This is a genomic window from Streptomyces sp. 3214.6, from assembly GCF_900129855.1.
GTDB classification, from domain to species: domain Bacteria; phylum Actinomycetota; class Actinomycetes; order Streptomycetales; family Streptomycetaceae; genus Streptomyces; species Streptomyces soliscabiei.
On the sequence record NZ_LT670819.1, the window covers coordinates 1432706 to 1487864 of the forward strand.

The following is a 55159-nucleotide window of genomic DNA, read 5'->3' on the forward strand; positions in this document are numbered from 1 at the left end:
GCAGGCGCGGCCCCACGGGATGGACCTCGCCGGGCTGGCCGGGTGGGCGCGCGCACTGGCGGACACGGTGGAGCGGACGGACACGGCGGTGGACGCGCGGGCCCGGGCGCCTCGGTTGCGCTGACACCCGGCACGGTCACTGTCAGTGGCGTACGGCAGACTCGAGGCGTGCGAGAGATTCATGTCATCGGTATCGGCGCGGGCGACCCCGACCAGCTCACTTTGCAGGCGGTCAAGGCGCTGCGGAGCACGGACGTGTTCTTCGTCCTGGACAAGGGCGAGGTGAAGAGCGATCTGACGCGGTTGCGCCACGACATGCTGGCCACGCACATACCGCAGGGCGGCTACCGGGTGGTCGAGGCCCGGGACCCGGAGCGGGACCGCCGGGCCGACGCCGCGGCCTACTCACCGGCCGTCGGCGACTGGCGCAGCGCCCGCGCCGACATCTACGAGCGGCTGATCATCGAGGAGCTCGGTGATCACGAGCGCGGCGCGTTCCTGGTGTGGGGCGATCCGGCGCTGTACGACAGCACGCTGGGCATCCTGGAGGAAGTGCTGGCCCGGGGCACGGTGGACTTCACGTACGACGTCGTGCCCGGGATCAGCAGTGTCTCGGCGCTCGTCGCCCGGCATCGGACGGGACTGAACCGAGTGGCCCGGCCCGTGCAGATCACCACCGGCCGCCGGCTCGCCGAGGGCTTCCCGGAGGGGGTGGACGACGTGGTGGTGATGCTGGACGCCCATCAGACGTTCCGGCAGTACGCCGACGACGATGTCGACATCTACTGGGGCGCCTACATAGGCACGCCGGACGAGATCCTCGTCTCCGGTCCGATCGCCGAGGCCGGCCCGCGCATCGAGCGGCTGCGGGCCGAGGCGCGCGAACGCAAGGGCTGGATCATGGACACCTATCTGCTGCGCCGTAACCCGGGCCGGGGGTAGCCCTCGGGCGGCCCGTCCCACCTCGTGACCGTGACTTGGGTGGTCACGTCGTACCTCGTCTTCATCACGGGGTCGTTCCTGTGCGGGGTGGCCGCCGTCATCGGACCGCTACTGGGCGGGCTGTTCACCGACCACCTGACCTGGCGGTGGGCGTTCTACGTCAACGTGGTCGCGGTCGGCGCGAGCGCGCCGATCCTGGCGACGAGCTGGGGCGGCAACGAGTGAGCGTGGGGCTCGGGTGGCGTCGCTGGAGGCGGCGGCCGAGCGGCTTCTCCCCGCGCCGCCCACAGCCGGAACAGGCGGTCCTCGCGCCCTGAGGGCCGCGAGCCGGCCCGCCGGCCGGCGGCGTCACCGCAGGATGAGGTCCAGCTCGTCCAGGACGGCGTCCACGTCCGGGACGGCCGTCACACCCGTCGGCAGAGGTGGCCGTCGTACGACGACGACGGGGAGCCCCAGTTCCCGCGCCGCCGTGAGTTTCGCGGCCGTCGCCGTTCCGCCGCTGTCCTTGGTCACCACCACGTCGATCCGGCGGTCCCGCAGCAGCGTCAGCTCGTCGGCGACGGTGAACGGGCCGCGCGCCAGGACCAGTTCGACGTCGGGCGGCATCGGGGGCGCGGGCGGTTCCACGGACCGTACGACGAAGTGCGGGCCGTCGAGGTGGGCGAAGGCCGCGAGCCCGAGCCGGCCCGTCGTCAGCAGAACCCGCCGGCCCAGGCCCGGCAGCAGCTCGGCCGCCGCCTCCAGCGACGCCACCTCGTGCCAGCGGTCACCGGCCCCGGCCCGCCAGCCCGGGCGGCGCAGTACCACCAGCGGCAGGCCGGTCGCCGCGGTGGCGCTCGCCGCGTTCGCGGTGATGCCGGTGGCGAAGGGATGCGTGGCGTCGACGACGGCGTCCGCCCGCTGCTCACGCAGCCAGTCGGTGAGCCCCCGCGCGCCGCCGAACCCGCCGATCCGTACGTCCCCGTCGAGCGCCCCCGGCCGGGACACCCGGCCCGCCAGCGACGAGGTCACCCGGACACCGCGGCGAGCCGCCAGAGCGGCGGCGAGCTCCCGTGCCTCGGTGGTGCCGCCCAGCACCAGGACGTGCCGGCTCATGCCGCCCCTCGTACGACGACCCGGCCCGCCGCCCGCGTCGCAAGCCCCCGCCCGCCAGGACGGCGCCCACCCGCCCGCGGATCGGGGCCGCCGCGTTCGACGCGGCCGCGCACGCCGCCGCGCACCTGGGGGGCGCGCCGCGCGGACCGCGGACCGGCCGGAACCGACCAGGCTGCCGGCCCCCCGGCGGCGCGGGAGACCCCGCGCGCCGCGGCGACGTCGTTCCACGGCACCCGACGTGCAGCAGCAGCCATCTCTTCCCGCCCCGATCGATGTCTCACCCGCGGCTCCGCCGCCGCCCGCCGGTCAGTCTAGGCAGCCCCCGCGAGGCCCCCCGCCTGCTCGGACCGCTGCTGCCCCGCTCACTGGAGCGATACCGGGAGCACCTTTCGCATGTTCTATGTCATAGTGCATAATCAGTGCCATGAGTCCACGCAGGAGTGACAGTCGTGAGCGGATGGTCACGAGTGCCGTCGCCCTGCTCGGGGAGCACGGAGCCGGCGGCGTGAGCATCGACCGGGTGCTCGCCCACAGCGGCGCCCCGCGCGGCTCGGTGTACCACCACTTTCCCGGCGGCCGGACCCAACTGATCAACGAGGCCGTGGTGTTCGCCGGAGACTTCATCGCCGACCTGATCGACGCCGCCATGGACGACCCCGATCCGCTGCGGGCCGTCGACGGGTTCTTCGCTCTGTGGCGGGAGCGTCTCCTGCGCAGCGACTTCCGCCTCGGCTGTCCGGTCGTGGCGGTCGCCGTGGAGAGCGACGACAGCTCGCCGGAGCGCGCCCGCTCGGCTGCGGCGGCCTTCGCCCGCTGGCAGGCGGCCCTGGCCGGCCTGCTGCTGCGCCACGGCCTGCCCGAGGAGCGCGCGCGACGGCTGGCCGCGTTCGTCGTGGCCGCCGTCGAGGGCGCCGTGGTCATGTGCCGGGCCGAGCGGAGCACCGCCCCGCTCGACGCGACGGCGGCGGAGCTCCGCGGCCTGCTGGAGCACGCCCTTCGGCCCGCCGGCCCGGAGTCCTGACCTGCGTCCCGCCTCCCGCCTCCCTCGTCCCGTGCCCTGCACGCATGCATGCCCAGTCCCCCCGTGTACCCCGCCGTGAAGGAGTCGCCATGCCCACGCTGGACCGCCAGGACGCCGTCTTCGTCCTCGATCTCGGCGACGGCGAGAACCGGTTCCACCCCGACTGGATCACGGAAGTGGGCAGCGCGCTGGACGAGGTGGAGAAGGCGGACGGGCCGCGTGCCCTGGTGACCGCCGCTACGGGGAAGTTCTACTCCAACGGCCTCGATCTGGACTGGGTGTTCGCCCACTCCGACCGGTATGTGGACTACGTCGTCTCGGTCCACGAGCTCTTCGCCCGGCTGCTGACCCTGCCCGTGGTGACCGTGGCCGCGCTGCAGGGGCACACCTTCGCCGCGGGCGCGATGTTCTCGCTGGCCCATGACTTTCGGGTGATGCGCGCCGACCGCGGCTTCTGGTGCCTGCCCGAGGCCGACCTCAGCATCCCCTTCACCCCCGGCATGTCCGCCCTCATCCAGGCCAGGCTCACCCCGAGGTCCGCCCATGAGGCCATGGTCACGGCCCGCCGCTACGGCGGCCAGGACGCGCTGACCGCCGGGATCGTCGACCACGCGGTCGACGAGGACGCCGTACGCGCCACCGCCGTCGACATCGCGGCGGCGCAGGCCGGCAAGGCGGGCGACACACTGGGCACCATCAAGTCCCGCCTGTACACGCCCGTCCTGGCCGCACTGCGGGACACCGACAACCCGCTGGGCAGCTGAACTCCCGTACCCGGCAAGCCCCTTCCACAACCCCGAGGAACCGCCTTGACCACCACCGAACACACCGATCGCGCCGATCGCGCCGACCGCACCCCGCTCGCCGACCTCGCCGACCTCGCCGGCCTGTCCGGTCTCGATCTCATGCGTCTCGTGCAGGCCGGGAACCTGAGCGACGTGCCGTCCATCGGGCGGCTGCTCGGCATGCGGTTCGACGACGTGGAGCACGGGCGGGTCGTGGTCTCGCTGGACACCCGGCCGGACTTCGCCAATCCCCTCGGCACCGTGCACGGCGGTATCGCGGCGACCCTGCTCGACTCGGCGCTGGCCTGCGCGATCCACACCACCCTCCCGCCGGGCACGGGCTACACCACCCTGGAACTGAAGGTGAACTACATCCGGGCCGCCCGCACCGACGGGCAGACCCTCACCGCCGAGGGCAACGTGATCCACGTGGGCCGCCGCACCGCCACCGCCGACGGCAGGGTGCTCGACGAGCAGGGCCGGCTGATCGCGCATGCGACGACCACCTGCATGATCCTTCCGGCGGACGGCTGACACGGCTGACACCGGCGTTGTCGTCCCCGTGCGGACGCGGTGCGTGCCGCACTCCTAGCGAAGGAGCAGCTGGAGGCCGCCCACCACCGTGGCCGCGATGACCAGTTGCTCGAACAGCCGCTGGTTGATGCGGTGCACCGCCCACTTGCCGAGCAGGGCGCCGGGGACGACGAACGAGACGAGTGCGGCGTCCAGGAGCAGCGAGTGGCCGTCGATGAGGCCGAGGCCCGCGCTGAAGGGCACCTTCGAGACGTTGACGATCAGGAAGAAGAACGCGGAGGTGCCGAGGAAGCCGAGTTTGCGGAATCCGGCCGAGAGCAGGTACATCGACATCACCGGACCGCCCGCGTTGGCGACCATCGTGGTGAAGCCGCCGAGGACGCCGTAGGAGCGGGCCTTGATCCGGCCGGCCCGGGTGACCACCGCGTCGGGTTGGTCCGTGGCGTCGGCCGTGCGGCGCCGCCACAGCGTGACGCCCGCCATCAGCAGCAGGATCGCGCCGATCGACGTCCGGACGATCCCGTCGTCGGCCCACACCAGGAAGAGCGTGCCGAACACCACGCCGGCCGCGACGGCCGGGAACAGCCGCCACAGCGTGGGCCAGTGGGCGTGCCGCCGGTAGGTGAGGACGGCCAGGACGTCGCCGGCGATCAGGATCGGCAGCAGGACGCCCGTGGAGGCCTTGGCGGGCAGGATCGCCGCGAAGATCGCGAGGCTGACCGTGTTGGCCCCGCTGACTGCCGTCTTGGAGAAGCCGACCAGGAGGGCCGCGAGGGCGAGCGCGACGAATTCCCAGCCGGTGAGGTGCCACAACGTCATCGTGTTCATGCGGGGACCGATGCTACGCACATCTAACGGATCGCCGTAGGGCCGTCTCGTCAGGTGGCCGGAGCCCCTGGGAGGATCGGCGGACCCTGTCCTCGAAGGCCTTCGCCGACGCAGTTGGAGGAGCGATGACCGAACACGTCCTCACCGGGACCCGCGGCGCGGTCGCCGTGCGCGAGTGGCCGCACCCGCGCCCCCGCTTCCTCGCACTGGTGGTGCACGGCTACGGCGAGCACGCCGGCCGTTACGCGGAACTCGCCGAGGTCCTGAGGGGGCACGGCGCCGCCGTGTTCGCCCCCGACCACATGGGGCACGGCAGGTCGGCCGGCGAGCGGGTGGTGATCGAGGACTTCGAGGACGTCGTGACCGATGTGCACGCGGTGGCGGAACTCGCCCGGGCCGCGCACCCGGACGTCCCGCTGGTCGTGATCGGCCACTCCATGGGCGGACTGATCGCGGCCAGATACGCCCAGCGGCACGGCGACACCCTCGCCGCGCTGGTGCTCTCCGGCCCGGTGATCGGCGCCTGGGAGCTGCCGGGCCGGCTGCTGGCGCAGAAGGAGATCCCCGACGTCCCCGTCAACCCCGCCGCTCTCTCCCGCGATCCGGCGGTCGGCGCGGCGTACGCGGCGGATCCGCTGGTCTGGCACGGGCCGATGAAACGGCCGACGCTGGAGGCGTTCGTACGGACCCTGGAGACCGTCGCCAAGGACGGCGACGTCGGCCCGCTGCCCCTGCTGTGGCTGCACGGCGACGACGACCGGCTGGTCCCGCTGCCCGGCAGCCGGGCCGGCGTGGAGCGGCTGAGCGGTGCCCCGGTCGAGCGGATCTACGCCGGGGCCCGGCACGAGGTCTTCAACGAGACGAACAGGGCGGAGGTCTTCGCGGACGTCACAGGCTTCCTCGACGGCGTTCTCGCTCCCTGAGACGGCACCGGATTCCTGTCCGGGCGGCGGCCCGGAACCGGTCGTTTGCGCCGGTTCGCCCTGGGCACCCGCGCCCCCATGGAGTGGTTGCGCGCTGCCGCCTGCGTGGGCGAGGACCCCGAACTGTTCTTCCCCGTGGGCACGAGAGGACCGGCCCAGCGGGACACCGCAGCGGCCAAACGCGTCTGCGTGCGCTGCCCCGTGAGCACCGAATGTCTGTCCTACGCGCTCGTCAGCGGACAGACCTCGGGCGTGTGGGGCGGCACCGGTGAGGAGGAACGCGCGGAACTGCTCCGGACCGCCCGACAGGACGCGACGAGGAGGAGCACCGTATGACTGTCGTGAAGAGCCCGCTGCCCGAACCGGCCCGCCAGATCACCTTCGACGCGCTGCAGGGCACCCTCGTGGATCTGCTCGGCCTCTCCCTGGTGGGCAAGCAGGCGCACTGGAACATCGTGGGCCCCCGGTTCCGCTCGATCCACCTCCAGCTCGACGAGGTGGTCGCGACGGCCCGTTCGTACGCCGACACGGTCGCGGAGCGCGCGGCGGCGCTGGGCCTGCCGCCCGACGGCCGCCCGGAGACCATCGCCTCGACGTTCACGCTGCCCTCGCCGAAGGACGGCTGGCTGCGCGACGAGGACGTCGTCCAGGTGATCGCGGAGGCTCTGGGGGCCGCCGTCGCCCGACTGCGCGAGCGGATCGCGGCGACCGACAAGCCGGATCCCGTCACCCAGGACCTGCTGATCGGCATCACCGCCGAGCTGGAGAAGCAACGGTGGATGTTCGAGGCGGAGAACTGGCCGCGCGAGAAGTGACTCGCCTGAAGAAGTGACCCGTCCGGAGAAGGGCCTGCCATGACCGACGCTCTCGAACTCGACGCGCTGTGGGAGGACTTCCACCGCGCGGTGAACATGACCTCGCAGGAGCTGGCCGCCTGGCTGCGGGTGCGCGACGCCGACGAGAACGCGGAGCCGCTGCTCGAGGAGGCGGGCAGCCCCACCGGGCAGCATGTGCTGGCGATCCTGCAGAAGCGCCGCACCGACCTGACCGACGACGACATCCGGGTGATGTACCGGGTGGTCGACACGGTCGCCGCGCAGACGGACGTGGAGAACGAGCCCGAGGCCGAGGAGACGCGCCGCCGCCACCGTCTGATGACGATCGGCCACGACCCGCTCCGGCCGTAGTTCCCCGCGCGGCACGCGCGCGTTCCGGCCGGTTTGCTCAGCCGGCGAGCCGGGACAGCGCCGCCGACACCAGGGTGCGTACGCCCGGCACCAGCACCGACAGGTCCGGTGCGAACAGCGGGCTGTGGTTTCCCGGCACTCCCTCGAACTTCTCCCGCAGCTCCTGCCCCGGCGCCGCCTCCCACACGGGGGCGGGGGTCGAGGTCACGTACCAGTAGTCGTACGGCACGCCCGGCGGGGCGAGGAGGGAGAAGTCCTCGCTGCCCATCGCCTGGCCGAAGTCGAACACCGTGTGGTCGCCGAAGAGTTCGCGGTGCACGGCGGCGATCTCCCCGTCCAGGGCAGGGTCGTTGACGGTGTTCGGGTAGCCGGGATGGACGGTGACCTCGGGCGGAACCGGGCATCCCGCGGCGGCGCACTCCCCCTCGACGATCCGCCGGATCGCGGTGAGGACGCGCTCGCGCACCCGGGTGTCCTGGCTGCGCACGTTGAGTGCGAGCCGGGCCTCGGCGGGGATGATGTTGGGTTTCGTACCGGCATGGAAGCGACCCACCGTCAGCACCGCCGACTCGCTCGCCGCGACCTCGCGCGCGACGACGGTCTGCAGCCTGGTCACGATGTACGCGGCCGTCACCACCGGGTCGACGGTCGACTCGGGCCGTGAACCGTGGCCGCCCACGCCGTGCACGACGACGTCGATGTCGTCCGCCGCCGACAGGGTCAGGCCGGGGGTGTGCGGGTAGAACCCGGCGAGCCCGGGCGCGGCGTGCTGGCCGAACAGCACGTCGGGGCGCGGGAAGCGGACGTGGACGCCGTCCGCGACCATCGCCGCCGCACCGCCCTCGGCCTCCTCGGCGGGCTGCCCCACCACGACGAGCGTCCCCGACCAGGTCCCGCGGGCCGCGGCGAGCACCTCGGCGGCGGCCGCCAGCCAGGTGATGTGCAGGTCGTGCCCGCAGGCGTGCATCAGCCCGTCGACGGTGGAGGCGTACGTCAGGCCGGTCGCCTCCCGCACGGGCAGCGCGTCCATGTCCCCGCGCAGCCACACCACCGGCCCGTCGCCGTTGGCGAGCACACCCACCACGCCGGTGCGGGCCACCCCTTCCGTCACCTCGTACCCGGCCGTGCGCAGCCGCTGCGCGAGCTTCGCGGCGGTGCGGTGTTCCTGGAAGGACAGCTCGGGGTGCCGGTGCAGGTCTGTGTAGAAGTCCTCCAGGCCCCCGGGTTCGAGCCCGGAGGTGATCTCCCGGGTCAGGCGGGCGACATCGGCCGGTGCGCTCATTCCGCTTCCCTCTCCTCTGCTCCCCGCAGCCTAGGCCGAACGGTTGAGGAGCGGGGGCGGCGACCCCGGGTGTTCTGGCCGTTCGGCCGAGGCGGCGGCGGGGCCGGGCGGGCGACGCTCTGGTCTCCCCGTCGGTCACCGTCCGTCTGCTCCAGCACCTGACCGCCCCGCGGACCCCGGCCGCCCCGCGTCCGGCCACGCTGCCGACGCCCCTGGCCGAGCCGCTCACCGACCGCGAGCTGGACGTCGTACGTCTCGTCGCCCTGGGCCGGACGAACGCGGAGCTCGCCGCCGAACTGTATGTCTCCCTGTCGACGGTGAAGACGCATCTGTCCAGCGTCCAGCTCAAGCCGGGCGCCCGGAACCGCGTCGAGATCGCGGCCTGGGCCTGGCAGCACGGGTACGGGCAGCCCCGCGCCTGAGCTGAGCGCGCCCGGCGTCGGGCTCGGACTCAGAGGTCCAGGACGCGGGCGATGGTGCGCAGCACCCCGTTGTCGTTGTTGGAGGGCGCGAGGTGGCGGGCCCGGCGGACGACCTCCGGGTGGGCGCCCGCCATGGCGAACGACCAGTGGGCGGCGTCCAGCATCTCCAGGTCGTTGAGGTAGTCGCCGAACACCATGGTCTGCGCGGGGGTGATGCCCAGCTCGCGTTGGAGACGGCGCAGCGCGGCGCCCTTGTTGGCGGTGCGGTTCATGACGTCGACCCAGTGTTCGCCGGAGACGACGACCTGGTGGGTGTCCGCGAAGGGCGCCAGCGCCGGGGCGGTGCTCTCCTCGACGGACCCGAAGTCGAACAGGGCGACCTTGAGGATGTCGTCGTCGACGGCGGTGACGTCCTCGACGACCCGGTGGCGTACGTAGTACCGGGCGACCTCGGCCAGGAAGGGCTCGTCGGCCCGCTCGACGTACGCGGACCGCTTGCCGCACACCACGGCGCCCATGTCGACGCCGCCGGCCGCGAGCCCGCGCACGGCCTCGATCACCCGCGCGACCGCGCCGGGGTCCAGCGGGTCGGAGCTCAGCTCCGCGCCGTCGCGCACCACGTAGGTGCCGTTCTCGGCGATGAACACCATCCCGTCGGCGACCTGCGCGAACTCGGCGGCCAGCGTGGCGTACTGGCGTCCGCTCGCCGGGCTGAACAGCACCCCGCGCTCCCGCAGTCGCGCCAGCGTGTCCCACAGTCCGTCGGGCACCTTCTTGTCGTCGTCGAGCAGTGTGCCGTCCATGTCGGTGACGACCAGGCGTATGTCGGCGGGGCCGGCCGACGGCTCGGGAGCGGGCGGACGGGCGGCGTGCGAGTAGGGCATGTCCTGCTTCCTGTACGGGATCACCGGATTTTCACCCTACCGGGGACAACGGTGATCATCCGGCGGCACAATGGCGGGCACAGGCCCGGGACACGGGCGGGATGCGGGAAGGGGCTCTCACGTGAGCGGGCCGACACGACTGGACACGAGCGTGGCGCACAACGCGCGGGTGTGGAACTACTGGATCGGCGGCAAGGACAACTACCAGGTCGACCAGCGGGTCGGCGAGCATGTCGCCGGGATGTTCCCGCTGATCCGGGAGATCGCCCGCGCGGACCGCTGGTTCCTGGGGCAGGCGGTGCGGTTCCTGGCCGAGGAGCGCGGGATCCGGCAGTTCCTCGACATCGGCACGGGGCTGCCGACCGCCGACAACACCCACGAGATCGCGCAGCGCATCGCGCCCGAGTCGCGGATCGTGTACGTCGACAACGACCCCATCGTGCTGGCGCACGCCCGCACGCTGCTGACCGGCACCGCCGAGGGCGTCACCGACTACATCGACGCCGATGTGCACGACCCGGCCGCGATCCTTCGACGGGCGGCGGGCACCCTGGACTTCACGCGTCCGGTCGCGGTGATGATGCTGGGCATCCTGAACTTCGTCCTCGATGTGGAGGCGGCCCGGGAGATCGTGCGCAAGGTCATGGCCGACCTGCCCTCCGGCAGTTTCCTGGTGCTGACGCACCCCACCCACGACAGCGCGGTGGGCGGCGAGGGCCAGATCCCGGCGATGAAGTTCTGGAACGAGAACGCCAAGCCGCCGATCACCGCCCGCAGCGGCGCGGAGATCGCCGCGTTCTTCGAGGGTCTTGAGCTGCTGGAGCCGGGTCTGGTGTCGTGCTCGCGCTGGCGCGGCGAGGCCGACTCCCTCGCCGTGGTGCCGCAGTACGGCGCGGTGGCCGTGAAACCCTGACGGCCGCACGGCACGCGGCGGACGTACCGGATGTACCGGATGTACCGGATGTACCGGATGTGTCCGCCGTACCGGACGCATCGATCGTGGAGGACGTATGACCACCCTTGCCGATCCCGTCCCCGGCGGACGCCCGGGAGACGTCGAGCGGGCGAGCGCGCTCGGCGGCGAACTGTCCGGCGCGGGCGTGCAGGGAGTCGTCCTGGCCTATGTCGACACGGCGGGCGTCGGCCGGGTGAAGACGATCCCGACGGCCCGGCTGGCCTCGGCGGCGGCCTGGGGCGTCGGGATGTCCCCGGTGTTCGACACGTTCCTGGCGAACGACCACATCGTCGCCACCGACGTGCTGGGCTCCCCGGACGGCGATCTGCGCCTGTACCCGGACCTCGACGGGCTCGTGGTGCTGGCGGGGCAGCCTGGCTGGGCGTGGGCGCCGGTCGACCGCGTCACGCAGGACGGCGAGCGGCACCCGGGCTGCTCGCGCACCTTCCTGCGCCGCGTCGTCGCGGACGCGGCCCGCGTCCACGGCCTGGCCTTCAAAGCGGCCGTCGAGATCGAGTGGGCGGTCGGCCTGGACTCGGCGCCCGCCGGGGAGTTCGTCCCGGCGACGTCCGGCCCCGCGTACAGCGCGACCCGGCAGGTCGAGTTGAGCGCGTACACCGCCGATCTGCTGGCCGCGTGCGCGGCGCAGGGCGTGGACGTCGACCAGGTCCATCCCGAGTACGCGCCCGGCCAGTTCGAGATCTCCGTCGGCGCCCTGGACCCGGTGGCGGCGGCCGACCGCAGCGTCCTCGCCCGCCAGACGATCCGCGCGGTGGCGCAACGTCACGGCCTGCGGGTCTCCTTCTCCCCTGCGGTCCTCGCACAGGGCGTCGGCAACGGCGGGCACGTCCACCTGTCGGCCTGGCGCGACGGCACGAACCTGCACGCGGGCGGCGACCGGCGGTACGGCATGACGGCCGACGCGGAGGCGTTCGCGGCCGGTGTCCTGGCCCGCCTCCCGGCCCTCACCGCGGTGACCGCGCCGAGCCCGGCGAGCTATCTGCGCCTCAAACCCTCCCAGTGGGCGGGGGTGTTCACGGCCTGGGGTCTGGAGACCCGCGAGTGCGCGGTGCGTCTGGTGCGAGGCACGGCGGGGCGGCGCGCGGAGCAGGCGAACCTGGAGGTCAAGCCGGTCGACCTGGCCGCCAACCCGTATCTCGCCCTGGGCGCTGTGATCGCCGCCGGACTGGACGGGCTCGCGTCGGGCGCCGTCCTTCCCGAGGAGACAGCCGGTGATCCGGTGCGGCTCGGCGCGGACGAGGCCGCCGCCCGGGGCGTACGCCGGCTGCCGACCTCGCTCGGTGAGGCGGTCGCCGCGTTCCGCGGGGACGAGGTGCTGCGGGCGGCGCTCGGCCCGGTCCTCGCCGACGCGGTGAGCGCCGTACGGCAGGGCGAGATCGACGCCGTCGACGGGCTCGACGACGAGCGGGTGGCCGCCGCGTACCGCTGGAGGTACTGAGATGCCCGGCGGACCGGTCCACGAGGCGCTCGCCGGGCTGGAGTTGGTGGACCACCACTGCCACGGCGTCGTCACGGGCCCCCTGGACCGGCCGGGCTTCGAGGCCCTGCTCACCGAGGGCGACCCATGGCCCGGCGTCTCGACCTTCGACACCCCGGCGGGCGTGGCCGTGCGCCGCCACTGCGCGCCTCTGCTCGGCCTGGAGCGGCACGCACCGGCCGACGTCTATCTGGCCCGCCGCGCCGAACTGGGCCCGCAGGAGGTGAACCGCCGGTTCCTCGCCGCGGCCCGGACCGGCGTGTTCTGCGTCGACACCGGGTTCGCCCCGCACCGCATCACGTCGCCCGCCGAACTGGCCGGGGCGGCCGGCGGGGCGGTCGCCCACGAGGTCGTACGGCTGGAGTCCGTCGCGGAGGCGGTGACCGCGCGGGGCGTCGAGGCCGGCGGGTACGCCGACGCGTTCCGGGCGGCGGCGCTGGACGCGGTACGACGGCCGGGGGTGGTCGCGGTGAAGTCGGTGGCCGCGTACCGCACGGGCTTCGACCTGGACCCGGTGCGGCCCTCGGACGCCGACGTCACCCGGGCCGCGCGGCGCTGGCTGGCGCGCGGCGGACGGCTGGCCGACCCGGTGCTGGTCCGGCATCTGCTGTGGACCGCCGTCGACCTGGGGCTGCCGCTGCAACTGCACACCGGCTTCGGTGACGACGACATCCGGCTGCACCGGGTGGATCCGACACGTCTCACGGACTGGCTGCACCTGACGGCGGGCACGATCCCGGTGCTGCTCCTGCACTGCTGGCCCTACCAGCGGCAGGCCGGCTATCTGGCCGCGGTGTTCGAGCAGGTGTACCTGGACGTGGGGCTCACCCTGCACCATGTGGGTCCGGCGCGGGCGCGGGCCATCCTGGAGGAGGCGTTGGAGATCACACCGTTCCGCAAACTGCTGTACAGCTCCGACGCTTATGGTGTGGCGGAGTTCTATGCGCTCGGCGCGCTGGCGTTCCGCCGGGGACTGGGGGATCTGCTCCAGGACCGGGTGGACGCCGACGAGCTGGGCCTGCCCGACGCGCTGCGCCTGGCGCGCTGGGCCGGAGCGGACAATGCCCGCCGGGTCTACCGGCTTCCCGACGGACACTGAAAGTATGATCAAGCAATGTCTGACTTGACCGAAACCACGCCGGGTTGGCTGAGCTCCGACGAGCTCGAGATGGCGCGCGCCCGTATGCCGATCCTGTACGTCGAGGCCGTGCCCGTGCGCGTCGACGAGAGCGGCGAAGTCACCAGCATCGGCCTGCTGCTGCGGATCGGACCGGACGGCAACGTCAGCCGCACCCTGGTCTCCGGCCGGGTCCTGCACCACGAGCGCGTCCGGGACGCCCTGCTGCGCCACCTGGAGAAGGACCTCGGCCCGGTGGCCCTGCCCCGGGTGCCGACCTCTCTGCAGCCGTTCACGGTGGCCGAGTACTTCCCCACGCAGGGCGTCACCCCGTACCACGACCCCCGTCAGCACGCGGTGTCGCTGGCCTACATCGTGCCGGTGACCGGCGACTGCCGCCCCCGGCAGGACGCCCTGGACCTGGTGTGGTTCGACCCGCAGGAGGCCGCCTCGCCCGCGGTGCAGAGCGAGATGCCGGGCGGGCACGGGTTCCTGCTGCGGCAGGCGCTGGCCCACGTCGGCCTCTCGGCGTCCTGAGCGGCATGGTTCCGGCTCAGCGAGCACTGGTCGGGGCCGCGCGGAGCCGCCCCTGCACCCTGGTGGTGTGCAGGGGCTGCTGCTGCGGCGACGCGGGCAAGCACCCCGGCTTCGACCACGACTGGCAGCTGGAGCGGCTGCGTGCCGCCGCGGCCGCTTCGGGCGGCGGCTTCGCGGTCCGTACGACGGACTGCCTCGGCCCCTGCGACCAGGCCAACGTCATCGTCGTCCAGCCCTCGGCCACCGGACGCCGGGCCGGCGGCCGGGCCACCTGGGTCGGCTTCGCCATGGACGACGACGGCACGGAGGAGATCCTGGCCTGGGCCGCGGCGGGCGGCCCGGGCGTCGCCCCGCCCCCCGTGGCGCTGGAGCTGCAGTTCATCGATCCGCCGAGGGACGCCCGGGTCCGCAGCCGTCGCTAGGGCGTGTCCTGGCAACTGCCGGTCGGGCAGGGCGGATTGGGCGCACGGATCTTGATGCCGTACGTTGGCCCGATGGGGGCGACGACACAACAGCGGGTCGAGAAACGTTCCGGCGGGGCGGCACGCTCGTCGGTGCTGATGGCGCTGGGCACGGTGGTGTCGAGGGCCACCGGGCTGATCCGGACGGTACTGCAGGGCGCCGCGCTGGGCACCGGTCTGCTGGCCAGTACGTACAACACGGCGAACACCGTCCCGACCAGCCTGTACACGCTGCTCATCGGCGGCGCGCTGAACGCCGTGCTGGTGCCGCAGCTGGTGCGGGCGAGGGCCACCCACGCGGACGGCGGACGGGCGTACGAGCAGCGGCTCGTCACCCTGGTCGTGTCCGTCCTCGCCGTGGGGACGGCACTGGCGGTGTGGGCGGCCCCGCAGATCGTCTCGGTGTACATGCGCGACACCCCGGAGCAGCACGAGGCGTACCGGCTCACCGTGGTCTTCGCCCGCTTTCTGCTCCCGCAGATCTTCTTCTACGGCCTGTTCAACATCTACGGCCAAGTCCTCAACGCCCGCGAGCGGTTCGGCGCGATGATGTGGACGCCGGTCCTCAACAACGCCGTCCTGCTGGGCATGTTCGGCGCCTACCTCGGTCTGATGACGGTGCCGCATCGGGTGGCGGACGTCACCGACGCCCAGGTCCGGCTGCTGGGCCTCGGGACGACCGCCGGCATCGCGGTGCAGGCGCTCGCGCTGGTCCCGTTCGCGCGGGCCGCCGGGTTCCGCTTCCGGCCGCGGTTCGACTGGCGCGGCTCGGGCCTCGGTTCCGGTGTGCACGCCGCCAAGTGGACGTTGCTGCTCGTGCTGACGAACCTCGTCTCGCTGACGGTGGTCACCAACTACGCCAACGCGGTCGACCAGAGGCTTCCGGACGCCGGCGCGGGCTATTCGGCGTACATGTACGCGCAGACCATCTGGATGCTGCCGCAGTCGGTGGTCACCGTCTCGCTGGTGACGGCGCTGCTGCCGCGCATGAGCCGCGCCGTGGCGGAGGGGAGGGTCGCGGACGTGCGCGCGGACCTCTCGCGCGGCCTGCGGGTGAGCGGGGTCGTCATCGTCCCGGCCGCGTTCCTGTTCCTGGCCCTCGGTCCGCGGATCGCGACCCTGTTGTTCGCGCACGGCGCGGCCGACGCGGCCTCCGCGCAGCCGCTCGGGCACATGCTCCAGGCGTTCGGGCTCGGCCTGATCCCGTTCTCCGCGCAGTACGTCCTCCTGCGCGGCTTCTACGCCTTCGAGGACACCCGCACCCCGTTCTTCATGGCGGTGTGGATCGCCGTGGTGAACATCGCCCTGGCCACCGCCTGCCATCTGCTGCTGCCCGACCGCTGGGCGGTGACCGGCATGGCCGGGGCGTACACCGTGTCGTACCTGGCGGGCCTCGCCCTCACCGCGCGGCTGCTGCGCAGGCGCACGGGCGGCCGGCTGGACGACGGGGCGCTACGCCGCACGTACACCAAGCTGCTGGCCGCGGCGGCCCTCGCCGCCACCGCGGGCTGGGCGGCCGACCGGGCCTGCGCGACCCGGCTCGGCGACGGAACCCTGCCGACCGCGACCGCCCTCACGGCCGGCGTCCTCACCCTCGGCCTGGTCTACCTCGCCCTGGCCCGGCTGACGAGGGTCGAGGAGCTGCGGGGGCTGAAGGGCGTGCGCGGTCCGCGATGACGACCGGCTCGGGCAGCCCGTCTCGGTGAGCAGGCCGCCCGGGGTGGCGCGGGCGAATCCACCGGTTGCCGGGCCGGCTCACTGCGAGGCCGGCTCAGGGTTTCAACGGCGGTCACGCGGTCCGGGTTCGTCCGTCCGCTCGCCCTCCGCCTGGGACGGCTCGGTTCTGGGGACGTCCGGGTGCTGTTCCACGGCAGAACGCTCGGCCGGTTCGTCGCGCTCGCCCTCGGCCTGGGAGGGTGTGTGCGAGTACAGCCAGCGGTCGTAGTCCGAGGCTCCGGTCTTCACGGCAGGCCTCCCTTGGTCGCTCTCCTCCCATAGTCCTCCTGGGGGCGCGGCGGGGCCAGAGCGGGAGGGGGGCACCGCAGGTCATCCCTGTGGTGGGCCGCCGGAAGAGCCGTTCGATGTCGTGGCCGGTGACGATCCCGCAGAGCCGGCCGGCGTCCAGGACCAGGATGGGCAGCCCGCCCCCTGCGCCGGTCCGCTCCAGGACCGCGGTCAGCAGCTCGTCCGGAGCGGCGATCGTGCACCGCGACAGCGGGGTCGCCGCGTCCCGCACCCGGACCTCCTCCCGCCGCCCGGACGGTACGGCGGCCAGCCTGCGCAGCTGCACGACACCGCTGGGGCGGCCCTCGAAGTCCACCAACGCCAGCACCGAATGCCCCGCCCGAGCAGCGACGTCGGCGAGGAAGCGGTCCACCGTCAGCCAGTCGGGACCGGCCACGGCCGGGCTGGTCATCGCCTCCGCCACCCGCACGCCGCGCAGGGCCGTGGCCAGCTGGGCCCACCGTCGTTCGGCCGCGGCGACGCCCGCCACGAACAGGCCGACCAGCATCAGCCACAATCCGCCCGGCACTCCCCTGACGAACACCAGCCAGCCCAGCACGGCCAGTGCCACGCCGACGAACTGTCCGCTGCGCCCTGCCGCCCGCTGGGCCCGTTCCCGGTCTCCCGTACGCCACCACCAGGCAGCCTGGAGCACCCGGCCGCCGTCCAGCGGCGCGGCCGGCAACAGGTTGAACACGCCCAGCAGCAGGTTCATGGTGCCCAGCCAGCCCAGTACGGCGACCGGTATCCGCCACCCCAGCACCGCGTGCACGCCCACCGCGGCCCCGACGGCGGCCCCGCCGAGCAGCAGGCTGGCGAGCGGTCCGCTGACGGCGACCGTGAACGCCGCCCGCGCCGTCGTCGGCCGGTCCATCCGGGTCATGCCGCCGAGCGCCCACAACGTCATGTCCCGCACGGAGATCCCGCATCTCCGGGCCACGAGCGCATGCGCCGCCTCATGCACCACCAGGCTCACCAGCAACAGCAGAGCCCCGACGACCCCGGCGGCCGCATACGCCACCGGCGCCCGTCCGGGCGCGTACGCGGGCAGCGTCCGGGCGGCCAGGTCATAGGCGAGCAGAAGCATGATCAACGGCACGCTCCAGTGCGCCCGCAGCACCACTCCGCGCACGCTCCCGATCCGGTTCGCACCCTTCATCGCCCTCACCACCGACAGGGCACACGCAGCGCGCCACCCGACCGCGCTCCGGGCTCTCTTCCATGGTCCGCCCGCTACCGCGCAGGCGGAAGCGGTCATCGGCACCTACGGTGGTCTGGCAGGGCAGGAAGCCCCAACGGACACCGAGGAGGAGCCGCGATGGATGAGCAGTTCGTCTGGGTGACTGCGCGCCGCCTCAGGCCGGGCACGTCGCAGGAGTTCGAGCGGGCGTGGCGCCCCTCCCCCTACCCCCAGGGGCTGCGGCGCGCCTTCGCATACTGGTCCGAGGACGGGCAGGAGATCACCGGGGTGTCGTTCTGGGACTCGAAGGAGGTCTGCGACGCCTGGCGGACGTCCGAGCCGGAAGCGCAGCGACGTGCGGCGATGGCCCCCTACGTCGTCGAGGAGCGGGAAAGCTTCTGTCGCGGCCGTGAACTCGCCGTCCCCCAGCGTTAGCCGGTCGAGGCATGAGCGAGATCGTCGTCGTGTACGAGCTCGACAAGCCGGCCGCCAGGGACTCGTCCCCGGGGGCGGCGGCTGAGGCACTGCCGGTCCGCAGAGTGCACGCGGCGCCCTCCGCGCCGGGGGTGCCCACGGCGACGGGACCACGAACCCTCTGTGGAAAGGACACCTTCGCCATGGAGAAGGCCCGCCGGCAGCCCCCCGAGCACCCCACGGCGACCTGGTATCCCCCGGAGTACACGTCCGTGGTCTGCTCCGACTGCGATGCCGTGATCAGAACCTGACACCGTGCCCGTAGGGCCCCGCTGTGCCGATGTCAGGCGCCCAGGGCGAGCGTCCCCGCCCCCTGGCCGGGTATGTCCTCCCAGCCGCGGATCCTGGCCGCGAGCCGTTTCAGGCGCGCGTCCGAGGGGGGCACGTCGATCTGGAAGTGGGACTCGTTCGGGCGGCGGAAGTCTCCACCCCAGGCCACCACGTCCTGGCATTCCTTGAGGATGTCGCGGACCGTGGCCAGTTGGTGGGGGAAGAGACCGTCCTTGGCGCCGTCCGGATACCAGGTCGGGCGGATCGCGACCGCGGTCCCCGAGGCGTGGTTGGTCGCGTAGCCCTTCAGTGTGCTGTCCGCCGGGCGGAAACCCACCACCTCGCCGTGGACGAGCGTGTCGATCTCGTAGTGGTAGCGGCGGATGACATGTACGAGCACGGTGGCCGCCTCACCGATGCGCAGGGCCACGGAGACCGAACTGCCTGGCACCTGGCGCGTCCAGATGGTTCCCGAGGCGTTGGCCCGCGGTTCCATCGGCCAGCCGTTGGCGCTGGTGGGGTGCGTATGCGGACCGTCTTCGGCGGCCCGCGCGGACGCGGACGCCGGGGAAGGGGCCGCGAGCGTCACGAGGCCCGCCGCGGCGGTCAGGCCGAGGCCGGTGCACAGTACGCGACGGCGTGGGGGGTGTGGAGGCGAGGTGGTCATGCCGGTCCTGTCTGAGATTGAGGGGTGCGGTGGGTGGCGATCGGTGCGTCACAGGCCACGCAGGGGCGCGTTGTACTTCTCGAACACCCGATGGAGGCCGAGCATCGCGGTGCCGTAGTCCTGGGCTCTGCCCTCGGTGCCGTTGTAGCGGGCCAGCGTGAGGCGGGTCTCCTCCTCGCTCGTGGACATGGACGGCCGGGGAACGTGGACGTCGTCGGCGCCCCAGATCAGGACCGCGGGTAGCGTGCTGATGTTGTAGTCGTGGTCGTTGTGCAGTTGCTGCCAGACGTTCCACAGATCGTTCTCGTTGGCGGGGTCCATGATGGTGCCGCCGATCAGGCCGGCCCGGATGCAGAAGTTGCGGCCGCGGATCGCGGTGGCCGCGAAGATCTGCGCGAGACCGGTGCTGGAGTCGTTCTTGGTGCTCAGTCCGGTCCCGTCGTAGTGGTCGATGACCGCCTCGTCGCCGACGACGTCCAGGGTGTTGTACATGCGCATCTCCCAGAACAGCGGGCTCTGGATGATGGCCTTGCGCATTCCGAAGGTGCGCGCGAGCCGGGTGACCAGCCCGTCGAAGCTCATCAGGATGTCGAACGCCTCTGTGGTCGACCGGTACGTGAGAACCTGGGCGCCCTGGTTACCGCCCTTCTCCGGCACGCCCATGGAGTTGAGGAGATACGACTGGACGTCCGCGAGCAGGGAGTTCCGCCTGGACATGTCCATACTGACGTCCAGGTCCGAGGTGATCTGCTCGGGGTTGTAGGTGTTCTGGCCGGCGTCACGGCCGGACACGATGTTGTTGTCGATCTCGATGAGGCCGCTGCCTGCTCCCACCGAGATCGTGGAGATCTGGTCGAACGCCCAGTCGCCGGGCAGCGGATAGCCGAGATTCCCGGAGAATCCCGTGGACATGTCGCAGACGAAACTGGCCGAGGTGTATCCCGCGGCTGCGACGCGGCTGCACACGTTGCGGGGTCCGTAGATGCCCGTCAGGTACCCCTGGCCGTGCTCGTTCATGACGTCCCGGATCGCACGGAAGTGCGGGAGGATGTTGTCGGTGACCTCGTAGTCGAGCGCGTCGAAGTCGACGGCGAAGTAGATACGTGTGCCGGGTTTGAAGCCGTAGTGTTTGGCCCGCTCGATGGCGGCGAAGGCGTCGGCGATCCCCTGCTCGCGGCGGAAGTAGGCCGCTTCCCCGCCCCAGGTCTGATAGATCGGAAAGCAGCTCAGACCGTAGGCGGCCATCCGGCCCAGCTCGCCGGACTTGATCTTCTTGTCGAGTGAGGAGTCCGGGACGTTGGACAGGTAGCGGCCCACGATCTGGTACCCCGCGTCCCTGAGCGCCACCGCCCGCGCGTCGGTGACCTCGGTGACGCAGTCGGCCGCGGCTCCCCTGCGGGTGGCGTCACCGGTGGACACCAGCAGCGAGGCCCAGGTCTGGAAGTCCCCTCGGCCGGTGACCGGGAGCTTCGCGAAATTCTGGAAACTGCGCACACGTGTCGCCAGGTCGGCGTCGAAGTGGCTGTCGAAGAACACCCCGCCGCGCTTGTTGAAGATCATGGCGGCGGTGAAGAGACTCACCCACGTCCCCGACGAGCCCTCCGAGAGGGGGTTGTTCCTGATGCCCTGCTGGGTGCCGGGGCCGAAGACCCCGTTCGCGACGTCGTCGCTCATGCCGATCTCGTACTGGATCGCGAACATCAGTGCCTTCTGCACATCCCGTGAGAAGTGACCGTCGCACGGCACGATGAAGAAGTTTCGGCGGCCGACATAGCGGCCGTTCATCCACTGCTGTACCGCGCGGGTCAGCTCGCTGCCGCCCTCGATGACGACATAGGCGTCCATGGTCAGCAACGCCTTGAACACCTTCGGCGACACACCGTCTACGAAGGCGCCGTCGACGCCCATGTTCTGCCTCAGCTCGCGGACCGACGCCGCGACGGAGTCGTTGTAGGTGCCGTCGATGCCGCCGCCGTCGTAGCCCTTGCAGTACAGCGCAGACTGCACGATCTTGAGGACCTTCTCGTGCCGGGTGCCCGCGTTGATGACGGGGTGGCGGGCCTGGAGGGTGGCGAGAGTCGTCGGGCCGAAGTTGTCGGACAGGGAGGTGATGCCCACCTCGTACTGGAGCGCCCGGGTCAGCGCGAACATGACGGCCCAGCCGGTGCGGCCGTTCTCCTCGACCTTCGGGATTCCGGCGACGTTGTAGGAGTTGATGAATTTCTGTGCCTCGATGACCATTTGGTCGGCCACGCTGTGTCCTTTCACGCGCGCCTGGGCGGGTGCTCCGCCCGGGCGCGCACGTTGGCTGCCACCAGGCGGGACAGACGACTGCCCGGGCCGGTGCGCGCACCGGCCCGGAAAGAGGTGCTTTCTAAGTGGTCGTGTCCTTCGACGCCGCGTCAGCAGCCCTCGACACCGTCGATCCAGTCGGTGGCGTTGTCGATGTAGTAGCCGGCCATGTAGCCGCGGTGGCCACTCGGGGTGAGGACCCACACCCAGTACGGGTTGCCGCCGACGCTCTGCGCGCCCTCCTGCTGGCAGTACACCCACACCTGGGCCGGGCTGCTCACCGTGGTCTCCACGATCGGACAGTTGGCGACCGACGGGTACAGATAGCACTGTTCCCCGCCGCCGCCACGGACATTGACGCCGGAGGCCCAGACGCCGTAGTAGCCGGCGCCATGACCGGTTGCGTGGGCGGCGCCCGCCGTACCGAAGACGAGGCCGGCGGCGGCGATGACGGTGGATGCCATGGCCGCGGCGGCGGCCCTCACAGAACGGATCATGAGTGATTTCCCCTTGGGACGGTCATACGGTCGGTGCGGGCCCGGGAGTCAAACCTGACGGCACGCACAGAGAGAAGGTGCTGCCCTACAAACAGCGACGTGGCCAGACCCTAGCGAGGCAGCGGCTGCTGAGCTCCTGACGAATGTCAGGGCAACCCGTGTCCTGGATGTCCGGGGTCGAGACCCCGGCCGGGCCTCAGCGGCGTTCGGGCAGGTCCGGCTCGGCCGGCACCATGGACGACCTGGGCTGAGCAGACGCCGACGCCGTGGAGGTCGGCTTCTTGCCGCAGAACGCGGCCTCGAGCGTGCCGCCGAGCGCCGTGTTGGCTGACCCCTTGTTCGAGGTGTTGGCCATCGCGGAGAGGCTGCGTCGGCCATCGCGGGTCGCGAAGGCGTAGGTGTAGTACCCCTGCACGGTGCCGGTGTGGCCGAAGACCTGCGTACCGCAGGACAGGTCGTAGCGGCGCAGACCGAGGCCGTAGAAGCGGGTGTTGGTGGCGTCGGTCGGGGTGACGGTGGTCATCTCCTCCAGCATCCGCGGCGTCAGCAGCCGGCCCCGCATCAGCGCGGTCACGAAGGTGTTCAGGTCCGCCGGGCTGGAGATGACCGCCCCGGCCGACTGCGCCCAGGAGACCGTCTGTTCGGTGGAGTCCACCAGTGGCGCGCCGGCCTCGTCGGGGTGCAGATAGCCGCGTACATGCAGCCCCGCGATGCGGACGTCCGGGTGCACGTACGAGGTGTTGCGCAGGCCCAACGGCTTGATGATGCGGTGTTGGTACTCCTTGGCGATGGGCTTGCCGGTGATCTTCTCGATCAGCATGCCGACGACCACGAAGTTGGTGTTGGAGTACTTGTACGCGACACCGGGCTCGGTGGTGCGGGGCTCGACCAGTGAGAGGTCCACCAGTTCCTGGTAGCTGAAGACCCTGTTGCGTACGGCCTCGAAGCCGGGCACGGTGTGCTCGAACATGGCGTCGGTGTAGTCCGCGAGCCCACTGCGGTGGGTCAGAAGGTGCCGCACCGTGATCCGGTCGTCGGGCAGCAGTCCGGGAAGATAACGGTTCACCGGCGCGTCGAGCTCCAGTCTCCCCTCCTGCACCAGTTGGAGCAGCACCACGCTGGAGAAGGTCTTGCTGACACTTCCGATACGGAAGCGTGCGCGGACGTCCATGGCGGCACCGGAGTCCCGGTCACGCACTCCCACGGTCCGGGCCTGGACGCCCTCGGGGCTGGTGAACCGGGCCATCGCTCCTGGTGCGCCCTCGGCCATGGCGGCGTTCAGAGCTGCGACCACGCCTTCCATATCGGGGGCGGGTGTGGTCGCGCGGGTGGCGGCCGGAACGGCCGGCGCGGCGTAGGCGGTGGTGGCGGGGACGACACCGGCGGTGAGCGCGGCGATCAGGGTGGCGCCGGCGGCCAGGCGTCGGCGGTTGTTCAGCGTCACGTCAATTCCTCGAGTCGAAGGGCAGGGAATGGAGGGCGGGAGCGGACCGCCGCATCAGGCAGGGCACTGTCTGATCTGCTGCTTCCAGACGTCCGGGTTGCCGGTGTTCAGGTACCAGTCGTTGACGAAGCCGCCGTAGCTGTTGCCGACCTCGACCCACATCCAGTAGCGGTAGTTGGGGTTGTCGTAGGCGCCGTCACCCAGCTTCCAACAGGTGAGGCCGACCTGGTTGCCGTTGTGGAGGCGGCTGTACGGCTCATAGATCGGGCCGTACCCGTAGCCCGGGCCTGTGCGCACCTGGAGCCAGGAACCCGGGTCGATACCGGTGACCGTGGTGCACGGGATCGTGGAACCGGACACCTGGCACAGGTAGGTCGCGGCGTTGGCCGGGCCGGCCGTGCCCATCAGCGTCGCGGCGGTCGCGAAGACGGTCGCGACGCCGAGGATCTTTCGGCGGACGGAGTTCATGGGGTTCCCCTCTTCGTTGTCAGGGTCTTCGGCAATGCGGGATCCGCTGCTGCCGCACGGCGGGGCTGCCGGTGTCGAGGACCAGTCGCTGGCCCAGCCGGCGTGCACGCCGGTGTCGATGTACATCCAGTAGCGGTAGCCGGGGCTGTCCGCGGCCCGGTCACCCCTGGATCAGCACGTCAGGCCCACTCCGGACCCGTTCTCAGGCCCCCGTGCGGCACGTCGGGGCCGTATCCGGGAGCGGTGCGCATGTGCGGCCAGGAGCGTCGCGTCGCAAAGACATGCAATGCCCCGTTTCTCTTGCATGTTCTGCGCGGGGCACAGCGATTGCGCGGTTGGTCAGCCGCCACCGCCCCCCGTGGTCGGACACAGTCTGTTCAAAGCCGGCGGCACGACCCAGCATTTCGAGAAGCTTCAAAACGTGTGCCGGTCGGCGTCTTTGCCCAGGTTGTGCGAAACCGTTGCTCAAACCGGCGCGTCCCAAGGGGTGGTGGTACGTCGACGGGGGAGTGTTCGTGGCCGGGTTCTCCGAGCTGTGTCTGGGACAGCTGGAAACAGTGCCGGTGTCGGTCGTGGCGCAGCCCGGCGTCACCCTGATGTCGCTCGTCGCGGATGCGCTGGGCGCACGTTCCCAGGGCGTGCACCCCACGTGGCGGCGCGCGCTGCGCTCGTCGGTGCCCGAGGGGGCGGAGGCGGTGCTGCGTCCGCTGTTCACCCGTGAGTACTCGATGGTCCCCGACTGCCTCACCCCCACGGCACCGCTGTGGGAGACCGATCTCTCGGTCCAGCTCGACCGTCTGGCGGAGCTCTCGCCCCATCTGCTGCTGCAGGAGCTGGAGAGGGACTTCGGGGGTACGGTCCCCCGGCAGTGGCAGTCGGTCGTCGATCGGCCGAAGGCCTTCATCCACGCGTACGCGGCCATTCTCGGCGCCGTGTGGGAGGCCTTCGGGCCGATATGGGCGCGGGCCGGCTCCCTGCTGGCCCGGGAGACCGAGCGGGTGGGGGTGGCGGTCGTCAGCAACGCCCTGCCGCTCGTCATGACCGGGCTCGGACCCAAGATCCGCTTTGTCGGCCAGACCCTGTACGTGCCCGATCCGCACCCCGAGACGTTCGAGCGGGGTGCCCGCCGTGTGGTGCTGGTGCCCATCGTGTCGGGCAACGGTGCCTCGGTCTTCAGCTTCGACCGTTCCGACGCCGTGTGGTTCGGCTATCCCGTGCCCGGTCTGAACACGCTGTGGACCGCTCAGGAGACCACTGCCGAGAGGGATCCGCTCAAGCTCGTGGTGGGCTCCCTGCGGGCGGGGATCCTGCGTGAGCTGGTTCGCCCGTGCACCATGGGCTCCCTGGCCTCCGCGCTCAACTGCACGCCGGCGACCGTGACGTACCACTGCGGTCAGCTGGAGGCGGCCGGTCTCCTGGCCCGGGAGCGCCGCGGGCAACACGTAGTGGCCCGGCGTACGGCCTCGGGTGTGGCGTTGGTCAACTTGCTGTCGGGCTGAGCCCGCAGGCCGGAAACCGAGCTTGGCGCGAGCGCCGCCCTGACATTCGTCAGGACCGTCGGCCCGCTCCCCTTTCTAAGGTTCGAGTCGTCTTCCAGGCCTCGGCTGTACTGCGGGGCACCCTCCACAGACAGGAAGAGACGGCTTTCATGCGCTTGTTCCGCTCCACCCTCGCCACGGGTGCCGCCTTGTGTGCGATCACCACCGGCATCGTCCTCCTCCAGGCCCCGCAGCCGACCCACGCCTCGGCCTCCGACCACGAGGGCGGTGCACACGGCCTCCGCGACCACCCCGACCACGCCGGGGGTGACACCGACAAGCCCGCCGACGTCAGCCTCGGCAGCGTCCGCATCACGGCGTGGTCCGCTGCTCCGACTGGTGGTAGAGCCCGCTGACCGGCCCCGCTTCAAGTCCATCAACACGGACTGCCACGGCTCCATCCCCCCGCAGGAGGGCTGGTACGTCAACCTCACACCGATCAACTCGATCCATCTCAGGGAGCACCACCTGTGAGGCGCTGCCTTCTCGCTGCCGCCGCGCTCCTGCTGATCGGCGGCGCGGCAGGCTCCGCCGCAGCCGACGCCCCGGCCGGGCAGCCGGTGCGGCCCGCCGTCGCGTCCGTCGAGGTGCCCGCCGGCGTCAGCGCCGGGACTGCTGCTGGCGCTGGCCCTGTGGAACCGGGGCCCCGACTACACGGTGCCGGCCGCCGACCGGGCCTGGCTGGAGCCGATGCTGCGCAGCAGCAACGACACCGCGGCCAACAACTACTGGTCGGACAACGGCGGTACGGCGATCATCACCCGCATGGTGCTGCGCCTCGGACACATTCGACCAGCACTTCGGCGTCGCCGAAGCGTTCGAGAAACCGTGGGCGGTGAAGCAGGGCTGGGCGGGAACCTCGTACGAGAAGGGCACCTGCGGCACGGCGAGCACCGCGACCGCGACGGGTACGGCGAGCCCGGTTCCGGCCGCCGCAGCGGACGTGGACCTGAGCCGGCCCGCGCTGCATCAACTCGCCCGGCAACAAGATGCCGGACGTCAAGGACTGCTGAACGGCCTTGAGCGACAGCTCCGCTTCCTCACCGCTCGTAGTCGGCGAGGTAGCCGAGCACTTTGTCGACGTAGGGCCGCACGCGTGCGGGGACGCCGCCCTCCGTGATGACCGTGCGGTCGCTCGTGCGGTAGCCGGCCGCCATCAGCGCGGGAAGGTCCTTGGCGGGCATGTCGGCCTTCTTGAACTGCTGGTCGAGCCAGCACACGTACAGCGACATCGTGGAGATCGCGTCCGGCGGCGACCAGTATTCCTTGTCGCCGTCGCCGTCGCCGTCGACCGCCCAGGCCCGGAACACCGACGGCGTCCACATGGCGATGCCGTACTCCTCGCCGGCCGGGCGGGCCGCGTTCACGTCGAAACCGCTCTCCGCCTTGAGCATGGCGGCGAGGAACGCGGGCGTGACCTCCGCGTCGGTACAGCGGTGGGCCGCCTTCACGATGACCGGTCGCAGTGCCTCGGGTACGTCGGAGTCCTCCGGGATCTCCCCGGCGGCCGGGCTGTGCGCGCCGGTGACGACGGCTGGTGCACCCCGCCCCTGGTCGTCGTCTCCCCCGCCTCCGCCGCCCCCGAGCAGCGCGGCCCCGCCGATGGCGGCGGCCGACAGCACGGCGAGCACGGCGGCGACCGCCAGCAGGCGGCGCCTGCTACGCGGGCTTGCCAGTCGCTCGATGCGGGTGGACAGGCTCGCGGCGGTGTGGCGCAGTCGGCCGGCGTGATCGGGGGCCAGGCAGTCCTCGATGAGTCGGCGCCAGTTGTCGTCGAGTCCGGCATCCAGACGCAGTGGCGCGGTGCCCCGGGCGTAGGCCTGTACGGCGAGCGAGCGGGCGCGAGCGGTGGCGCCGGGGAACGGGTGGAGACCACCGGTGAGCACCTGGTGGGCCAGGACGCCGAAGGCCCAGATGTCGGCGGTCAGCCGCACCATGGTCCCGTCCACCCCGGTGCGCTGGGACCACCACTCGGGCGGCACATGATCGAGCGTGCCGAGCGGTGGCACATAGGCGTGGGTGCCCTCGAGTTCGGTGGCCAGGCCGAAGTCGGCGAGCCAGACCGCGCCGTCCGCGCCCAGCAGCACGTTGGCGGGCTTGAGGTCGCCATGCACCCAACCGGCACCGTGCATATGCGAAAGCCCGGCGGCCACCCCGCGCAGGACCCGCACGGCGTCCGGGATCGGGCGGCCTGTCGCGGCAGCGTCCAGCACCTGGCGCAGACTGGCCTCGGCCCGGTCCATCACGAGCGCGATGGCACCGTCCAATGCGGGCAGGTCCGGCGCGTCCACGGTGCACACGGCGTGCGTCCGTACGAGGTGGGGGTGGTCCGCCTCGGCACTGAAGCGCACCTCGCGCGCGACCAGTTCGCCGAGCGCGGCACGCTGACCGGGTGCCAAGGCGCCGGTCGGCAGCACCTTCACCGCCACGATCGTGCCGTCGGCGACCGCGCGGGCCTCGTACACGGTCCCCCAGCCGCCCGACCCGATGACGGCGTCCAACTCCCAGCCCTCGATACGGAAACCCGCCGGCAGACGCGGCGTTTCGAGAGCACCTTGCTCGGCGCCTGACGAGCTCATGCGCCGCTCTCCTGCGGGACGGGCCGTCTGCGGGACGGCAACAGGGCGAGGTGTTCCTCGCGCACCAGGCCGAAGCGCAGGGCGAGGGAGGCCAATCGAGCGCGCTTGGCGCCGGTGCGGCCGTTGGCGTCGGCTCCGGACTCGTCGCCGAGGTCCAGGCGCAGCTTGGCGAAGGCCAGGTAGTCGATGTGGTAGTTCACCGCGGAGCGGGTCAGACCACGACAGCTCTCCAGCGGGCGAAGTCGCTCCGCGATGTCCCCGGTGCCCGGCAGTACGCCGTCCGAGGGGTCGCGCAGCCGCGGCTCGCACAGGGCCACCAGCACCAGGAAGTACTTCGCCGTCGCATCGAGCGCGTAGGGATGCACGGTCAGCTCCCCGGCGCCGGGCGAGGACCGCTCGTCCAGATAGGCGTGCTGCGGGGCGAACACCTTGAAGTCGACGGTCCCACCCAGCGCGGGCAGGACGACTCTGGAGAACTCGAAGGGCACCGGCGCTCCGAGCCGACCTGGCGCGACGGTGATGTATTCGCCGGCCCCCTCCAAGTTCTCGACCGCATACGCGGTGTCACGGCTGAAGTTCGACAGCCGCCAGTAGTCCTCGGCCGCCTCCAGCCGTCCCGCCCGCCGGGAGATCCCGGGGTCGGACAGGACGATGGAGACTTCCCGGCTGCCGGGCAGCCCTCGCCCGAAGTCGGCCACGTCGCCCGGTCCCATGCGCAGCAACTCGGGCCCGTCGGCGTCGACTTCGCCCGGGCGTGACGGACCGGGCGGCTGCACAATGATCGTTTCCATACCGATGTTCCCCCGATGTGGTCGCCAGGATTGTAGAGGCGCTTCCGGTTTCCGCCGACCCGGTGCCTCCGTACGGGGCAGGGCGCATCTCTCGGTCACGGTCGCCGCTTCGCCGCCTCGTCCGTCCCACCCGACGCGCCCCGCGCAGTCAGCGCCGTGAAGGCGCCGATGGAGCATTCGCCACGGCTCGCCGGCTTCTGGTCAAAAGCCGCACACGTGACATCGTCGTCCATGCCCGGCACCGTATTCGGGCCGATTCCACGGGTGAGAGCACGAGGCACGTCCACTAGGACGATCGGTCGATCGTCTCGGTTCCCTGCGCGGGGCTGACCACTGCGGAGGTCGAGACCAGGGTCCGGACATGGTCGAACGGGTCGCGAGGTCCCTGGCGTGGAGGCTGCCATTGAGGAGATAAATCGGTTCATCACGAGGAAACACCCTGAATGTACTGGTCCCCAGCTGGTCCTCAGCCGGTCCTCACAAATGACCAAGAGGCTGTATCGGCATACTCCGATACAGCCTCTGACCTGCTACTTCGCAAGTCGGGACGACAGGATTTGAACCTGCGACCCCTTGACCCCCAGTCAAGTGCGCTACCAAGCTGCGCCACGTCCCGTTGCCCGTCTGACCTGGGGTTTCCCCTGGCCGAACGCGCATGGAAACAATACCGCACTCGGGTCGATGGTCGCGCACCCGTTTCTCCCGCCCCGGCCGCCGGTGCGCCTCAGTGCCCCTCGGGCATCCCCAGGTCCGGATAGGCGTCCAGCAGGCGCTGCGGGGCCGCCTGCCGCCAGGAGTCGGCGAGGATGTCCCGCAACTCGTTCTCGTCCTCGAGGGCGGCCAGCCGGGCGCGCACCCAGGCGAACTGGGCCTCGTGGTCGGCGATCCAGAACTTCCGGGGCTCGGCAAGCACCAGTTCGGCGCGCTCCTCCTTGGGGCAGCGCACGGCGAGGGAGGTCTCCTCCTCGGGCAGCGTGGCGAACATCTTGCCCGCAACCCGGAAGGTGGGCATGCTCCAGGCGATCTTCTCCGTGGTGTCCGGCAGGGACAGGGCGATACGGCGTACGTCTTCGGCGTCCGGCATGCTTCGCACCGTAGCGGCTGCCACTGACAGTCACCCGACGGCGACCTGTTTGTAGTAGAGGGTGGTGGGGCGGAGTACCCCGGCCGGGTCGGCGGCGTAGTCGGGGATCACGCCGGCCCTGGTCCAGCCGGCGGTGCGGTAGAGGTGTTCGGCGGGGCTGTCGGTCTCGGTGTCCAGGTGGAGCAGGGTGACACCGGACGCGGCGGCGGCCTCCTCGGCGGTGGTCAGGAGGGCGCGGCCGAGGCCCTTGCCACGGGCGTCCGGGTGGACCATCAGCTTGACGAGTTCGGCGCGGTGGCGGCCGTTGGGCTTGTCGGGAAAGGCCAGGCTGACGGTGCCGAGGACACGACCGCCGTCCCGGGCCGCCCAGATGGCGAGCCGTCCGGCGGCGACGCCCCGCGCGCGCTCCTGCCACCAGGCGAGGGCCTCGGTCCGGTCGAGCGGACGGAAGAAGCCGACCGAGGCGCCGCCGTCCACCGTGGCGATCAGCAGGTCGGCCAACTCCTCTACCTGGTCGAGGAGTCGAGGTGCGTCGAGGCGGGTGGCGGTCACGGCAGCACCACCGCCAGCACGTAGCGCACACCGTCGGATCCCGAGCACCGGAACCGCGTAGGCCCCCACACGCGCAGCCGCAGGCAGTCACCCGCGTCGAGGTGGTGTTCGACGTCCTGGGCCGTCACGTCGAGCGCCCCTTCGAGGACCCAGATGTGCTGTTCCAGTCCGGGTACGGGCGGCCGGTCGTACGCGATGTCGGCGCCCGGCCGCAGCCGTCCCTCGACGAGTTCACCGCGCAGTCCGGTGTGCGGCGGCGAGACGGACCGCCGTACGAAACCGGAGGTCCGGTCCTGCCACACCTGCTGGTCGGCCGCCCTGACCAGCAGCGCGGGCTCCGCCTCGATCTCGCTGAGCAGTTGGGACATGGTCCGTCCGTACACGCCGCACAGGCGGTTGAGGAGCGAGGCCGTGGGGCTGGTCTCGGCGCGTTCGGCCCGGGAGAGGGTCGACCGGCTCACCCCGCTGCGCTCGGCCAACTCCCCCAGGGACCAGCCGCGTTCGGCCCGCAGCTCGGCCAGCCGGGCGCCGAGCCGGGCGTCGACAGGATCCGGGGCGACCCCGGCGTCATCGAGTTTCATATACGGGACGGTATCCCACATATGAAACAGGCAGGTTACGGGCGGCGGTCTAGGTCCGGGACACCTCTTCCAGCGCGTCCAGCACGGGCCGGATCAACGGGTGCTCCTCCGCGCCCCGCCGTACGGCCGCGAAGACCCGCCGGGTGGGCGCCACCCCGTCGACGGGCCGTACGACCACTCCGGTCAGGTCCATGCCGCGCAGCGCCGAGCGGGGCACCAGGGCGACGCCCGCGCCGGCCGCCGCGAGAGCCACCACCGCCCGGAAGTCGTCGGAGGAGTGTTCGAGGCGGGGCTGGAAGCCGGCGTTCTCGCAGGCCAGGACGACCACCTCGTGGCAGGGGTTGCCGGGGTACGGGCCGATCCACGCGTCCTTGGCCAGCTCCGCGAGGGGAACCTCGGCATCGTCGGCCAGACGGTGGGCGACCGGGAACACCGCGTCGAAGGGCTCGGCGTACAGCGGGACATGCGTCAGCCGCGGATCGTCGGCGGGCGGGGCCCCTCGGTACTCGACCGCGACCGCGACGTCCACCTGCCGGTCGAGCACCATCGGCAGACTGGCGTCGCCCTCGGCGTCCTGGACACGGATCCGTATCCCCGGGGCAGCGCCCGCGAGACGGGCCACGGCGGGCGCGACGACCTGGGCGATGCCGGTCGCGAAGGCGGCCACCGTGACCGTGCCGGCCTTGCCCGAGCGGTACGCGGCGAGTTCCGCCTCGGCCCGCTCCAGCTGGGCCAGGACGGCGTTGGTGTGGCCGAGCAGGATCTCGCCGGCCGGGGTGAGGCGTACGCCCTTGGCGCCGCGCTCGACCAGGCGGTGGCCGGTCTCCTGCTCCAGAGCCGTCAGCTGCTGGGAGACCGCCGACGGGGTGAGGTACAGCGCGGCGGCAGCCGCGGTCACCGTGCGGTGGTCGGCCACCGCACGGAGGATGTGGAGCCGCCGCGCTTCGATCATGGGATCGATTATCGCAATATGTCCGGGCTACCCGGGCCACCCGGCCCGGTCAGCCCGCCAGCTCCGCCCGCGCCGCGACGAAGGCGTCCACGGCCCGGTTCACATCCGCCGTGGAGTGCGCGGCGGACAGCTGGACGCGGATGCGGGCCCGGCCCTGCGGGACGACCGGGTAGGAGAAGCCGATCACGTACACCCCGCGCTCCAGCAGCAGCTCGGCCATCCGGCCCGCCTGCGCCGCGTCCCCGATCATCACGGGGGCGATGGCGTGGTCGCCGGGGAGGATGTCGAAGCCCTCCCGCGTCATCCGGCGGCGGAACAGGGCGGTGTTCGACGCCAGCTTCTCCCGCAGGTCCCCGGCCGACTCCAGCAGGTCCAGGACCTTGAGGGAGGCGGCGGCGATGACCGGGGCGAGGGTGTTGGAGAAGAGGTACGGGCGGGAGCGCTGGCGCAGCAGCGCCACGATCTCGGCGCGGGCGGCGACGTAACCGCCGGACGCGCCGCCGAGCGCCTTGCCCAGCGTGCCGGTGATGATGTCGACGCGGTCCATCACACCGTGCAGCTCGGGGGTGCCGCGGCCGCCGGGGCCGACGAAGCCGACGGCGTGCGAGTCGTCGACCATGACCATCGCGTCGTAGCGGTCGGCGAGGTCGCAGATCTCGGCGAGGGGCGCCACGTAGCCGTCCATGGAGAACACGCCGTCGGTGACGATCAGCCGGCGGCGCGCGTCGGACGCGTCCTTCAACTGCCGTTCCAGGTCCGTCAGATCACGGTTGGCGTAGCGGAAGCGGCGGGCCTTGGACAGACGGATGCCGTCGATGATGGAGGCGTGGTTGAGGGCGTCGGAGATCACCGCGTCCTCGGGGCCGAGGAGCGTCTCGAAGACACCGCCGTTGGCGTCGAAGCAGGAGGAGTACAGGATCGTGTCCTCCTGGCCGAGGAAGGCCGACAGCCGGGCCTCCAGCTCCTTGTGCACCTCCTGGGTGCCGCAGATGAAGCGCACGGACGCCATGCCGTAGCCCCAGCGGTCGAGGGCCTCGTGGGCGGCGGCGATCACCTCGGGGTGGTCGGCGAGGCCGAGGTAGTTGTTGGCGCAGAAGTTGAGGACCTCGCCGGGCCGCCCGCCCGCGGTGACGTTGACGGTCGCGGACTGCGGGCTGCCGATGACCCGCTCCGGCTTGTGCAGACCGGCGGCGCGGATCTCGTCGAGGGCGGCGCGCAGGTCGTCGCGCACGGAGTCGAACATCTCAAAGCTCCTAGAAAAGCAGAGGACTTACGCAGATGGCTTACGCAGATGGCTTACGCGTAGGGCTGGTGGGCCGGCTGGTGCGGCCGGCTTGCGTTCTACGCGGTCCAGTCGAGGATGACCTTGCCGCCACGGCCGCTCGCCGCGTCGGCGAAGGCCGCCTCGAAGTCGCGGTAGCCGTACCGGCCGGTGATCACGGGGGCGAGGTCGAGTCCGCCCTCCAGGAGAACCGACATCGCGTACCAGGTCTCGAACATCTCACGGCCGTAGATGCCCTTGATGGTGATCATCGAGGTGACGATCCGGGCCCAGTCGACCGGGAACTCGGCGGCCGGCAGCCCGAGCATCGCGATCCGGCCGCCGTGGGTCATGTTGGCGATCATGTCGCGCATCGCCTCGGGCCGGCCAGACATCTCCAGGCCGATGTCGAAGCCCTCGCGCAGCCCCAACTGCCGCTGCCCGTCGGCGATCTGAGCTTCAGTCACATTGAGCGCCAGACTCACGCCGATCTTGCGGGCCAGCTCAAGCCGCTCCTCGCTGACGTCGGTGACGACGACGTTGCGGGCGCCGGCGTGCCGGGCGACGGCGGCGGCCATCAGCCCGATCGGTCCGGCGCCGGTGATCAGCACGTCCTCGCCGACCAGCGGGAAGGACAGGGCGGTGTGCACGGCGTTGCCGAACGGGTCGAAGATCGCCGCCACGTCGAGGTCGACGGGGGCGCGGTGCACCCAGACATTGGCGGCGGGCAGGGCCACGTACTCCGCGAAGGCGCCGTCGCGCCCGACGCCCAGGCCCACGGTGGCCCGGCACAGATGGCGGCGCCCGGCGAGACAGTTGCGGCACTTGCCGCAGACGAGGTGGCCCTCGCCGCTGACCCGGTCCCCCACCTGGACGTCGACGACGTCACGGCCCGTCGCGACGACCTCGCCGACGAACTCGTGCCCGAGCACCAGCGGGGTGCGGATCGCCTGCTGCGCCCAGCCGTCCCAGGACCGGATGTGCAGATCGGTGCCGCAGATGCCGGTGCGCAGCACCTTGATCAGCACGTCACCGGGCCCGACGGCGGGCTCCGGGACGTCCGCGAGCCACAGCCCGGGCTCCGCCTTCTCCTTGACCAGCGCCTTCAACGCAACGGCTCCTGTGGTGAGGGCCCGGGCGCGGGCAGGCCGAAAGGCCCCGCGGCCGGGAAGACGTGTGGATTCGCCCAGCAATCTGCCGCACTCGGCCCTCCCGGGTCCATCGAGCTTTTCTTAAGCGCCGCCACAGCTCTGCTTCACACGGGTGGCCCGCTGCCCCGCGCTCACTGCCCCGGACCCGCGCCCCTTACCTCTCTTCCCCCCCACAGCACGCCGGGGACGCCGGGGCGTGTCACCCTGGATGACGACCCTCACGAGGCCGGCCCACCGACGGAGAGCCCCTGATGACCACAGCGCGGGACCTGATGATCGTCGCGATGGACGTGACGCCCGTGCGCCCCGTCGGGCAGGGCGATCTGTCGCTCGCCCTCGCGGGCGCCGAGGCGATCGACCTGATCACGACCGAAGGGCTCGCCCTCGACGGCGACCTCCTCGTGCCCCGCCTGCCGCCGGCGTCGGACGATCCCCTCCTGGACGAGGCCGCGTCCGCGCTCGTGCGGGCGACGCCGTACGAGTCGGTCGAGGACTGGCTGTGGCGCCGCGGCCGCGGCCTCGCCTCGGCCTACGGCAACCGGCTGGAGGCGGACGGGCTGATCGGCCGGCCACGACGCCACTGGCTCTCCGTCCGGTCCGCGGGGGCGGAGCCGGTGGAGTCACCGGCCCGTCGCGAGGCCACCGAGCGCTGGGAGGCTGGGGAACCGGTCCTCGCCGCGCTGGCCGCCGCCGTCGGTCTGCGCGAGGAACCGGCCGACGGCTTCCCGGACCTCCCCGGCGAGGCGGTCGTGACGGTGGTGGCGGCGGTCGGCGACGCGGTGGCGGAACTCGAGGCCGTACGGCAACGGCGCACCATCGAGGACGCGGCCTTCGACAACATCTGGCGGGCCCCCTGACGGGCGTGCGCCTCCCTCACGGCGTGTGGGGGCCGTCGGCCTCCCGCCGTTGGAGCTGTCCGGCGAGGTCGGCGGCCGTCGACTTGATGGTCTCCAGGCCGGCCTTCCCCCACGGCCGGGGCGCGAGGTCTGCGACGCAGACCGTGCCCAGCACCATGCCGGTCGAGTCGATGAGCGGGGCGCCGAGATAGGAGCGGATGCCGTACTCGTCGACCATCGGGTTGCCCGCGAAGCGCGGGTAGTCGCCCACGTCCTCCAGGACCAGCGCCTTGCGCCGGACGACGACGTGCGGACAGTAGCCGTAGTCGCGGGGCAGTCGGCGGCCCACCTCGGGTTTGCCGCCGCGGGCCGCCCGGCCGCCGGCCGGGGTGTGCAGCCCGGCGAAGAACTGCCGTTCCTCGTCTGGGAAGTTGACCATGGCGTACGGCGCTCCGGTCACCTCGGCGAGGCGGTCCGCGAACGCGTCCAGGGCGGGCTCCGGCCGTCCCCCGAGGCCGAGTCGGCGCAGCCTCCGGGCGCGGGCGGGGGCCTCCTTGTCCTCCGGGGTGAGCAGCAGACGACCGGCCGGGCGCGGCGGGTCGTAGCTCATGGCCGGGCTCCGTCGCTGGGGACGTAGGTCATATGCGGCTCCGGGGCGTTGGGTGCGGGCGTCACATGTGGGCGCCGCGGCTCGGCTGGGGTGCGGCCGGTGCGTGGGCGATGAGGTGTTTGACGAGGGTGAGCAGGGTCTGGACGCCGGAGGCGGAGATACGGGCGTCGCAGCGCACGACGGGGATGCCGGGGTCCAGGTCGATGGCGGCGCGCACCTCCTCGGGGGCGTAGCGGTGGGAGCCGTCGAACTCGTTGATGGCGACGATGAAGGCGAGCCCGCGTTCCTCGAAGAAGTCGACGGCCGCGAAGCACTCCTCCAGGCGGCGGGTGTCGGTGAGGATGACCGCGCCGAGGGCGCCCTCGCACAGCTCGTCCCACATGAACCAGAACCGCTCCTGGCCGGGTGTGCCGAACAGGTAGAGGACGTGCTGCGGGTCGAGGGTGATACGGCCGAAGTCCATGGCGACGGTCGTCTCGACCTTGTTCTCGATGCCGTCGAGGTTGTCGGTCGCGGCACCGACCGTGGTGAGCAGCTCCTCCGTGCTGAGCGGCGCGATCTCGCTGACGGCACCGACGAAGGTCGTCTTGCCGACTCCGAACCCGCCCGCGATCAGGATCTTCAGGGCGGTGGGAAAGGGGTCGGGGCCGCTTTCGTGCGCTCCGTGGTCGTCGTGGTCGTGGTCGTGGTCCGCGCCGTATGCGCCGGGCTTGCGGTGCTCGCCGTGGTTGCGGTGCTCGCCGTAGGTGCGGTGCTCGTCGCGCTCAGAGCTGTCGTCGTAGTCCATCGAGCACTGCCTCCAGAAGGGCCCGGTCGGTAGGGATGTGGTGGTACTCGGGGGGCTTGGTGGTCAGCGCCCCGCAGTCGAGGAGGTCCGACAGCAGCACCTTGGTGACCGCCGCCGGCAGCTTCAGATGGGCCGCGATCTCGGCCACCGACACGGGGGCCCGGGTCAGCTGGAGCGCGGTCGCGTGTTCCGGGCCGAGATAGCCGAGGGGGGTCGCCCCGGTGGCCATCACCTGCGACATGAGATCGAGGGCGACGCTGGGCCTGGTCCGGCCGTTGCTGACCGTGAACGGGCGCACCAGCCGTCCGGCCGCGTCGTCGAGCCAGGGCCCGTCCTCGGCCGCAGCCACGCTCAAGGCCCCATCACCGAGGGTTCGACGGCGTGCTGCCGGGGTGCGGTCGTCAGATACGGGCGGACGCTCTTGACGAGCATCGCCATCTCGTAGCCGAGCACGGCCGCGTCGGCCTCCCGGCCGGCGAGCACGGCGAGGCACGTGCCCGAGCCTGCGGTGGTGACGAACAGCAGGGTCGCGTCGAGTTCGACGACGACCTGCCGTACGTCTCCGCCGTCGCCGAAGCGGACGCCGGCGCTGCGGCCGAGGGAGTACAGGCCTGAGGCCAGGGCGGCCATGTGATCGGCGCTGTCTGGGTCGAGGCCGTGCACCGACTTCACGAGCCCGTCGCAGGAGAGCAGCACCGCGCTCATGGTGTGCGGTACGCGCTGCACGAGGCCGCTCATCAGCCAGTCGAGATCGGATACATGGCCGGTCGGCGCATCGCTCGCCATGGCGGATCGACTCCTTGGGGTACGAAGGTCTGCGGAAGCGCGGGGGGTGGGGGCGGCTGTGGGGGTGGCTGTGCTGAGAGTGCTCATCCGGCTGGTGTGCTCCCGTCGTGCCGGGCGGTGGATTGTTCGGTACCGGGCAGGTCGAGCCCGTCATGCGCGCCGTACGCCTCGGCTATGCGGGGCGGGGCGTGGTCAGAGGCCGGGTGCGGGGTGGGGGGCAAGGCGTCCGACGGATGCGACCGCGGGTACGGCGGCTGTCCCGGCTCGTCCGCCTCCAGGCTCTGCTGGGCCTCGGCCAGGCCGATGCCCCGCTGGAAGGCCGCCATCAGACCGGGGTCGTGGCCGACGGGCTGCTCGGCTTCCTGGCGTGGGGCCGGGCCGCCGCGCAGTTGGGGCACGATGTGCTCCTGGGCGCGACGGCGGGGCAGTTGGGGCTTGCCCATGGTGCCGCGCACGGCGCCGACGCGAGGGGTGGGCACGATGCCCGCGTGTTCCTCGACGACGGGCCGGTCGGCCTGCCGGATGCCGGGCACGGCCTCGGCCGGGTTGGCCCGCGTCTGGCGTGCGCCGCGGACGGGCAGGGGCGCCGGGCGGCTTCCGCTCCCGTGCGGCGCGTCCGGCCGGCCCGGCCCCGACTCGGTGGGCACCTCCACAGGACCCCCGGCGGCAACGGACCGCCCCTGCGGGACCACGGCCGCACGACCGGTGCCCGAGGCGCCCTCCGGCGACGCGTACGTCATCTGCGCCCGCCCCGACCCCGAGGTCCGCCCCCCACCCGAGTCACCGGTTACCGAGGAACCCTCCCCCCACGCCGACCCGGCCAACGCCCCGCCGCCGACCCCGACCCCCCGAGCCGAGCCCGACGCCTCACCCCTATCGACAGCACCCTGCACCCGAGCCGAGCCCGACGTCCCACTCCAATCGACGGCACCCTGCCCCTGAGCCGAGGTCCGGGTCTCTGCCTTGTCAACAGCACCCTGCGCCTGGTCAGAGCCTGAGGGTCGCGCCGCGGCGAGGCCGCCCGGCACCTCAGCCAAGCCCGAGGACCGGCCCGCTTCGCGAGCACCCCGGCCTCGGGCCGAGTCCTGCGGTCGGCTCATGTCGCGTGCATCTCGCCCCTGAGCCGAAGCCTGCGGTCGGCTCACGGCGCCGGCACCGGCGCCCGAGGACCAACCTGCACCCGCCAACCGGTCTGCGTCACCAGCGCCCTGGGGCTGACCCGAACCCGCCAACCGGCCCGCGTCAGCAGTACCCGGCACCGCGGCCGAGCCCAAGGAACGGCCCGCATCGCCAGGGCCCTGGGGCCTACCGGGACCCGGAGGCCGGCTCGCATCGCCGACGGCCGGAACCCGGGCCAGGCCGCGCGCCGCGCCCATATCGCCGGGAAGCCGGCCCCGAGTCGAGTCCTGTGGGCAGGGGTGAGGGGCGGGTGGCAGCGGGGGCCGGGGGGCTGCGAACGGCGCGAGGGGGAGGCCTGCGCCGTCGGTGTCCGCGGCCTCGGCTGCGGTCCCGGGGGCGACGGAGGCCGGCCCCAGTAGGGCCTGGGGGACGACGAGGACGGCCTGGACGCCACCGTAGATGTTGTTCTGCAGGCGCACCCGGATGCCGTGCCGTCGGGCGAGTTGGGAGACGACGAAGAGGCCGATGCGGCCGTCGGCCAGCAGACGGCCGACGTTGACCTGGTCGGGGTCGGCTAGCAGGGCGTTCATCCGGGCCTGTTCCTCGACGGGCATGCCGAGGCCGCGGTCCTCGACCTCGACGGCGAGCCCGGAGGTGACGAGGTTGGCACGCAGCAGCACCTGGGTGTGCGGGGCGGAGAACACCGTGGCGTTCTCGACGAGCTCGGCCAGGAGGTGGATGACGTCGGCGACGGCGTGGCCGCGCAGTTCGCCGTCGATGGGCGGAACGAGTTTGACCCGCGAGTACTGCTCCACCTCGGCGATGGCGGAGCGCAGCACCTCGGTCATGGAGACGGGGTTGCTCCACTGCCGCCGGGAGACGGCCCCGCCGAGGACGGCGAGGTTCTCGGCGTGTCGGCGGATGCGGGTGGCGAGATGGTCGACGTGGAAGAGGCCCTTGAGCAGGTCGGGGTCCTCGATCTCGTTCTCCAGCTCGTCGAGGATCGAGATCTCGCGGTGCACCAGGGACTGAAGGCGGCGCGCGAGGTTGACGAAGACCTCCAGTTTCTGTTCGCTCCCGGCCTGGCTGGACAGCTGGGAGGCCTGCACGACGGCGGTGACGGCGCCGTCGTGGGCGCGGGAAAGATCGGCGGCGAGCAGTTCGAAGTCGTCGGCGTCGGGGCCGGGCGGGCCGCCGCGCGTGGTGCGCTGCGGCGGGACCTCACCGCGGCGCAGCGCCTCCATGACGGCGCGCAGCTCGGCCTCGCCGCGCGCGGTGCCCCGGCGCAGGGCCACGATGCGGTCGCTGACGGAGCGGGCGGCGCGGTCGGCGGCCACGGCGGCGATCACGATGCCGACACCGGTCACCGCGACCGCGCCGGCCAGCACCGCCCACAGCGTCGCGCCGGGCCTGACGCCGGTGGAGCGCACGGTGAACAGGACGACCGCGCAGGCGCTGAGGGCGACCGCGGTCGGGGGGAGCACGGCGAGCCGCAGCAACTGGGGCCGTATGTGTGTCTCGGCCGGCGCTGGTGCGGTGCGGGCGACCGGCCGCCCGTGCCGCCCGCCATCGCGGCGGTCTGCGCGGGCGGCGGGTGCGCGGAGGTGAGACATCGGTGTCCTCGTGCTGGTCCGTCGAGCCTGGCTGTCGGTCGGGAGAGCCAAGAATTCGGCCCGGTGTCGCCCGACGGCCACTCACAGTAGTCGGCAACGCATCATGTGCGGTGGGCAGTTGACAAAGTCTCACGGGGAGCGTCCCGCTCTGGTATGAGGCTTCGTACGGGAGACCGATAAATCCATGAGATCCGGGACGCGATCAGGAAAGAAGTCGATCAGAGCTGGTCAGAGATGATCCCAACGGAGCGGCGCGGGCCGGGGAGTCCTGCTCCGTCGGCCCGCGCCGCCGAACCTTCTGTCGCCCCGACGGGCCCGCCGGAACGGCCCCGGGCGGGCTATTCACCTCAGGCCGAACCCACGGAATGTCACGCACCGTATCGGCCATGGCCTTGACTCTCGGACGTTCTCGTACGGCTGCCCGCCTTGCCGCTGCGGGTTCGGCTGCGTCCGCCCGGGGGCCGTGCCCCAGTACGTCCCCGCCGGGCCGGGGCCCGGCTGCTCGCCGACGCCCGTCGGGACGCGGACCATGGCGAAGGCGCTCTGGGCAGGCGCCGGCGGCGAGCGAGAAGGGAATGATGGGGCGGTGTCCCAAAGCGATGCACCCCGCGGCCCCGTCGGCCGACCGCCCGTGACCTCCCGTACGCAGATCCTGAGCGCGGCCCGTCAGCTCATCGACCGGGACGGCTGGGAGAAACTGACCATCCGTCGGCTGGCCGCCGAGATCGGGATCGGGGCCACCACCCTGTACCGCCACGTACAGGACAAGGAGGACCTGCTGTTCCTCCTGATCCAGGAGTACGCGGACCAGATTCCGCACCCAGGACTGCCCGGCGAGCCGCGGGACCGGATCGTCGCGGCGCTCACCGCGGTCCATGACGCCCTCGCGGACCGGCCGTGGGCCGCCGAGGTCCTCACTACACGGTCGGCGAGATCCTCGTCCGCGCCCACTCCGCCCCTCGGCGGGCGGGCAGCGAACGTCCCGCCGACCGTGACGCCTTGTCCGGCATCCTCAACGCCTCGCAGGTGCCGCGCCTGGCCGCACTCGGCGACCGGTGGCCGACGCCGGACTCGCGGGACGACTATCCGCAGGGGCTGCGGGCCTTCGTCGACGGACTGCTGGCACAGGCCACGGCGGCGCGCCATCGTCCCGAGGTCGCTGATCGCCGGGCACCGTCGGGCGTCGCACGTCGCACGTCGGGCGTCGGGCGCCGGGCGTCGGGCGTCGGGCGTCGGGCGACACGAAGGCCTGATCGGGCCCGGTCGGTCTGCTCAGAACGAGACGGCGCGGGCGCCCTGCCAGTCACCGGCCCGGGCCGAGGACCGTGGCTGCGCAACGGGTGAGCCCAGTTGGACGAGCCGGGTCAGGGCCTCCTGGCGGCGGGCCAGCGGCTCGCGCTCCGCGCACTCGGCGGCATAGACGGCGATGAGGCTGTGGAAGCGGTACTGGTGGCCGGGTTCCTCCTTCAGCAGGTGGTTGGCGGTAAGCAGCGAAAGCAGTCGGCGGGCGGTCTCGCGGTCCGTCTCGGCGAGCGTCGCGGCGATCTGCACCGTGAACGGACCGCTGTACAGGCCCAGATGACGGAACATCCGCGCCGCGTCCGCGGGTAACGCCTGGTACGACGCCTCGAAGACGCTGCGCATGCTGGCCGCCGCGTCGTCCTTCACGGCGAGTCGGTCGAGCCGGCCGGGTTCGGCCGCGTACTGCTCGACGAGCGCGGTCAGCGGCACGCCGGGGTTGGCCGCCAGCCCGTCGGCGACAATGCGCAGCGCGAGCGGCAGTCCCCCGCACAGCGCCACCAGGCGTGCGGTGGCCGCTTCCTGTCCCTCGAGCCGTCCCCCGCTGAGACCGGCGAGGAGACGCGCCGACTCCTCGTCGGCCAGCGGGGCGATGGTGAACAGGTGAGCACCGTCCCGGGCCGCGAGCCCGCCGAAGCGCTGCCGGCTGGTCGCCAGGACGCAGGACGAGCCCCGGGGGATGAGCGGCCGCAGCTGGTCGGCGCTGAGCGCGTCGTCGAGCACGACCAGCATCCGCTGACCGTGCAGCAGGCTCCGGTAGAGAGTGGCGCGGGCTGCCAGTCCCGGAGGGATCCGCGAGGCGTCGACTCCCAGACTGCCCAGGAGCTGGCCCAGCGCGTCCGCCGCGCTCACCGGGCGGCCCTGCAGTCCGGTGCCGTGCAGATCGACGTACAACTGGCCGTCGGGGAAGCGGTCGATGAGCCGATGCGTCAGCTCCAGCACGAACGCCGACTTGCCCACACCGGCCGGGCCGTCGACCACCGCCACCGGAGTCGTCGCGCCGTGCCGTGAGCTCTCGTCGTCCAACACCGCTGCCAACTGCGCCAGTTCCCTGGTGCGTCCGACGAACCCGCGGGCCAGGGGTGGGAGTTGCACCGGCTTGGGGGTTCCGCGGAAGGCGGTTTCGCGAACGGCGGGCAGCACGGGTTGGGCGTCCGGGCCGGGGGAACGCAGTTCCGGATGCCCGGACAGGATCTGCTGGTGGAGGTTGCGCAGGTCGGCGCCGGGCTCGATGCCCAACTCGCTGCTCAGCAGCTGGCGGGTCTCCTCGTACACCCGCAGGGCGTGGGCCTGTCGTCCGCTGCGGTACAGCGCCAGGATCAGCAGCCAGCGCAGCTTCTCCCGCAGTGGCTCCTCGGACACCGCGCCCGTAAGGTCGGTGACCATCTCGGCGTGCCGTCCGGCCGCCAGCATGTCGGCGGCCCATTCCTCCACGGCCGTCAGCCGCAGGTCCCGCAGCCGGGTGCGCTCCATCGAGGCGAAGGGGCCGGGGACTCCGGAGTACGCCTCGCCGTGCCAGAGCGACAGGGCCTGTTCGTACCGGCGCAGGGTCGCGTCGGCGTTGCCCTCGCCCCGTGACCTACGCGCGTCACTATGACTGCGGACGAAGAGAGTGGCATCCACGTCCGAGGGGTCCAACCGCAGGCAGTAGCCGCCGGACTCGGAGGTGAGCACCGCCCCGGCCGCTCTCCTGTCGCGCCCGGGCTCCAGCGCCCGGCGCAGGCCGCCCACATAGGTGTGGACGCCGTTGGCGGCCGTCTGCGGCACATCGCCGCCCCACAGGGCGTCCACGATGTTCTCGACGCACACGACGTCGTTGGCGCGGCTCGCGAGCAGGCCCAGGACGGCCCGCTGTTTGGGCGGGCCCAGCGCCACCTCCACCCCGTGCCGCCAGGCACGCACCGGCCCCAAGAGCTGTATGCGCAGCTGTGCTGCCGTGGTGGCCATGGATCATTCGCCTCCTGAAGTGGTGTTCCGTCCGTGGTCCGTGTCGGCTCCCGCGCCGTCAGCGCGGGGGGACGGACAGGGCGGCTATTCCGCCGGATATGGACCGGCCATCGGGTTCGTTGTATGCCACATGCGCGATAAAAATGTCGGAGGTGATGATTCCGGTTGTGGTAGCGAGAGGCTTTCGTCGCGTCTCCGCGACGGCCGTGCGGTAACGGCTTTCCATGTCTCTCCTTTGAGTACAGGCAGTCGCGCCGAGGACCTTCACCCGTGGGGCGCATTCAGAACAAGGCGTCCCTTATGAGCGGACCTTATTTCATGATCCGCGAACAGAGGAAAGAGGACGCGCCGTTGCGTCGCGAGGTTGCGACAGCGGCACAGGCCAGGAACCAGTGAATGAGCAGGCAAACCGAGAAGGGGACGCGTCGAAAGATTCAGGCCAGAGTGACAGGAAACCGCCACCACCTGCGGGAACCCACGCTGCGGCCCCTCGGCACCGTGAACCGCCGCGGCCGGAATCGAAGCCTCACGAATGCGCATGAATGCGACACTTGCTATGCGACGGAGGCGGCCTGATCATTCGTCGGAGTCGACGTCGGATCAGCCGGGGAGTTTGGCCGGATCAACACCGTTCGCGGGGACAGCGGCGGCCGGGCACACTCTCACATGCCGCCGATTTGACCGGATGTTCACGCATCGCCGTCAGCACGTCGAAGTTGCCGAGTAAACCATCCGTCAGAGATTGGCTGGCCACGTTTCCCCCGCATATTTCACTCTTAGGTGTACGCGTAAGGTCACAGTAGCGGGGGCGTGGTTGATTGTCACCCCCGACCCGTTTTCGGCGCCCCTGTGCCTCCGGCATGTGCCGTGCGACGCCATGGCTCGTGAAAGGCCTCTCTCGGGGCCACCACCCGTCGGGCTCGGCCCCACCGCCGATGCGTCTCGGCTCCGCCACCCGTCGAGAGCCCGACGACCCCCTCGACCGGTCGCGAGGACAGCGGTTACGGCATCGGCGGTACACCTGAGGGCTCTGCGAGACTACGGTCTCGCCGCGCACCCCGGCAGACACCGCTTTCCGGCACTGGTGCGCCCTCGGTCGGGCCCGCGCCGCCGTCGTGCACATGCCTCGGTCGGGCCAAGAACAGAGAAAGCTGGATCCATGCAGTCCCGGAACCACCAACGCAGCACACCCGAACGGGCCCGCCTGTCACGGGAGTCGATCCTCGTCGCCGCGCAGCAGATCGTCCGTGAGGAGGGGGCCCAGCACCTCACCATGCGCCGCCTGGCCAAGGAGATGTCCAGCACGGCCATGGCCCTCTACCACCATGTGCGGGACAAGGACGAGCTGCTGATGCTCCTGCTCGACGCGCACGCCGAGAGCTTCCCGCGGCCCGAACTGCCCGAGGATCCACGGCTGCGTCTCCTCGAGTGCGCCCAGGTGCTCCATGACATCCTCGCGGACTGCCCCTGGATCATCGAAGTGCTCGCCTCCGACACCTTCGTGAGCGTCTCCGCGCTGTGGATCGTGGAGAGCATGATCGATGCCGCGATCGGCTGCGGACTGACGCAGGAAGAGGCCGTGTACGCCTACCACGTCATCTGGCATTACACGATCGGTGAGTTGATCGTGCGCTTCAACCGCGAGCGCGCGCAGAGCGAGGCCAGGAACCCGCCCCGGCGCGAGCGGGCCATGGCCGCGCTGGAGGCGGGGGCGTTCCCACAGCTCGCCCGACTGGGCGGCCGATGGGAGGAGTTGACCACGGTGGACCAGCACCGCCGGGGGCTCGAAGCCGTCGTCGACGGACTCCTCGCCCGCAGCGCCGACTGACCTCGGTACACCTCAGGAAGCCGGCCGCCGCATTGGCCGTCCGAAGCTTTCGAGGACCGTGCGGTATCAACGTCAAGTCGTGAGAAATTCACATACGAATGCCCGGGACGGGCGCTCACAGCGTGGGCTATATTCCGATGAAATGTTCATGGAAGTGGTGGGTGAATTCGGTACGGAAGCGGTGCAAGGACGCGCTGCCGAGCGTCGTCCGGTCGGCGCTGGAGAAGACCGGCCGCGCGGGGTCGCACCGCCGAATCCTCCGCAGGTGTAACCCGAGGAGAGTCTCGTGCCCTTGGACCGTTTCATCCGTGCCCTGATCAAATGGCAGGCCGCCGATCGGCCCGCACCGGCGCGCACGCTCACCGTGGAGGCGGTACGCCGCCGCTACGCCGACGGCGCCGCCCGCTCGCGGGGCCGCACCGCGCCGCAGCCGGTCGGCGCGGTGACGGATCAGCTGATCGACGGCCACGGCGGCAGGTTCGGCGTCCGGACGTATCTGCCGGTGGCCGACCGGGGCCGGCTCGTGACGTATCTGCACGGCGGGGGCTGGATGACCGGCGATGTCGACACCCACGATGCGGTGTGCCGTCGCATCGCCGCCGCTCTCGGAGCGGTCGTCGTCTCCGTCGACTACCGCCGCGCGCCCGAACACCCGTATCCCGGCCCGCTCCAGGACGGGATCGCCGCATCCGAATGGGCGGCCGCCGCCCATCCCGGGCGCGACCACGTCATCGGCGGCGACAGCGCAGGGGGAGCGCTGGCGCTGGCCATCGCGATGCACCACCGCGACCACGACGGGATCAGGTTCGCCGCGCAGTTGATGGTCTATCCACCGGCCGATCCGGACATGAAGTCGGATTCAATGCGCGCCTACGGAACGGGATACCTGGCGGAAGCCGATGATCTGCGCTGGTACTACGAGCAGTACGTGCCGGATCCAAGGCACCTCGCGGACCCGGCGATCGATCTGCTCAACGCCGACCATCGCGGGCTGGCGCCGACGGTGATCGGCACCGCCGAATTCGACGCGCTGCATGACGAGGGCGTCGAACTGGCGGCCCGTTTGACCGCCGCCGGCGTTTCTGTGCATCACGTTCCGGCGCCGGGCCTGGTGCACGGATATCTCCTCATGGCCGACGTCGTGCCGGCGGCCGCGGAGGCGACGTCCGAAGTGCTCGCGGCAGTCGAGCGGACGCTGACCTCGGCGCCGATGGCGCACGAGGACCTGTCCGGCTCCTCTCGCTGAGGCACGGCATACGTCATGGGCGGCGGCACGGCTCACGCGGCACGGCTCCGTGCGCACGGCGCGCCGGGGGCGGGGGTGCCGTCGTTCGATTCGTTCCCGCGCCGATCCGCGATCAGCCCTCGCCCACCAGATCGAGGTCTTCGCGGGTCGTCTTCAGCGCGAGTACCGGGACGGGCCAGCGACGGTTGAGGGGCGCCGAGACATCCCGCCACCAGGGATGCGTGGGAACGTCGCCCGCGGGCTCGAACGGCAGGCCAGGGACGGGCAGGGCGACCGTCTGGCCGACGGCCTTCGCGGCGGCCAGCGTCCACTCGCCGGGCTCCGCCCACGGGTGGAGCGACAGGTTGAACGAACCCCAGTGGATCGGGAGCAGAACCCCGCCCGCCTCGCCTCCTTGCAGGTCGAGGTGGGTCTGGACGCCCTGAGCGGGATTCATGTGAATGTCCGGCCAGCCGCCCGGGAGCGGCTCGGTGTCGGGGTTGTCGTCGGGCCAGAAGTCCGAGTACGCGCCGATCTGGATCATCGTCGCGTCGAACGGGCCGTGGTCGGCGCCGATGTCCTTGAAGCCCTCGAAGTAGCCGGTGTCGCCGCTGTGGTAGATCCGGTGCTCCTCACCGGCGACGACCCAGGAGGCCCACAGGGTGTGCTGGGTGTTGCGCAGGCCGCGGCCGCAGAAGTGGCGGGCGGGGGTGGCGGTCAGGGTGAGGCCGCCGACCTTCGTCGCCTCGTGCCAGTCCAACTCGCGCAGCCGGTCGGCGGAGACGCCCCAGTGTTCGAGGTGGGCGCCCACGCCGAGCGGCACGGCGAACACGGTGTCCGTGTCGGCCAGCGCCTTGATCGTGGGCATGTCCAGGTGGTCGTAGTGGTCGTGCGAGATGACGACGACGTCCACCGGGCCCAGAGCGGCCAGCGGGAGCGGCACCGGATGCAGCCGCTTGGGTCCCGCGAAGGGGAACGGGGAGCAGCGCATGCCCCAGACCGGGTCGAACAGGACGCGCTGCCCGTCGATCTCCGCGAGCACCCCGGCATGCCCCACCCACGTCAGGCGCAGGCCCGTGGCGGGCGGCGCGGCGAGGTCGGCGAGGGTGGTGGCGTGCACCGGGATCCTCCCCGTGGGCGCACGGCGGGAACGCTGCTCCTTGTCCAGGAAGTTCTTGGCGAAGTCGATCATCCCGCCGCCCGAGGGGCGGATCCGCGCCGGGCCGCCGGGGTTCTGGAACACCCCGTCCTTGAAGTGGGGCGATCTGCGGATGCGCGCCATGCGCTCACCGCTTGGGTCCGCGCCGAAGGCCTCGGGCTGCGGAGCGCGGAGCCCGAAGCTCATGGAACGGAAACCGGACACGGTACCTCCAGGTGGAGTCGCTGAGGCATTCCATTATGGGCGCCCCCTCCGACAACACGGGTTCGTCCTGGTCACCCTCGGCCCGCGAGCCCGCTTTGACACAGCGCGGCCGACCTTTCGATACTGACCCACTGTTCAGTACCAGCCGTTTCCCGAACACCGCTTCCGCCGGTCGAGGAGCCCGTATGACCACCCCCTTCCTGTCGCTCACCTGGACCGACCACGTCACCGGCCGCCAAGGCTTCCTGGTCGTCGACCGGCTCGTGCGCGGTGTGTGCAGCGGCGGGCTGCGGATGCGGCCGGGCTGCTCCCTTCAGGAGGTGGCCGGGCTCGCCCACGGCATGAGCCTCAAGGAGGCCCTGCACTACGACCCCGAGGCCCGCTACGTCCCGCTGGGCGGCGCCAAGGGAGGCATCGACTGCGATCCCCGGGATCCGCAGGCGTACGGGCTGCTGGTGCGGTACCTGCGCGCGGTGCGGCCGTACGTGGAGAGCTGCTGGACCACCGGCGAGGATCTGGGCCTGACCCAGGACCTGGTGGACCGGGCCGCGGCCGAGGCGGGTCTCGTCTCGTCCGTGCAGGCGGTCTACCCGCTCCTCGACGACGAGGCGGCCGCCCGCGCGCGGCTCGCGGCCGCCTTCGCCGTCGAGGTGGACGGCATCGGCCTGGACGAGCTGGTCGGCGGTCTGGGGGTCGCCGAGTCCGTGCTGACCGCCCTGGACCGGGCCGGGGAGGCGTACGCCGGGACGCGGGTCGCCCTGCAGGGGCTGGGCACGATGGGCGGGGCCACGGCGCGGTTCCTCACGCGCGCGGGGCTGACGGTCGTGGCCGTCGCCGACATCAAGGGCACGATCGCCAACCCGGCCGGTCTGGACGTGGAGGCGCTGCTGGCCGCGCGGGACGCGCACGGCGCCGTGGACCGTGCCGTACTGCGCCCCGGGGACCGTGAGCTGCCGGGCGACGCCTGGCTGTCGGTGGACGCGGAGGTGCTCGTGCCGGCCGCCGTGTCGTACGCGATCGGGGTCGAGGAGCAGGAGTTCATCGGCGCGCGGTGGATCGCCGAGGCGGCCAACATGCCCGTCCTCCCCGAGGCGGAGAAGCTGCTGCACGCGCGCGGGGTGATCGTGCTGCCCGACGTCGTCGTCAACTCGGGGACGAACGCCTGGTGGTGGTGGACGCTGTTCGGCGACATAGGCGCGGACGCCGAGGAGGCCTTCGCGTACACGCGCCGTTCGATGCGTGCCCTGGTGGAGCTGGTGCTGGCCCGCGCGGAGACCGACGGGACGACGCCCCGGGCCGCCGCGCACACGATCGCCGCCCGGCGGCTGCCAGTGATCGCGGAACGGTTCGGCCACCACCGGCCGGCGCCGAACGCGCACGCACCGGCGAGGTGCGCGCCGACGGATTAGGGTGACGGCGTGGCGAGGGTCCGGTTGAGTGTGGCCGAGCGGCGGGAGGAACTGCTGCGGGCCGCCATCGAACAGATCGGGGCGCGGGGCGTGGCGGCGGTCAGGATCGCCGACGTCGCCGCGGCCCTCGGGGTGAGCAACGCGCTGGTGCTCTACCACTTCTCGACGAAGGAGAAGCTGGTCGCCGACGCGTTCGCCTACGCGGCCGAGGACGATCTGGCGCGGCTGCGCAAGCTGGTGGGCCGGCGCACCACGGCGCTGCGCCGACTGCGGTCGGCCGTGCGCTGGTACGCGCCCACGGGGCAGGCCAAGGGCTGGCGGCTGTGGATCGAGGGGTGGGCGGTGTCGCTGCGCGAGCCCGCGCTGCGGGAGGTCGCCCGGGACCTGGACAAGGAGTGGAAGGCCGCGCTCGCCGAGGTGATCGCGGAGGGCGTGGCAGCGGGCGAGTTCCGCTGCCCGGACCCGGCGGGCACGGCGCTGCGACTGACGGCCCTGATGGACGGGCTGGCCGTACAGCTGACGTCCTACGCGGGCGCGGTGTCCCGGACCCGCGCACAGGAATGGGTCGACGAGGCCCTGACCCGGGAACTCGGCCTGCCCCCAGAAACATTGAGCACCCAGAACCCCTGAGCCTCCGGCCCACGGCCTGACCACCGAGCCGACCCGCTCGGCCCGGCTCGTTCACCGCGGTCACCGTCACCCGGATGTCACCGGGCGCGCCGGGCAGGGCGTCGATGCCGAGGCACGAGGCATGGCGAGCGGGACCGGCCCGGCTCAGTCCAGTTCGTACACCGCCGTCACCGTCGCCGTCGCACGGATCTCGCCGGGGGCTACCGGCACGGCGCTGATGCCGGGGGTTTCGGCGGACGAGGGGACGGGGTGCGGGGAGGTGGAGGCGTCCTCGCTGAATGAGACGAGGCGGCCGAGCCGGCGGCCGCTGAGGCGGGCGTACTGCTCGGCCTTGGCGTGGGCGTCGTCGTGCGCGGCCTCGCGGGCGCGGGCCCGCAGCGGGGCGGGGTCGGAGAGGTCGAAGGCCACGGAGTTGATGCGGGCCGCGTCACCGGCGGCGTCGGTGATGGCCTGTAGGACCGCGCCGGTCCTCGCCACCTGGCGCACCTTCACCGAGAAGGACTGCGCGGCCTGGTAGCCCTTCAGGCGCGCGGTGCTGCCCGTGTAGTCGTAGACGGGGTTGAGGGAGACGCTCTGCGTGCGGATGTCCCGGTCGGCGACGCCCTGGGCGCGGACGGCGGCCAGCAGCGCGGCGGCCGCCTTGTTCTGGGTGTCCAGCGCCGCCTGCGAGGTCTTCGCGGAGGCCTCGACGCCGGCGCCGACGACCGCGAGGTCGGGCGCCGCGCTCGCGCTGCCCTCCCCGCTCACCGTGACGGTGGCCGGGCTGGCGGGTGCGAGCCGGACGGCCGGTGCGAGCCGGCCGGCCGCGGTGGCCGTGGGCGCGGCGAGTGCCGGGATGCCCAGGGCGAGCAGGGAGACGAGAGCCGCGGCGAGGGGCGTACGGGCAAGGGGCATGCGGGACCGGTCCTTGGAGGTGTCGGGCGGGGGCAGGTACGGGTGCGGTCATCCCAGCACCCGTACCTGCCGCTGCCCGCGCACCACTCCCGTGCGCTCACCTCACTGGTGGAGCCGGCCCCTGGCGGGCACCCGCTCAGGCCCCCTCGGGCCCCTCGGGCCCGCTCAGGCCACGGCCGCGATCCGCATCCTGATGTCGTCCGGCGACAGCGTGCCCTTGGCGGTCACGTGGTCACCGGAGGACTCCCCGCGCAGCCGGCGCCCGATCCAGGGCACCAGATACTCGCGCGCCCAGTGGACGTCGTCGCGCCGTACGTCGAGGGTGCCGCGCGGCGGGAGCGGCGGCCAGGCCTGTTCCGGGTCGGCCGGTACCTGGAGGCCGAGGGCCTGCCCCGCGCGCAGCGCCACGCGCGTGTGCCCCTCCGGGGAGAGGTGGAGCCGGTCGCCGTCCCAGGCCCTGCGGTCCTGCACGGACTTCAGGGACCACAGGTCGAGCACCGGGCAGCCGTACCGGTCGGCGACGGCACGGACATGCCCGTTGTAGGTGGCGATCTTGCCGCGCAGGTGCTTGAGCACAGGAACGCCACGGGTGTCGAAGCCGGTGGTCACCATGACCGTGCCGGCTGCGGCGGTCAGGGACGCGATCGCGCGCTCGAAGCGCTCTGCGACCTCGTCCGGGTCGGTGCCGGGACGAAGGATGTCGTTGCCGCCCGCACAGAAGGAGACCAGGTCCGGGGCGAGCCGCACCGCCCTGGGGAGTTGGTCCTCCACGATCTGGTCGAGCAGCTTTCCGCGGACCGCGAGGTTGGTGTAGTTGAAATCGCCTTCGGGCCGCAGGTCCGCGAGAAGCACCGCGAACCGGTCGGCCCAGCCGACGAACGCCCCGTCGGGGCCGGGGTCGCCGACGCCCTCGGTGAAGCTGTCCCCCACCGCCACGTACGACCCGATCACTGATCTGTTGTCATTCTTCGAATCGTCTGCCACAGCAGTTCATGATTCACCTTCGAATGTGACTTACGCGACCGTAGGAAGGGGTTGACGGTCGGTGATATAAGCCACTGCTAAAGAGTTGGCCAATCAGGGAATAAGGGACCACACCCGGAAGTCGTTGATGCGGAAGTGGCTCCACGTGGTCCGGAACGCGAAGTGCCCTGCGGTGTACGGCTCCGGGTCGGTGTAGTCGAAGACGAGCCGCCCGTTGTTCCACCAGCGCACGGCCGAGCCGTCGGAGACGATGCGCACATGGTTCGGCTCGTTCGCCACGAGCAGCGGCTCGGTGTAGTCGTAGATCAGCGGGCGCACCCCGGCCTCGCCGACGTAGCGGCGCAGTCGGGTGGTGGTGTTGGTGTTGGCGCCGTAACCGGCGTAGTACGTCTTGAGGTAGTCGTACTCGGCCAGGGCTCCGCCGCGCGGGGTGGCGAAGAGGTCGTCCGGGGAACGGACGTCGACGGCGTTCCAGAAGTTGTTGAGGTCGGACACACGGTCGTTGACCCCACCCGCGGAGACGGGCGTGGCGACGTATTCGAGGACGTACGGTCCTTCGAGCGGCCGCCTGAACCAGATCGTGGCCCCGGCGGGTACATCGACCTCCAGGGCGCCGCGGGAGGCGGTGACGGTCCCGCCCTTCTCCTGTTCCACGGCCCACTTGCGCAGACCGTGGCGGAAGTCGTCGTGGGCGATCAGCCGGCGGTGGCCCGGTGAGGCGCTCGCGGCGCCCGCGGGGGCGAGGGCGGCCAGGGCGGCGCCGGCGGCGAGGGCTCCGAATGCTCTGCGCGTGGTCGACACGGGAAGCGGCTCCTTCAGTGGGCGGGGTGGGTGAGGGTGACGGCGGCGGCTCTTCGGCGGCGGGTGGCGTTCACTGGCGACCCTGCGCGAGGTTCCCGATGAGGGCGACGAGGCGGTCGGCCGCCTTGCGGTGGCCTTGGGCGCTCGGGTGGACGGCACCGTGGAAGTCGCCGTCCGCCGCCGAGAGCCAGCCGGTCGTGTCGACGAACTCCGTGCGGGAATCGGCGAGTTCGGCGACCACCGCGGCGATGTCGGCGGCGTGCGACCCGTCGAAGGGACGCAGGGCGAAGATGCGGGCGTGCGGGGCGGCCGACCGCAAGCGCTCCAGGTAGGCGCGGTAGGCGGCACGGAACTCGGTCGAGCCGTAGGCGGCGTCGTTGGTGCCCTGGTTGACGACGATCACGTCGGCGTCGCGGTCCGGGCGCGCCGGGGAGCCCGCGAAGTTCCAGCCGTACGCGTCACCGGCGGTCGGCACTCCCCCGTTCCCGGTCTGGAGCACACCCTGCCGCCCGAACCCGACCTGGGTGAGCGAGGCATGCAGGGCGTCGGCGACGAGGGTCGGGTACGCGGCCGTCCCGTCGGCACAGTCGGAGGTGTTGACCTCGCAGAGCGCCATCACACCCTGGGTGATGGAGTCGCCATAGAAAGCCAACTCACGTGCCGTGACGGGAGGTTGTCCGAGGAGACGGCCCTTGAGTCCGGTCAGGACGACCCCGGTCTCCAGCGGGGGCGTCCACCGGCCGGCCCGCGAGTGGACGTCCTTCACGGACAGCTCCACCGTGTGCGGGCCCCGCCCGGTCGACGTGATCGCGAGATCGGCGCGGTCGATGGCGTGCAGCTGTTTCGGGCCTCCGTCGACCGACACGTACACCTGTGCGGGCACGGTGATCGACGAGACGTCGAACAGGGCGTGGACGGCGCCGCCCGCGAATCGGAACCGCAGCCGAGAACCGGAGTTGACGGTGATCGCGGCCTCGCCGGTTCGGCCCCAGTGCCCCTCGTAGACGAGTCGCCGATCGTCGGGACGGACGAGGTCCGTGCCGCCGGACGCGGCCGCGGCGGACGGTGCGGCGCCGGTGAGGAGCGCCACGGCCGCCGCAGTGCTCAGGAACCGGTTGATGACGGTGCGTCGGTCGGCGCCGGACACGGGACCTCCGAAGAACGGTAGAAAGCGCTTGCTCCCTGACGGAGATCACTGTGGCCCCACCCTGACCCGCCTGTCGAGGGGACGAAAGGGGCTGCCACACGACCGCAACGAAACGATCATGAACACGCAAGGCCCGGTCGGCGGGCCCGGCACACGGACACACCGAAGGCCGGACCCGGGGATCGGGGTCCGGCCTTCGGCTGCGTGTCAGGCGTGTCAGGCGCGTGGCGCGCCAAGCGCGGTCAGGCGCGGTCAGACGTGTGGCGTGCGGTCGTCGGCGGGGTCAGCCGACGACGACACCGTGCGAGCGGAGATAGGCGACCGGGTCCACGTCCGAGCCGTAGTCCGGCGTGGTACGGATCTCGAAGTGCAGGTGCGGGCCGGTCACGTTGCCGGTCGCACCGGACAGGCCGATCTGCTGGCCCTCGGTCACGGTCTGGCCGGGCGAGACGGAGAGCTGCGAGAGGTGACCGTACTGGGCGTAGTAGCCGTCGGCGAGCTTGATGACGACCTGGTTGCCGTACGCGCCGCCCCAGCCCGCGGAGACGACGGTGCCCGCGCCCACGGCCTTGAGGGAGGTGCCGGTCGGGACGACGAAGTCGACGCCGGTGTGGTAGCCGCTGGACCACATGCTGCCGGCCACGTGGTAACCGGTTCCGATGGTCGCGCCGGCCACGGGCAGGGTGTAACCGCTGGAGGTGCTGGTGGTCTTCTCGGCGGCCTGGGTGGGCGCCTGCGTCGGGGCGGACGAAGAGGACGAACCCGACGACGACTTGGTGCCGCCGGTCGTGGCTTTCTTGCCGATCGAGAGCTTCAGGCCGGGGTGGATCAGCGACGGGTCGCCGCCGATGGCCGCACGGTTGTCCTGGTACAGCTTCTGCCAGCCGCCGCTGACGTTCTGCTCGTCGGCGATCTTCGAGAGGTAGTCGCCGGACCGCACGGTGTAGGTTCGGGTGCCCGTGGCGGCGGCCTTCTTCTGCGCCACCGGAACGGACTGCACGGCCTTTTCCGAAACAGACTGCGCGACCGTCTGCGCGACCGACTGGGAAGCCGAATGGACGGGGGCGGCGTGGGCGCCGGTGGCGCCTATGAGCGGAAGGGCGAGCGCGGCGCCGCCGGTTCCGGCGACGGCGATGGAACGGGTGAAGCGCTGGGACTTGGGACGGCGGTGCTTACCCTTCGCGGGCATGAAGAATTCCTCTCCGGCGCCTGCGAGGTGAGCTGTCGGGTGCGGACTGGAGATGTCCGGCCGCGCCGAGGCGCGGCTTTACCCCAAGCCTGTTCCGGGACCGGAACAGGCGGTTCTGCCTGTGGGTCCCCCGCTCCTGCCGGGTACGGGTGAGTGTGCGGACACCGGACGGCGGCAGGATTGGGCGTCCGTCCGGATTGGTGTGGAACGTAAGCGACCAGGACGCACAGGGACAAGCAGAGGTTGCACGGACAACGCATTTCTCTTGATCCGCTGCGCGAATTCCCGGTCACGCTCCGTCAATCAATAGGCCCGCTTTTCGTCAAACCCCCTTGAAAAACACGCAAATTACGTGAGCATGGCACACGACGTACGGTCACGAATATGACGCTGCTCACGCGAGACTTCCCCAGGTTTCCTTATTCCGCAGCGAGTT

The 55159-nt window shown here is 71.7% G+C and carries 56 protein-coding genes, 1 tRNA gene, 4 pseudogenes and 1 riboswitch (1 of these 62 only partly in view); of the genes and pseudogenes, 28 read left to right on the plus strand and 33 right to left on the minus strand.

The genetic code is table 11. The annotated features are described in order from the left end of the window. The 3 genes in view from B5557_RS06365 to B5557_RS06375 are tightly spaced (at most 44 nt apart) and all read left to right on the plus strand, a layout consistent with a single transcriptional unit that may run on beyond the window. Window positions 1-124: the final stretch of a DUF309 domain-containing protein gene (locus tag B5557_RS06365; protein ID WP_079658196.1), read on the plus strand. Its footprint begins 407 nt before the window's first position; only the last 124 of its 531 coding nucleotides appear in the window; its start codon lies beyond the left edge, outside the window; it ends in the stop codon at window positions 122-124. 44 nt (window positions 125-168) lie between these two features. Next, complete coding sequence (gene cobF / locus B5557_RS06370) at window positions 169-942, plus strand: precorrin-6A synthase (deacetylating) (RefSeq protein WP_159424336.1); 774 nt, start codon at window positions 169-171, stop codon at window positions 940-942. A 39-nt stretch (window positions 943-981) separates the two neighbouring features. Further along, window positions 982-1167 carry a hypothetical protein gene (locus B5557_RS06375; protein WP_099935454.1) on the plus strand — a complete coding sequence of 62 codons (186 nt, stop codon included), beginning with the start codon at window positions 982-984 and terminating at the stop codon, window positions 1165-1167. A gap of 123 nt (window positions 1168-1290) precedes the next feature. Here B5557_RS06375 and B5557_RS06380 read toward each other — a convergent pair whose 3' ends face one another. After that, window positions 1291-2037, minus strand: coding sequence for a cobalt-precorrin-6A reductase (locus B5557_RS06380; protein WP_079658198.1), 747 nt, complete (start codon window positions 2035-2037; stop codon window positions 1291-1293). 424 nt (window positions 2038-2461) lie between these two features. On the opposite strand from B5557_RS06380, the gene B5557_RS06385 reads away from it, so the two are divergent. The 3 genes from B5557_RS06385 (at window position 2462) to B5557_RS06395 (ending at window position 4377) form a co-directional block, all read left to right on the plus strand. Next, window positions 2462-3058 carry a TetR/AcrR family transcriptional regulator gene (locus tag B5557_RS06385; RefSeq protein WP_231976279.1) on the plus strand — a complete coding sequence of 199 codons (597 nt, stop codon included), beginning with the start codon at window positions 2462-2464 and terminating at the stop codon, window positions 3056-3058. Between the two features lie 89 nt (window positions 3059-3147). Continuing rightward, window positions 3148-3822, plus strand: a complete 675-nt coding sequence (locus B5557_RS06390) for an enoyl-CoA hydratase-related protein (RefSeq protein WP_079658200.1) — start codon at window positions 3148-3150, stop codon at window positions 3820-3822. Between the two features lie 141 nt (window positions 3823-3963). After that, window positions 3964-4377: a PaaI family thioesterase gene (locus B5557_RS06395; protein ID WP_079664624.1), complete on the plus strand. Its 414-nt coding sequence runs from the start codon at window positions 3964-3966 to the stop codon at window positions 4375-4377. Window positions 4378-4431: 54 nt separating this feature from the next. Here B5557_RS06395 and B5557_RS06400 read toward each other — a convergent pair whose 3' ends face one another. Next, window positions 4432-5205, minus strand: coding sequence for a sulfite exporter TauE/SafE family protein (locus B5557_RS06400; protein ID WP_079658201.1), 774 nt, complete (start codon window positions 5203-5205; stop codon window positions 4432-4434). A 125-nt stretch (window positions 5206-5330) separates the two neighbouring features. Between B5557_RS06400 and B5557_RS06405 the strand changes: the two genes are divergently transcribed. From B5557_RS06405 to B5557_RS06420, 4 genes are read left to right on the plus strand one after another with little or no spacing between them, the layout of a single operon-like run. After that, window positions 5331-6128, plus strand: a complete 798-nt coding sequence (locus tag B5557_RS06405) for an alpha/beta hydrolase (protein ID WP_079658202.1) — start codon at window positions 5331-5333, stop codon at window positions 6126-6128. A gap of 45 nt (window positions 6129-6173) precedes the next feature. Further along, on the plus strand, window positions 6174-6464 hold the full coding sequence (locus B5557_RS06410) for a WhiB family transcriptional regulator (protein WP_331716827.1): 291 nt from the start codon (window positions 6174-6176) through the stop codon (window positions 6462-6464). Next, window positions 6461-6943 (plus strand): Dps family protein, encoded by a 483-nt coding sequence (locus B5557_RS06415; protein ID WP_079658203.1) that lies wholly within the window; start codon window positions 6461-6463, stop codon window positions 6941-6943. Before B5557_RS06410 ends, B5557_RS06415 begins: the two co-directional genes overlap by 4 nt. 39 nt (window positions 6944-6982) lie before the next feature. Continuing rightward, window positions 6983-7315, plus strand: coding sequence for a DUF3140 domain-containing protein (locus tag B5557_RS06420; protein ID WP_079658204.1), 333 nt, complete (start codon window positions 6983-6985; stop codon window positions 7313-7315). A gap of 37 nt (window positions 7316-7352) precedes the next feature. Here the strand turns inward: B5557_RS06420 and B5557_RS06425 are convergent, their stop codons facing one another. Further along, on the minus strand, window positions 7353-8597 hold the full coding sequence (locus B5557_RS06425; RefSeq protein WP_079658205.1) for an amidohydrolase: 1245 nt from the start codon (window positions 8595-8597) through the stop codon (window positions 7353-7355). Window positions 8598-8692: 95 nt separating this feature from the next. Between B5557_RS06425 and B5557_RS06430 the strand changes: the two are divergent. After that, window positions 8693-9019: pseudogene (locus B5557_RS06430) on the plus strand (response regulator transcription factor); the annotation flags it as partial. A gap of 29 nt (window positions 9020-9048) precedes the next feature. Here B5557_RS06430 and B5557_RS06435 read toward each other — a convergent pair. Next, complete coding sequence (locus B5557_RS06435) at window positions 9049-9903, minus strand: Cof-type HAD-IIB family hydrolase (protein WP_079658206.1); 855 nt, start codon at window positions 9901-9903, stop codon at window positions 9049-9051. 70 nt (window positions 9904-9973) lie between these two features. Here B5557_RS06435 and B5557_RS06440 point away from each other — a divergent pair, with 70 nt between their 5' ends. From B5557_RS06440 to murJ, 6 genes are all read left to right on the plus strand, one after another. After that, window positions 9974-10816, plus strand: a complete 843-nt coding sequence (locus B5557_RS06440; protein WP_079658207.1) for an SAM-dependent methyltransferase — start codon at window positions 9974-9976, stop codon at window positions 10814-10816. 97 nt (window positions 10817-10913) lie between these two features. Further along, window positions 10914-12317 (plus strand): glutamine synthetase family protein, encoded by a 1404-nt coding sequence (locus tag B5557_RS06445; protein WP_079658208.1) that lies wholly within the window; start codon window positions 10914-10916, stop codon window positions 12315-12317. Window position 12318: 1 nt separating this feature from the next. Beyond that, a complete protein-coding gene (locus tag B5557_RS06450; protein WP_079658209.1) occupies window positions 12319-13455 on the plus strand; it encodes an amidohydrolase family protein in 1137 nt (378 codons plus the stop codon). Between the two features lie 15 nt (window positions 13456-13470). After that, window positions 13471-14010: an NUDIX hydrolase family protein gene (locus B5557_RS06455; RefSeq protein ID WP_099935456.1), complete on the plus strand. Its 540-nt coding sequence runs from the start codon at window positions 13471-13473 to the stop codon at window positions 14008-14010. A gap of 5 nt (window positions 14011-14015) precedes the next feature. Next, window positions 14016-14432 carry a hypothetical protein gene (locus B5557_RS06460; RefSeq protein ID WP_079658210.1) on the plus strand — a complete coding sequence of 139 codons (417 nt, stop codon included), beginning with the start codon at window positions 14016-14018 and terminating at the stop codon, window positions 14430-14432. A gap of 72 nt (window positions 14433-14504) precedes the next feature. Further along, window positions 14505-16148, plus strand: coding sequence for a murein biosynthesis integral membrane protein MurJ (gene murJ / locus B5557_RS06465; RefSeq protein WP_443031337.1), 1644 nt, complete (start codon window positions 14505-14507; stop codon window positions 16146-16148). A 102-nt stretch (window positions 16149-16250) separates the two neighbouring features. Here the strand turns inward: murJ and B5557_RS44875 are convergent, their stop codons facing one another. Together B5557_RS44875 and B5557_RS45875 are read right to left on the minus strand one after the other, a co-directional pair. Continuing rightward, entirely contained in the window at window positions 16251-16436 is a 186-nt protein-coding gene (locus B5557_RS44875; RefSeq protein WP_079658212.1) for a hypothetical protein, read from the minus strand. A gap of 613 nt (window positions 16437-17049) precedes the next feature. Beyond that, a pseudogene (locus B5557_RS45875) lies at window positions 17050-17733 on the minus strand (site-2 protease family protein); the annotation flags it as partial. A 60-nt stretch (window positions 17734-17793) separates the two neighbouring features. On the opposite strand from B5557_RS45875, the gene B5557_RS06480 reads away from it, so the two are divergent. Both B5557_RS06480 and B5557_RS06485 read left to right on the plus strand, forming a co-directional pair. After that, entirely contained in the window at window positions 17794-18090 is a 297-nt protein-coding gene (locus B5557_RS06480; protein WP_079658213.1) for a hypothetical protein, read from the plus strand. Between the two features lie 11 nt (window positions 18091-18101). Further along, window positions 18102-18380 (plus strand): hypothetical protein, encoded by a 279-nt coding sequence (locus B5557_RS06485; protein WP_079658214.1) that lies wholly within the window; start codon window positions 18102-18104, stop codon window positions 18378-18380. Between the two features lie 32 nt (window positions 18381-18412). On the opposite strand, the gene B5557_RS06490 is transcribed toward B5557_RS06485, so the two are convergent. The 5 genes from B5557_RS06490 to B5557_RS06510 form a co-directional block, all read right to left on the minus strand. After that, on the minus strand, window positions 18413-19066 hold the full coding sequence (locus B5557_RS06490) for a hypothetical protein (RefSeq protein ID WP_079658215.1): 654 nt from the start codon (window positions 19064-19066) through the stop codon (window positions 18413-18415). A gap of 48 nt (window positions 19067-19114) precedes the next feature. Next, complete coding sequence (locus B5557_RS06495) at window positions 19115-21319, minus strand: glycoside hydrolase domain-containing protein (protein ID WP_079658216.1); 2205 nt, start codon at window positions 21317-21319, stop codon at window positions 19115-19117. Between the two features lie 149 nt (window positions 21320-21468). Next, on the minus strand, window positions 21469-21855 hold the full coding sequence (locus B5557_RS06500; protein WP_079658217.1) for a hypothetical protein: 387 nt from the start codon (window positions 21853-21855) through the stop codon (window positions 21469-21471). Window positions 21856-22051: 196 nt separating this feature from the next. After that, entirely contained in the window at window positions 22052-23293 is a 1242-nt protein-coding gene (locus B5557_RS06505; RefSeq protein ID WP_443031386.1) for a serine hydrolase domain-containing protein, read from the minus strand. A gap of 60 nt (window positions 23294-23353) precedes the next feature. Beyond that, a complete protein-coding gene (locus tag B5557_RS06510) occupies window positions 23354-23767 on the minus strand; it encodes a hypothetical protein (protein WP_079658219.1) in 414 nt (137 codons plus the stop codon). Between the two features lie 515 nt (window positions 23768-24282). On the opposite strand from B5557_RS06510, the gene B5557_RS06515 reads away from it, so the two are divergent. The 3 genes from B5557_RS06515 (at window position 24283) to B5557_RS45655 (ending at window position 25779) form a co-directional block, all read left to right on the plus strand. Beyond that, window positions 24283-25266, plus strand: coding sequence for an ArsR/SmtB family transcription factor (locus B5557_RS06515; RefSeq protein WP_159424337.1), 984 nt, complete (start codon window positions 24283-24285; stop codon window positions 25264-25266). Window positions 25267-25415: 149 nt separating this feature from the next. After that, the gene (locus B5557_RS06520) at window positions 25416-25661 is read left to right on the plus strand and encodes a hypothetical protein (RefSeq protein ID WP_180291478.1); all 246 of its coding nucleotides are present in this window, start codon (window positions 25416-25418) and stop codon (window positions 25659-25661) included. Beyond that, window positions 25645-25779 (plus strand): hypothetical protein, encoded by a 135-nt coding sequence (locus B5557_RS45655; RefSeq protein ID WP_269460205.1) that lies wholly within the window; start codon window positions 25645-25647, stop codon window positions 25777-25779. The genes B5557_RS06520 and B5557_RS45655 overlap by 17 nt, the downstream gene beginning before the upstream one ends. 566 nt (window positions 25780-26345) lie before the next feature. On the opposite strand, the gene B5557_RS06530 is transcribed toward B5557_RS45655, so the two are convergent. From B5557_RS06530 to tdh, 10 genes are all read right to left on the minus strand, one after another. Next, window positions 26346-27884 carry a serine/threonine-protein kinase gene (locus B5557_RS06530; RefSeq protein WP_079658221.1) on the minus strand — a complete coding sequence of 513 codons (1539 nt, stop codon included), beginning with the start codon at window positions 27882-27884 and terminating at the stop codon, window positions 26346-26348. Next, the gene (locus B5557_RS06535; RefSeq protein WP_079658222.1) at window positions 27881-28675 is read right to left on the minus strand and encodes a serine/threonine protein kinase; all 795 of its coding nucleotides are present in this window, start codon (window positions 28673-28675) and stop codon (window positions 27881-27883) included. The genes B5557_RS06530 and B5557_RS06535 overlap by 4 nt, the downstream gene beginning before the upstream one ends. 95 nt (window positions 28676-28770) lie before the next feature. Further along, window positions 28771-28908, minus strand: a complete 138-nt coding sequence (locus B5557_RS43550; protein ID WP_159424338.1) for a hypothetical protein — start codon at window positions 28906-28908, stop codon at window positions 28771-28773. Between the two features lie 309 nt (window positions 28909-29217). Beyond that, window positions 29218-29291: transfer RNA gene (locus tag B5557_RS06540), tRNA-Pro, on the minus strand. A 108-nt stretch (window positions 29292-29399) separates the two neighbouring features. Next, the gene (locus B5557_RS06545) at window positions 29400-29759 is read right to left on the minus strand and encodes an MmcQ/YjbR family DNA-binding protein (protein WP_079658223.1); all 360 of its coding nucleotides are present in this window, start codon (window positions 29757-29759) and stop codon (window positions 29400-29402) included. A gap of 30 nt (window positions 29760-29789) precedes the next feature. Then, window positions 29790-30311: a GNAT family N-acetyltransferase gene (locus B5557_RS06550; RefSeq protein ID WP_079658224.1), complete on the minus strand. Its 522-nt coding sequence runs from the start codon at window positions 30309-30311 to the stop codon at window positions 29790-29792. Further along, window positions 30308-30892 carry a helix-turn-helix domain-containing protein gene (locus B5557_RS06555; RefSeq protein WP_079658225.1) on the minus strand — a complete coding sequence of 195 codons (585 nt, stop codon included), beginning with the start codon at window positions 30890-30892 and terminating at the stop codon, window positions 30308-30310. The genes B5557_RS06550 and B5557_RS06555 overlap by 4 nt, the downstream gene beginning before the upstream one ends. A 49-nt stretch (window positions 30893-30941) precedes the next feature. After that, on the minus strand, window positions 30942-31844 hold the full coding sequence (locus tag B5557_RS06560; protein ID WP_079658226.1) for a LysR family transcriptional regulator: 903 nt from the start codon (window positions 31842-31844) through the stop codon (window positions 30942-30944). 49 nt (window positions 31845-31893) lie between these two features. Continuing rightward, window positions 31894-33087 carry a glycine C-acetyltransferase gene (locus tag B5557_RS06565; RefSeq protein ID WP_079658227.1) on the minus strand — a complete coding sequence of 398 codons (1194 nt, stop codon included), beginning with the start codon at window positions 33085-33087 and terminating at the stop codon, window positions 31894-31896. A 98-nt stretch (window positions 33088-33185) separates the two neighbouring features. Next, entirely contained in the window at window positions 33186-34214 is a 1029-nt protein-coding gene (gene tdh, locus B5557_RS06570; RefSeq protein ID WP_079658228.1) for an L-threonine 3-dehydrogenase, read from the minus strand. A 293-nt stretch (window positions 34215-34507) separates the two neighbouring features. Between tdh and B5557_RS06575 the strand changes: the two genes are divergently transcribed. Next, window positions 34508-35113: a GOLPH3/VPS74 family protein gene (locus B5557_RS06575; protein ID WP_079658229.1), complete on the plus strand. Its 606-nt coding sequence runs from the start codon at window positions 34508-34510 to the stop codon at window positions 35111-35113. 16 nt (window positions 35114-35129) lie between these two features. Here the strand turns inward: B5557_RS06575 and B5557_RS06580 are convergent, their stop codons facing one another. From B5557_RS06580 to B5557_RS46145, 5 genes and pseudogenes are all read right to left on the minus strand, one after another. After that, entirely contained in the window at window positions 35130-35702 is a 573-nt protein-coding gene (locus tag B5557_RS06580; RefSeq protein WP_079658230.1) for a GAF domain-containing protein, read from the minus strand. Window positions 35703-35763: 61 nt separating this feature from the next. Continuing rightward, the gene (locus B5557_RS06585) at window positions 35764-36489 is read right to left on the minus strand and encodes a GTP-binding protein (RefSeq protein ID WP_231976281.1); all 726 of its coding nucleotides are present in this window, start codon (window positions 36487-36489) and stop codon (window positions 35764-35766) included. Continuing rightward, window positions 36467-36838 (minus strand): DUF742 domain-containing protein, encoded by a 372-nt coding sequence (locus tag B5557_RS06590; RefSeq protein WP_079658231.1) that lies wholly within the window; start codon window positions 36836-36838, stop codon window positions 36467-36469. Before B5557_RS06590 ends, B5557_RS06585 begins: the two co-directional genes overlap by 23 nt. Before the next feature lie 2 nt (window positions 36839-36840). Beyond that, window positions 36841-37275: a roadblock/LC7 domain-containing protein gene (locus B5557_RS06595; RefSeq protein WP_079658232.1), complete on the minus strand. Its 435-nt coding sequence runs from the start codon at window positions 37273-37275 to the stop codon at window positions 36841-36843. 1268 nt (window positions 37276-38543) lie between these two features. Further along, window positions 38544-40007, minus strand: a pseudogene (locus B5557_RS46145) (sensor histidine kinase); the annotation flags it as partial. A gap of 529 nt (window positions 40008-40536) precedes the next feature. On the opposite strand from B5557_RS46145, the pseudogene B5557_RS45880 reads away from it, so the two are divergent. Continuing rightward, window positions 40537-40728: pseudogene (locus B5557_RS45880) on the plus strand (hypothetical protein); the annotation flags it as partial. 551 nt (window positions 40729-41279) lie between these two features. Here the strand turns inward: B5557_RS45880 and B5557_RS06610 are convergent. Continuing rightward, the gene (locus B5557_RS06610; protein ID WP_079658234.1) at window positions 41280-43253 is read right to left on the minus strand and encodes an AfsR/SARP family transcriptional regulator; all 1974 of its coding nucleotides are present in this window, start codon (window positions 43251-43253) and stop codon (window positions 41280-41282) included. 1159 nt (window positions 43254-44412) lie between these two features. Between B5557_RS06610 and B5557_RS06615 the strand changes: the two genes are divergently transcribed. Together B5557_RS06615 and B5557_RS06620 are read left to right on the plus strand one after the other, a co-directional pair. Then, window positions 44413-45081 (plus strand): TetR/AcrR family transcriptional regulator, encoded by a 669-nt coding sequence (locus B5557_RS06615; RefSeq protein ID WP_079658235.1) that lies wholly within the window; start codon window positions 44413-44415, stop codon window positions 45079-45081. A 286-nt stretch (window positions 45082-45367) separates the two neighbouring features. Continuing rightward, window positions 45368-46327, plus strand: coding sequence for an alpha/beta hydrolase (locus B5557_RS06620; protein ID WP_079658236.1), 960 nt, complete (start codon window positions 45368-45370; stop codon window positions 46325-46327). Window positions 46328-46439: 112 nt separating this feature from the next. On the opposite strand, the gene B5557_RS06625 is transcribed toward B5557_RS06620, so the two are convergent. Further along, window positions 46440-47669: an MBL fold metallo-hydrolase gene (locus B5557_RS06625; RefSeq protein WP_079658237.1), complete on the minus strand. Its 1230-nt coding sequence runs from the start codon at window positions 47667-47669 to the stop codon at window positions 46440-46442. Between the two features lie 185 nt (window positions 47670-47854). On the opposite strand from B5557_RS06625, the gene B5557_RS06630 reads away from it, so the two are divergent. Both B5557_RS06630 and B5557_RS06635 read left to right on the plus strand, forming a co-directional pair. After that, complete coding sequence (locus tag B5557_RS06630) at window positions 47855-49078, plus strand: glutamate dehydrogenase (protein ID WP_079658238.1); 1224 nt, start codon at window positions 47855-47857, stop codon at window positions 49076-49078. 9 nt (window positions 49079-49087) lie between these two features. Beyond that, window positions 49088-49708 (plus strand): TetR/AcrR family transcriptional regulator, encoded by a 621-nt coding sequence (locus B5557_RS06635; RefSeq protein ID WP_079658239.1) that lies wholly within the window; start codon window positions 49088-49090, stop codon window positions 49706-49708. A gap of 144 nt (window positions 49709-49852) precedes the next feature. Here B5557_RS06635 and B5557_RS06640 read toward each other — a convergent pair whose 3' ends face one another. The 5 genes from B5557_RS06640 to B5557_RS06660 form a co-directional block, all read right to left on the minus strand. Then, entirely contained in the window at window positions 49853-50602 is a 750-nt protein-coding gene (locus B5557_RS06640; protein ID WP_079658240.1) for an SIMPL domain-containing protein, read from the minus strand. A 165-nt stretch (window positions 50603-50767) separates the two neighbouring features. Then, window positions 50768-51553, minus strand: coding sequence for an SGNH/GDSL hydrolase family protein (locus B5557_RS06645; RefSeq protein WP_079658241.1), 786 nt, complete (start codon window positions 51551-51553; stop codon window positions 50768-50770). 126 nt (window positions 51554-51679) lie between these two features. Then, window positions 51680-52387 (minus strand): DUF6250 domain-containing protein, encoded by a 708-nt coding sequence (locus B5557_RS06650; RefSeq protein ID WP_079658242.1) that lies wholly within the window; start codon window positions 52385-52387, stop codon window positions 51680-51682. A gap of 70 nt (window positions 52388-52457) precedes the next feature. Then, window positions 52458-53534, minus strand: coding sequence for a GDSL-type esterase/lipase family protein (locus B5557_RS06655; RefSeq protein WP_079658243.1), 1077 nt, complete (start codon window positions 53532-53534; stop codon window positions 52458-52460). Between the two features lie 283 nt (window positions 53535-53817). Beyond that, window positions 53818-54723 carry a M23 family metallopeptidase gene (locus B5557_RS06660; protein WP_079658244.1) on the minus strand — a complete coding sequence of 302 codons (906 nt, stop codon included), beginning with the start codon at window positions 54721-54723 and terminating at the stop codon, window positions 53818-53820. Between the two features lie 2 nt (window positions 54724-54725). Continuing rightward, window positions 54726-54885: riboswitch (cyclic di-AMP (ydaO/yuaA leader) on the minus strand. Window positions 54886-55159 lie beyond the last annotated feature (274 nt).

What these genes read in the sequence shown, in the direction of transcription:
- B5557_RS06535 (WP_079658222.1), bottom strand. Translation starts at nt 28,675, where the DNA reads ATGGAAACGATCATTGTGCAGCCGCCCGGTCCGTCACGCCCGGGCGAA.
- B5557_RS06485 (WP_079658214.1), top strand. Translation starts at nt 18,102, where the DNA reads ATGAGCGAGATCGTCGTCGTGTACGAGCTCGACAAGCCGGCCGCCAGG.
- B5557_RS06610 (WP_079658234.1), bottom strand. Translation starts at nt 43,253, where the DNA reads ATGGCCACCACGGCAGCACAGCTGCGCATACAGCTCTTGGGGCCGGTG.
- B5557_RS06380 (WP_079658198.1), bottom strand. Translation starts at nt 2,037, where the DNA reads ATGAGCCGGCACGTCCTGGTGCTGGGCGGCACCACCGAGGCACGGGAG.
- B5557_RS06585 (WP_231976281.1), bottom strand. Translation starts at nt 36,489, where the DNA reads ATGGACTACGACGACAGCTCTGAGCGCGACGAGCACCGCACCTACGGC.
- B5557_RS06660 (WP_079658244.1), bottom strand. Translation starts at nt 54,723, where the DNA reads ATGCCCGCGAAGGGTAAGCACCGCCGTCCCAAGTCCCAGCGCTTCACC.
- B5557_RS06440 (WP_079658207.1), top strand. Translation starts at nt 9,974, where the DNA reads ATGGCGGGCACAGGCCCGGGACACGGGCGGGATGCGGGAAGGGGCTCT.
- B5557_RS06445 (WP_079658208.1), top strand. Translation starts at nt 10,914, where the DNA reads ATGACCACCCTTGCCGATCCCGTCCCCGGCGGACGCCCGGGAGACGTC.
- B5557_RS06640 (WP_079658240.1), bottom strand. Translation starts at nt 50,602, where the DNA reads ATGCCCCTTGCCCGTACGCCCCTCGCCGCGGCTCTCGTCTCCCTGCTC.
- B5557_RS06415 (WP_079658203.1), top strand. Translation starts at nt 6,461, where the DNA reads ATGACTGTCGTGAAGAGCCCGCTGCCCGAACCGGCCCGCCAGATCACC.
- B5557_RS06460 (WP_079658210.1), top strand. Translation starts at nt 14,016, where the DNA reads ATGGTTCCGGCTCAGCGAGCACTGGTCGGGGCCGCGCGGAGCCGCCCC.
- B5557_RS06405 (WP_079658202.1), top strand. Translation starts at nt 5,331, where the DNA reads ATGACCGAACACGTCCTCACCGGGACCCGCGGCGCGGTCGCCGTGCGC.
- B5557_RS06425 (WP_079658205.1), bottom strand. Translation starts at nt 8,597, where the DNA reads ATGAGCGCACCGGCCGATGTCGCCCGCCTGACCCGGGAGATCACCTCC.
- B5557_RS06420 (WP_079658204.1), top strand. Translation starts at nt 6,983, where the DNA reads ATGACCGACGCTCTCGAACTCGACGCGCTGTGGGAGGACTTCCACCGC.
- B5557_RS06450 (WP_079658209.1), top strand. Translation starts at nt 12,319, where the DNA reads ATGCCCGGCGGACCGGTCCACGAGGCGCTCGCCGGGCTGGAGTTGGTG.
- B5557_RS06595 (WP_079658232.1), bottom strand. Translation starts at nt 37,275, where the DNA reads ATGGCGAGCGATGCGCCGACCGGCCATGTATCCGATCTCGACTGGCTG.
- B5557_RS06510 (WP_079658219.1), bottom strand. Translation starts at nt 23,767, where the DNA reads ATGAACTCCGTCCGCCGAAAGATCCTCGGCGTCGCGACCGTCTTCGCG.
- B5557_RS06400 (WP_079658201.1), bottom strand. Translation starts at nt 5,205, where the DNA reads ATGAACACGATGACGTTGTGGCACCTCACCGGCTGGGAATTCGTCGCG.
- B5557_RS06545 (WP_079658223.1), bottom strand. Translation starts at nt 29,759, where the DNA reads ATGCCGGACGCCGAAGACGTACGCCGTATCGCCCTGTCCCTGCCGGAC.
- B5557_RS06390 (WP_079658200.1), top strand. Translation starts at nt 3,148, where the DNA reads ATGCCCACGCTGGACCGCCAGGACGCCGTCTTCGTCCTCGATCTCGGC.
- B5557_RS06560 (WP_079658226.1), bottom strand. Translation starts at nt 31,844, where the DNA reads ATGATCGAAGCGCGGCGGCTCCACATCCTCCGTGCGGTGGCCGACCAC.
- B5557_RS06565 (WP_079658227.1), bottom strand. Translation starts at nt 33,087, where the DNA reads ATGTTCGACTCCGTGCGCGACGACCTGCGCGCCGCCCTCGACGAGATC.
- B5557_RS06385 (WP_231976279.1), top strand. Translation starts at nt 2,462, where the DNA reads ATGAGTCCACGCAGGAGTGACAGTCGTGAGCGGATGGTCACGAGTGCC.
- B5557_RS06500 (WP_079658217.1), bottom strand. Translation starts at nt 21,855, where the DNA reads ATGATCCGTTCTGTGAGGGCCGCCGCCGCGGCCATGGCATCCACCGTC.
- B5557_RS06580 (WP_079658230.1), bottom strand. Translation starts at nt 35,702, where the DNA reads ATGAGCTACGACCCGCCGCGCCCGGCCGGTCGTCTGCTGCTCACCCCG.
- B5557_RS06630 (WP_079658238.1), top strand. Translation starts at nt 47,855, where the DNA reads ATGACCACCCCCTTCCTGTCGCTCACCTGGACCGACCACGTCACCGGC.
- B5557_RS43550 (WP_159424338.1), bottom strand. Translation starts at nt 28,908, where the DNA reads ATGGACGACGATGTCACGTGTGCGGCTTTTGACCAGAAGCCGGCGAGC.
- B5557_RS06575 (WP_079658229.1), top strand. Translation starts at nt 34,508, where the DNA reads ATGACCACAGCGCGGGACCTGATGATCGTCGCGATGGACGTGACGCCC.
- B5557_RS06615 (WP_079658235.1), top strand. Translation starts at nt 44,413, where the DNA reads ATGCAGTCCCGGAACCACCAACGCAGCACACCCGAACGGGCCCGCCTG.
- B5557_RS06455 (WP_099935456.1), top strand. Translation starts at nt 13,471, where the DNA reads ATGTCTGACTTGACCGAAACCACGCCGGGTTGGCTGAGCTCCGACGAG.
- murJ (WP_443031337.1), top strand. Translation starts at nt 14,505, where the DNA reads ATGGGGGCGACGACACAACAGCGGGTCGAGAAACGTTCCGGCGGGGCG.
- B5557_RS06530 (WP_079658221.1), bottom strand. Translation starts at nt 27,884, where the DNA reads ATGAGCTCGTCAGGCGCCGAGCAAGGTGCTCTCGAAACGCCGCGTCTG.
- B5557_RS06490 (WP_079658215.1), bottom strand. Translation starts at nt 19,066, where the DNA reads ATGACCACCTCGCCTCCACACCCCCCACGCCGTCGCGTACTGTGCACC.
- B5557_RS06520 (WP_180291478.1), top strand. Translation starts at nt 25,416, where the DNA reads ATGCGCTTGTTCCGCTCCACCCTCGCCACGGGTGCCGCCTTGTGTGCG.
- B5557_RS06395 (WP_079664624.1), top strand. Translation starts at nt 3,964, where the DNA reads ATGCGTCTCGTGCAGGCCGGGAACCTGAGCGACGTGCCGTCCATCGGG.
- B5557_RS06555 (WP_079658225.1), bottom strand. Translation starts at nt 30,892, where the DNA reads ATGAAACTCGATGACGCCGGGGTCGCCCCGGATCCTGTCGACGCCCGG.
- B5557_RS06435 (WP_079658206.1), bottom strand. Translation starts at nt 9,903, where the DNA reads ATGCCCTACTCGCACGCCGCCCGTCCGCCCGCTCCCGAGCCGTCGGCC.
- B5557_RS06480 (WP_079658213.1), top strand. Translation starts at nt 17,794, where the DNA reads ATGGATGAGCAGTTCGTCTGGGTGACTGCGCGCCGCCTCAGGCCGGGC.